The organism is Nostoc sp. DSM 114160, assembly GCF_053470305.1.
Genome location: NZ_JBPFGO010000003.1, coordinates 1,095,761 through 1,153,431, shown reverse-complemented (window position 1 = coordinate 1,153,431; position 57,671 = coordinate 1,095,761). Strand labels below are relative to the sequence as shown.

The following is a 57,671-nucleotide window of genomic DNA, read 5'->3' as shown; positions in this document are numbered from 1 at the left end:
AAATGGTGGTTCTCAACTGGAAGTTGTTCCAGAACGTGGTGGTATCATCACTCGCTGGCGTATACAGGGGCAAGAAATTTTCTATTTAGATACTGAACGCTTTGCTAATCCTGATTTGAGTGTCAGAGGTGGGAATCCTATTTTGTTCCCCATCTGCGGCAATATACCTGATAATACTTATACTCATAATGGTCAGCAATATACTTTGAAACAACACGGCTTTGCGCGTGACTTGCCGTGGGAAGTAACTGACCAAGTAACTGAAGATAAAGCTAGCCTCACCCTCGTCCTCAACAGCAACGAGAAAACACGGGCTGTTTATCCTTTTGACTTTCAAGTGCAGTTCACTTACGAACTCCAAGGTAATACCTTAGAAATTCGGCAACAGTATAAAAATCTTTCATCCACATCACTGCCCTTTTCTACAGGTTTCCATCCTTATTTTCTGACAAATGATAAAGCTGCCCTAAAGTTTGAAATTCCTTCCCAACAGTATCAAGACCAGATAAGCAAGGAAATTCACCCCTTTGATGGTAATTTTGACTTTAACCGCGATGAAATTGACGTTGCCTTTAAGCAGCTAACCAGTCAATCAGCCGCAGTCACAGACAACAACCGCAAGTTAAAACTAACTCTGGATTACGGGAATAAATATCCGATTTTGGTGTTTTGGACGCTCAAAGGCAAAGATTTCTACTGCCTTGAACCGTGGAGCGCTCCCCGTAACTCCCTGAACACTGGTGAAAACCTGACTGTATTAGAACCAGGAAGCAACTATACGGCATCTGTAAGGTTTACGGCAAATTTTTTCTAAACCTATTTACAAATCTATAGATGTCTATGCTATGATGGCAAAGTTGCGAAATCCAAAGAAAGGGTCGCTAACTCAACGGTAGAGTACTCGGCTTTTAACCGATTAGTTCCGGGTTCGAATCCCGGGCGACCCATATAAAAGTTTATTAAATGATGTAAAGAAGCCTTAGTAATTGGACAAAGAAGCATTTGGGATAATAAGCTACCAGAGCTACTAATTCTAGGGTAGCTAAATGTACAGCAATACAGAGCAACTATAGGACATAGTACAGCAGTAGAAAGCAAGTATAGAACATATTTATAATAACTATGGCGTAAACTTTTTCAACATAGATACACCACACTAGTTATAATTTCCTATAAGTAAGTTGAAAAAACTCTTAAGATTTAGCGTAATGATTACGCTTCTCTCAGACCGACTAGCTGACAACCACATTAGGAGGACTATCTATGGCGCTTGTACCACTGCGGCTGCTGTTGGATCACGCAGCTGAAAACGGTTACGGCATCCCAGCTTTCAACGTTAACAATTTGGAGCAGATTCAGGCGATCCTGAAAGCTGCTGTCGAGACAGATAGCCCCGTAATTTTACAAGCTTCACGCGGCGCTCGTAATTATGCAGGAGAAAACTTTCTCCGCCACCTGATTTTGGCAGCGGTAGAAACCTATCCTCACATTCCCATTGTCATGCACCAAGATCATGGTAATGCGCCTGCTACCTGCTACTCAGCAATTAAGAACAACTTCACCAGCGTGATGATGGATGGTTCTTTAGAAGCTGATGCGAAAACTCCCGCTAGCTTCGAGTACAACGTTAGTGTTACCCGCGAAGTTGTAAATGTAGCTCATGCTTTGGGTGTCAGCGTTGAAGGTGAACTCGGTTGTTTGGGTTCTCTAGAAACTGGTGCTGGTGAAGCTGAAGATGGTCACGGGTTTGAAGGTACACTCGACCACTCACAACTGCTAACCGACCCCGATGAAGCTGTTGACTTCGTAGAAGCAACCCAAGTAGATGCTTTGGCTGTTGCCATCGGCACAAGCCACGGTGCTTACAAGTTTACTCGCAAGCCGACTGGTGAAATTTTGGCTATCAGCCGCATTGAAGAAATTCACCGCCGTCTGCCTAACACCCACTTGGTAATGCACGGTTCTTCTTCTGTGCCTGAAGATTTGCTGGCACTGATTAACCAATATGGTGGTGCAATTCCTGAAACCTACGGTGTACCTGTAGAAGAAATCCAAAAAGGCATCAAGAGTGGTGTACGTAAAGTAAATATCGACACCGACAACCGTTTGGCTATTACTGCTGCTGTACGTGAAGCTTTGGCTAAAAAACCAGAGGAGTTTGACCCCCGTCACTTCCTCAAGCCTTCTATTACATACATGCAGAAGGTTTGTGCTGAACGCTATCAACAATTTGGCACAGCCGGCAATGCCAGCAAGATTAAGCAAATTTCTTTGGAAGATTTTGCTGCTAAGTATGCTAAAGGTGAACTTAACGTTGTTACCAAATCAGCTGCTAAAGTTTAATTTTGACAGCAAATAAATAGCAGCATAGGAAAACTATGCTGCTAAGAAACTGAGGATTTTAATGTTGTCAGAAACCGGGTGTTTACCCGGTTTTTTGTTTTATTTATCAGGGTTGGGAATGGGCGTTAGGAGTGCTGTTAGCGATAGCGGGGCGTTTAGCCCGTGCTGAGTTAGGAGTTAAGAGTTAAGAGTTAAGAGTTAAGAGTTAGGAGTTTTGTTTATCTCCTTGTCCCCTAACTCCCTCACTCCCTCACTCCCTGCTCCCAGCTAAGAGTTCCCTTGCTTCTTCCCCTGCTCCCCCTGCCCTTGAAAGGGCAGGCTTTTAGGCTTTCGATAAATAGTTGAGAATGTTCTCAATTATTGAACGTAGTTTTAAGTTCTCAGACAATGGTTTTGGTTTTAAAATCCCAAAAATTTGTCTAATCAAAAAAACCTGCCCCAGAAAGCTCCCCCTGCCTCCCCTGCTCTCTACTCCCTAGAACACGCGATGCTGTAAAGATGGCATTTGACGCCGGACTTGTTCTAGCCTTGTGGGCTTGATTTCTGCGATCGCAATTCCCGGTTTTTCTCCAGCATCGGCTAAAATGACACCCCAAGGGTCGATAATCACCGCGTGACCGTGGGTTAGACGACGGGCGTAGTTATTCCCCGTTTGGGCGGGAGCAATGACGTAGGCAGTATTTTCGATGGCTCTGGCTTGTAGTAGTACTTGCCAGTGGTCTTTACCTGTAAAGGCGGTAAAGGCGGCGGGAATAAAGATAATATCGGCTCCCTTATCTGCCAGATGACGATACAGTTCTGGAAATCGGACATCATAACAAATAGAAAGCCCTAAATTACCGAGCTTTTCTGAGAAATGGACGGGGGGTAATTGCGTACCAGCCACAACCGTGCTGGATTCGCGATAGGTGTTGCCGTCAGGAACATTAACATCAAATAGGTGGACTTTGTAGTAACGCGCAAGCTCTTGACCGCTGGGGTCGATGAGTAGAGTAGTGTTATAAACTTTGCCTGTATTATCTACAGGAAGTGGAAAGCTGCCGCCCAAGATGGTAATTTGAAAGCGTTGAGCCATTTTTTTGAGAAATTTTTCACTTTCAAGAGCGATCGCATCACCTTGTGCGAGTTTATCTTTTTCTTCTCCCATATAAGAAAAGTTTTCTGGCAAACCTACCAATTCAGCACCTTGACGCACGGCAAGCTCTATTAATTCTTCTGCCTGCGCCAAATTTTTGTGTAAATCGGACACACTGGTCAATTGAATAGCGGCGGCTAAATAAGACTTCATAGATTCAACAATGAATAGTTGATTTATGGAAGATAGATTATCAAAATATATCGCTACTTCCAAATCTGTGGAACTTAATTAGAAATCCATCAGCCAAGATTTTCTTTAACAGACTTGTTTTATTGTCGATCTTAATCTTCCTCTGGGTTCTAGCAAACTGAGCAAGATAAAGATTAGATTGCGATCAAACCTTGATAAAAACTGTCTACTGTGGATATTTCTATTCTCATTCAAACATTTATCGCTGTGTTTGTCTTGGCGGATGCTGTGGGCAATATACCGATTGTTTTAGTTTTGACTAAGGGCATGATGCCAGACCAAAGAAACAAAGTTATAGATAAAGCAATTATCATTGCGATCGCAGTTCTTTTGCTATTTGCCTTTGCAGGACAAATAATTTTAAATTACTTGGAAATCAGTATCGGCTCTTTGCAAATAGCAGGAGGAATATTGTTGCTGTTAATTGCTTTGCAAATGCTGCGGGGAGAATTAGATAGGCCAATTCTTGAAGAAGGACGCGATGTCGCAATTACCCCACTAGCTTTACCGCTGCTAGCAGGGCCGGGGACTTTGACGACGGTAATGTTGCTGATGTCGAAATCACAGAGTCCGCATATTGCTGTGGTGGTGGGTATCTTAGGGGCAATGTTTATCACTTGGTTGATTTTGCGTTTAGCAAATCTGATTGACCATTGGATTGGTGCAGAAGGTGGAGTAATTGTGACTCAACTTTTGGGTTTTCTGTTGGCGGCGTTAGCGGTGGAAATTGGTAGTACAGGAATTAGGGAGTTGTTTTTGAGGTAGAAAACTCCTAAAATAACGTGAGTTCGATGAACTTCTCCCGGACAACCTCCCTCTCCCACGGGTCAAGGGAGGAGCAACGATAAATTAGGGTTTTGGCTCTCCTCTCCGTGTTGGAGACGGGTTGGGGGAGAGGTGAAAAAAGGGCTTGTAGAACTCACACTAAAATATTCAGAAACTGTATACAAATGTAAACAAGTTTGAGAAACGAGAAATTCGCGGCTCTCAAACTTGTTTATGAAAATTAACTTAAAGTTAGAACAAAATGGATAACTCAAGAGGATTTTATTACCGATTGAGTTTCAAAGATGCTTTTCGAGAGTGGAAGCTAATGTAGTTTTAGGCACAGCGCCGACCACCATATCCACTTTTTGCCCACCCTTAAAAATCATTAATGTGGGAATGCTGCGGATGCCGTACTGACTAGCAACATTCGGATTTTCATCTGTGTTGACTTTTACGACCTTTATTTGACCTTTGTACTGTTCGGAGATTTCATCGACAACAGGAGCTACCATACGGCATGGTCCGCACCAGGGTGCCCAAAAGTCAACTAAAACTGGTACATCGCTGTCGAGTACTTCTTGCTTGAAACTAGAATCGGTAACTTGTGCGGCTGTTGACATGCCTAAAACCTTCGCCAATAATATCTGAGCTTGGTGAAAATTCTACCATAGCAAAAACCTCAGCTTGGGAGTGCGAGGATGTACATTTGCAAAGAAGCTCTCTTATTTTATTTACAAACATAAGGAACCGCCCGAACAGTAGTCCGGGCGGAGTGTGGTGTGAGGAGTGAACGGAAACATGCGTCTCCGCTATCTCTATTGTAAGCGACATATCGGATTTTTCCAGCAATTGTTTTAGGGGCCAGAAAAATTTATTGAAGGATTAGGGATTAGGGAAGAGGTGACAGGTGATAGGAAATAATCTGTAGCCTGTAACCTCTAACCTGTACCCTACTCCCTTCACTTACCCATACCTAATTGTTGAGCTTTTTGGTAAACTTTGCCTTCGGTTAATAAAGAAGGTGCAATCACAACTTCCACCTGCTGCATTTCTTTAATATTTTTCGCTCCCAAAGTGCCCATACTGGTCTTTAAGGCTCCTAAAAGATTGTGAGTACCATCATCTAATCCTGCTGGGCCAATCAGTATTTGCTCTAGGCTACCAGTGGTGGCAACGCGAATGCGGGTGCCACGGGGCAAAACTGGGCTAGGAGTCGCCATACCCCAATGATAACCTCGTCCTGGGGCTTCTGCGGCTCTGGCAAAGGGGGAGCCAATCATCACACCATCAGCGCCACAGGCGATACATTTGCAAATGTCGCCACCAGTAATTAAACCGCCATCAGCAATAATGGGGATATAGTTGCCAGTTTCGTTATAGTAATCATCTCGTGCTGCGGCACAATCTGCGATCGCAGTCGCCTGTGGCACACCCACACCCAACACTCCACGAGAAGTACAAGCAGCACCCGGCCCAATTCCCACCAGTACCCCAGCCGCCCCAGCTTTCAACAAATTCAACGTAACTTCGTAAGTCACGCAATTCCCCAACACCACAGGGATGGGCATGGAACGGCAAAATTCTGCTAAATCGAGTGGTACTAAAGACTCTGGTGACAGATGTGCAGTAGAAACTACCGTAGCCTGGACAAAAAATAAATCTGCCCCAGCTTTTGCCACTGCCTCACCGTATTTACTTGCACCGGCTGGAGTCGCACTCACCGCTGCAATGCCGCCTTGTTGTTTAATTTCCTGAATACGTTGTTCAATTAATTCAGGCTTTATTGGTTCGGCATAGAGTTCTTGCATGAGGGCAACAAATTCATCTTTTCCCACAGAGGTAATCCGATCTAATATTGGCTCTGGGTCGGCATAACGAGTTTGAATACCCTCTAAGTTGAGGACACCTAATGCTCCTAACTGTGACAAACGTACAGCCATACGAACATCTACTACGCCATCCATAGCACTAGCAATAATCGGGATTTCTCGCTCAATATTGCCAATACGCCACTTAGTATCTGCCAAACTGGGGTCTAGCGTTCTATTACCAGGGGCTAGAGCAATTTCATCTATTCCGTAAGCTCTGCGAGCTGTTTTTCCCCGCCCAAGTTGAATTTCCACGCTTTAACTTTACTCAAATCTGTTTAAGCTAGGGTATCAAATTGTGGGGAAATTTGGGGCGTTTTTTCCCTAACCATATAAGTGACTAGTGATGGTTGTCATTAGTCATTTGGATTTTGACCGATTAAAAATCCAAAATCAGTTTGATTTACCGTTTATTTTTAGCGGCATCCACACCAGTGTAACCAGTTGCTAACCAAATTATCGCTCTAGCTCCATCACGAATAGATTTTTCGATAGATTCAGGGGGTTTTTCGGAAGGAACTGGCACTGGTTTTAAATAAATACCCCGACTACCCAAAATAATTTCGCCAATGACACAAGCCCGACGCATGTGAAAATCTGAAGTAATCAAATAAACGCTCTTAATGCCGCGAGCTTGCAAATCATCTACCAAAGTAGTAAAATTAGTAACTGTATCTACTGCTTCATAATCCAAGTGTAAACGTTGAGGATCGACACCAGCTTTGGTAAACACTCTTTGGGTGAATGTACGTGGACTGCCGCCTGTAATCCAAATCGGTATATTTGGATGCTCGCGAACGAATTTGGCTGTAAACTTTTCTCGCTCTAAATGTCTCGTTGAACCACCTAAGACTAGGACTGCTTGCGGCTGCACAAATTGGTTTTGTACTTCTTTGTATCCTAACCACATAAATATTGGTAGGACAAAAGCCATAAAACGAAAAGATTTATTTGTAAAGAGTAGCTTATTCAAGGCTCAATAACTTAATTTACTTGGTACACAATTTTCTCTGGCTATAAGAAAAAACAATTGATAGTAGAGTAGCAAACTTCCCAAGAATCTGCCCAAATACTGCCCAAATATAAATTTGGTTAGTTTTTGTGTAACAGCGCGATTAAGCGTGCCTGGAGTTTTTCCTCTAATTGATGGATTATCCTAACCGATATCGGACGATTCATCAAAGGGTTTTAACCACTTTATATAGTTGTTCTCAATTGCACGGAATACTGGAGCCAATCGCATGGGCGGATATCCCGACTTGTGAGAACTGGCATACCACTTTTATAGGTACAGCAATGCTCTTACCATATTAATTGCTGTATATATGAATTGTCTAAAGATAACGGGACTGGTGCGACTTGAACGCACGACCTGACGCTTAGGAGGCGTCCGCTCTATCCAACTGAGCTACAACCCCAACTGCGAAGCATATATAATTATAGCAGTAGTTTTAGGTAGACTGCCAAAAATTATCCCAAGAGCCACCGCCTACTTCTAAACCACAAAGAAAACTTTTTGCTTTTAAAATTACTTTAGATTTTCTGCCATTTAGTTCTCGTAACTCTAAATTCACTTTTCCTTGCATAGTATCTCGGCAACAGTATCTTAAACCTTCTACTGTCGGCGCACGTAGAGGTGTACCAGATAAATCTGTGGTTCCTGTTAATTCAATTTCATAATTAGAGTTACTAGCTTTCATTTGCCATCTACCCCAAGGCTGAATTTCCCACTCAACTTGGGAATTCCAGGGAACAAATTCATAAAACTTACCTTGATAGTGCAGTCCAATCATCGCTACAGATTCCATCCACCACAGCACACCCCGCCGTCCCACCACCAGCAGTTAATGCTAAGTCGGGTTCGCCCTCGAAGCAATTACAGTTTATCCAAAACCATTTCTGAGGAAAAGCACCACCCCAATTTTTCTCGCCGTAGGCTGGGGCGTTAGTGAATTCGTAGATTTTGCCATTCCAGTCAATCTTTCCACTGGCTAAACCGTGAGCCATCAAAATTTGCCATCCAGGTTCAAAAATCTGCAAGAATGACAGCCAGCCTGCGGTTGATTGCTGAATGCCATTTTGATTGCCCCAACCGTATACTGGTTGAATTTCATACTGCCAACGGCAATAATTATTGGTGGCGCGATCGCGAATTATTCCCTGATTCAAGGTGGCTGTGGCTTGATATCCTTCTTGGACGTGATACTCAAACTCTGCTGGGAGTAAATATAGGGGAGAAACTTGCAAATTATTTTTACCCCAATGACCTAAACCCAAAACATCCCGACTACCCCAAAATTTATTGACATCAGGAAAAGTACGGCAGAGGTACTCATCATCTGGGCCGAGGATTTGAGCTGCACCGCCACTGTAAGGTTTACCGCCGATGGGATCTTCAATAGAGTACATAAAGGCAAATGTTTGCCTAATTTCCGGTAGTGTGACGCGATAATACCAACCTTCAAAGAAACGGCGACTACTACCATCCCAGTGATAGCCAGAATGGGGTGTTTGGAGAGAATTTAGGGGAATAGTTAACATAGATTTATCTAATTGCCGATTTTTTCAGTATGCGCGACGATCGCTTCGATATTAATGATGCTTATGAAATTCTTGGGCTAAAACCCGGTGCCTCTCAAGCACAGGTGAAGCGAACTTACCGTAAACTGGTGAAAATTTGGCATCCCGATCGCTTTGTCGAGCAAAGACAAAAACAGGAAGCTGAAGAAAAAATCAAATCAATCAACGCAGCTTACAACAGGCTCAAATCCGAAATTCCATCTGAGCCTCCTATTCCTAAAAATCCATCTTCATCTTCGCCTAAAAATCCCCCAAAAATATCTGTCAATCGTTGGGATGCAGAAACTTTTTACACTTTAGGAGTAGAAAATGCTACACAAGGAAGATATGAGGATGCGATCGCAGATTTTACCCACGCAATTCGTCTCAATCCTGATTATATTGACGCGTATAAATATCGTGGACTAGTTTGCTCACAACTGGGATACGAATATAGAGCCGCTTCAGATTTAAATAAAGCTGCACAAATAGAAGAAGAGTTAAGAAATCCGGGGAGTACGCAAAGATCGCGATCGCCCAGATATGATGCATCAAAACCTAGACCTCTAGTAGAAAGATTTTGTCAAAGGATAAAAAGTTTACTGCGGCTAAATCGGCGTTGGAGATAAGGAGTGAATCTAGTTGAAGACACTAGAGATGGAGTTAGATAATACTTATACTTGGGAATACTAAGTGTAGTAAGAATTGCTGCCGATTTCTTAGTATTCATCGTATGAGCGATCGCTTTGATATAAATCATGTTTACGATATTCTTGGGTTGAAACCAGGTGCATCTGCTGATGAGGTCAAGCAAGCTTACCGCCAGATGGCTAAGACTTGGCATCCAGATTGTTTTATTGAACCGCAGCAAAAGCTAGAAGCAGAAAAAAAAATCAAAGAAATCAATCAAGCTTATGCAAGATTAAAGTCTTATCAGCCAAATCAGACAAATCAATCTGCTTCCACTTTTACCAAAATTGATTTCACTGCATCTAATGCTGAAAGTTTCTACAAATTGGGCATGGAGAAAGCTCAAAAAGGAAAATATACTGAAGCAATTGAAAACTTTACCCAAGCGATTCGTCTCAACCCCAACTATTTTGAAGCCTACAAATACCGAGGGCTTGCTTGCTCGAAACTAGGATATGAAAATAGAGCCAAGTCAGATTTTAAAAATGCCAGAGAACTGGAACTGAAACAGAAAAAAGCATCGCCAAAGCCACCAACGCCGCCACCACCACCCCAACCGACATCGCAACCGCCAAAGCCACCAACGCCACCACCTGAATCACAGTCTCAACCTTCACCCTGGAAATGTGTACACACCCTAACTCATCTAAACTGGGTTTTTACAACTGCAATCAGTCCAGATGGACAAACTTTGGCTAGTGGAAGTAGTGATAATACTATCAAGATTTGGCATCTCGACACAGGGAAATTACTACATACTCTCACTAGTCATACCAAATGGGTAAGATGCCTAGCCTTTAGCCCAGATAGCCAAACTCTGGTTAGTGGCAGTGATGATAGCAGCATAGTCATTTGGCAAGTATCTACAGGTAAATTACTCAAGACCCTGAAAGTACATTCAACCCCAGTTTTTTCTGTAATCTTTAGTCCAGATGGTCAAACTATCTTGAGTGGCGGTACAGACACTACTATAAAGGTTTCCCATATAGAAATAGGACAATTACTGCAAGTCCTCAAAGGTCATTCTTCCTTCATTTATTCCCTTACCACTTGCCCAAAACAACAGATTTTTGTCAGTGGCGGTGCGGATAATACCATTAAGCTGTGGAATTTGAAGAGTAACAAACTGATGCAAACTCTCAACGGACATTCAGGTTGGGTAATGTGTGTTGCTATTAACCCTGATGGGCAAATTTTAGCTAGTGGCAGTTATGACCAAACTATCAAGCTATGGGACATTAGTACAGGTAAGCTAATTAACACTCTTGCCGGACATCGCAGCTATATTTGTGCGATCGCTTTTAGTCCCGATGGTCAGCATCTTGTTAGCGGTAGTGCAGATCGTACTGTGAAGATATGGGATGTTAACACGGGACAAGAACTTTACACTTTGGATAACCATTCAGATTGGGTTAACTCTGTTGCTTTCAGTCCTGATGGCAAAACTTTGGTTAGCGGTAGTCGAGATATGACTATCAAGCTTTGGCGATGCGATATCTAACAACAAATTAAAAATTTAAGTAGATAGACATAATTAAACATCAAGTAAAATCCTAGTTCGTAGTGAGCAATTCATCGCTCAAAGAAAGGATTATAGGACTAAAGTCCTTACTACAAACTTTAATTGATTTACGTCTAGCTACTTAGAGAATTGAAGCAAATTGCTGGATTTTTCGATCTAGCCATTAACTGACAGTTAAATAACATCCATCTTTGGGATACTCTTTCTGTTGATTAAGTATTAACTCTCTAAAGATTAAGTATTAACTCCCTGGAGATAGAGCCATTTGTTTGAGGGCAGAGGTTATTCTGAGATTACCAACAGTTGAGTAGCAAATAAAACTCAATATTTATCAGCAACATATATTTTTCAGTTCATTAAAACCTTTTGTTTTCACAAAGCTTTAGTTCGTCAATATCTTAATCTGAGGAGTTAAATCAACGGCTATGTCTATTCCCAATGAACGCGAAATCAAAAATAGTGAAGTTAGACAAGAATCTTACACTGATATTAATGGCAATACTCAAACCCATTTGACACAAACTAGTGAAACAGTCAAGAACAATACAACTAATCCCAGCTCTTACACTAGCGGTTACGTACATGGTCGAAATGTTGAGCGTAGCTACCAGCAAGCAGATTTAGCCCAACGTGATGAAAACAATGCTAGTGGTGGGTTGCTGTTGGGTATTATCATTACTTCCCTGCTTGGTTTGGTTATAGGTGGGGTTTGGTACTTCAACCAGCAGAATAACGCAGCAGTTAACAATGCTGTGCCGGTCGTGGTTCCTGTACCAAGTAAGAGCGAGCCAACTCCCAGTGCATCTCCTCAACCACAAAAGACGATAATCGAAGAAAGAACTAGGGAAGTACCTGTACCTGTTGCTGTTCCTGTTCCCCAACAGCAAGTTACACCTCCGTCTGCACCTCGCCAACCGGATATTAACATTACTATTCCACCCCAGCAGCCTGCGGCAGAAAAAGCACCTTCTGTAACCCAGTCAGCCCCTAAAGCGACACAAAGTCCGGCGACGAGTTCAACTACTAATACTCCGGCTTCGCAGAACGATAGTTCTACTAATAGTGTTGCTCCTGGTACAAAAAGTGACACCTCTAAAAGTACTACACCTCAAGGATTAGACCAGTCAAACAGTACATCTAATAGCGATTCTTCTACCGCAGGCGGTTCTGGTCAATAACACCTTCTGAACTTTCAGCCCACTTGGTAATGTTGGCGTGAATGCCAATATTACCAAGTGGAACAAATTTTAAGCAATATTTCTGAATTGTTGCGATAAATTAATGGGATTCAAGTTTAGTAAAGGTGTCTTGTAGCTAAACAAACACAATGCTAGATTAAGACCAAGGTACAAACAGGTTAAAAGTTAAACAAAAAGTTTCAAGTTAGAGCCTGTGCCTCCTGCTCTAATCTTATTGCGATCGCTATCCTTGGTTGTGACATCCGTTGAATGTGTTTTTGCCTTAAGTTCAATGAGTTGTTTTGGAGGTTTTAGAACGCACAGCCAGAAAATGCCTGCCTAGTTGGAATATAAGGATGTGCAATTTTGAATAAAGCGATCGCGAATACTGTCCACCTTATTTTGAGTTAGTCATTTCTGAATTCTTCAATCTTCAAGAAACCGCCGCAAGCTATTGAGATTTATCCATCGTAGCTTCAGGCGGTTTCTGTCATTTGTCATTTGTCCTTTATTTAGACCAATGCCCAATGACTAATGACTAATTAAAGTAATTACAGTCACTTCAGGCGGACAAAATAAACGTCCTGGTTTATAAGTTCCTAAACCACGATTGACATATAGTTGATTTTCTTCCACCTTGTGAAACCCTTGCGCCCACTCCCAATATCGAACTACTTTCGAGCAGTCTCCTAATAAAAATGTCACCCAACGCCGCAATTTTTTGGGAATTTGTTTAAGTAGCTTTTTGTAATAGAGTACTAGAGGGCCAATGCCCGGAATGACGATGTGACCACCGTGGGTATGACCAGATAGTTGCAAATCTACGCGCCATTGTTGCAATATCTTGGCTGTATCTGGGTTATGAGATAAAACGATGCGCGGTGTAAGCGAATCTAGTTGATTCATTACTGGTGCAGGGTAAAATTCCTGCGACCAATAATCAGCTAGTCCTATCAATGGTAATTCTTTTCCTAGTGGATAAGCGATTTCATTCCAAAGCACATGTACCCCAATGCTGGTTAACGCTTGTGTAACTTCTGCTTTGGAGTGGCTGTAATAGATATCGTGGTTCCCAAGTACGGCGTAGATACCACAGCGACTTTGCAGATGTTTGAGTCGAAGCACCAATTGATGGATTGGTGTGGGATTGTCAGTTACGTAGTCACCAGTTAATAGAATTAAATCTGGTTCAGCTTCATTAGTAAGTGCGATCGCTTTTTCTAACATCTCTTCCGACAGTCGCAAACCATCGTAATGAAAATCTGACAACTGTACTAATGTTGTACCTTGTAAAGATGCAGGAAGTTCTGCAATCTTAACCGTTATTTTATCTACTCTTAAATGTCCCGTAAACAACCAATGCATAAGTTAACCGATACTCCTCATACCAGCGCTTACAGCTTACCAAAAATCAAAATGTAACTTGATAAAATGCAATAATTTATGTCATCTACTTCAGATACAATTAATTCATTGATTTAATTTTGCTGATTTAATTTTGGCGATGAGAGTAGCAGGTTATGTCTAAGTTTGCAGGCACTCATTAGCCAGAATACCTGCTGAAATTGCGTTCTTTTTTGTTAAATTTGGTAATTACCTACTCACCTTGTAGCGTGATTATAGTAACTTCTGGGCGGCAAAATAAGCGTCCTGGGAGGTAAGTTCCCAAACCACGATTGACATATAGTTGATTTTTTCCTAGCCGATGCAAACCCTGTGCCCATTCCCAATGTCTGACTACAGAAACATTTTCTTCCAAAAATGGGACTCGACGCCGCACTTTTCTAGGTATTTTTTCTACAAGCTTTTCGTAAAACAACGCCGCAGGGCCAATTCCGGGAATCAAGATTTGACCACCGTGAGTATGACCAGATAATTGTAAATCGACTCGCCATGCTTGTAATATCTCCGCAGTATCTGGGTTATGGGATAAAACGATGCAGGGTGTGTCGGGATTTAGCTGGTTCATAACTGGTGCGGGGTGAAACTCCCGTGACCCAATAATCAGCCAGTCCAACGAGTGGTAATTCTTTTCCTAGTGGATAGGCAATTTCGTTCCAAAGGACGTGAATTCCAATGCTAGTAAGGGTTTCTGTAACTTCTGCTTTTGCGTGTTTATATATATCGTGATTGCCAAGGATAGCATAGATACCACTGCGACTTTGCAAATGTTTGAGTCGAAGTACCAGTTGGTGAATTGGTGTGGGATCGTCAGTTACGTAGTCACCAGTTAATAAAATTAAATCTGGTTCAGCTTTGTTAGTAAGTGCGATCGCTTTTTCTAACATCTCTTCCGACAGCCGCAAACCATCGTAGTGAAAATCTGACAATTGCACCAGCTTTTTACCTTGTAACGATGCAGGCAACCCTGCAATGTTAACCGTCAATGCTTCTGTACTTAACGGCCCAGATAATAACCAATGCATAAGACGTTCAATAAAGCTCAATCATAGCGCTTACAGCTTAACTGAACATTGTTGATTTGTGTGTAGCGACCAGAGCAACTTATTGGAAATTTTATGAAAGCTGTATATTTTAGTGTATTTATACTTAGTTAAAATCAGACGTAACTTTGCTGTTAATTATGTCAGTTTATTTGGGTAAAGTATATTGTATTACATACTACCACATTGAACCAAAACACCTAAGGCTGTTTATGTCGTCATTATTAGAGCCACAATTTAGCCAGAATTTTCCCCGCTTTAAGCAGCACGTAGAAACACTGATTTGTAAAGCAGGTTGGACAGTTGAAACTGCAAAGATCAATCAACCTGACTATGATCTAGTGGTCAAAAAAGAAAACCTAGTTGTTGTTGTTCAGGTTAAATGGCTAAAAAGTAATGTCACAGCGCCACAGCTTTTAAAGTTTGCTGACTTTTTAGATTCTGACGAAGGCAAAAAATTTAATTTTGGTTGGTTCATAACTACAAAAGGATTTGGCGGTCCAGCATTGGCATTAATGAGAACCTGGAGTAAAGATACTAAAATTCGCTGTGGGATTGCCCATGAAAATAAGCTGGTTGCGATTCCTGGCGGCGAAAACCCTCCCCCACCTCCGCCAAAAAAAGTTTACTTTGGAGTTTTTACCTGTAAAGGCGGAGTAGGAAAAACAACTGTGGCAGGTCATTTAGCAGGAGCATTAGCGCTGCAAGGATTTAATGTAGCACTTGTGGATTTAGACCCAGAACAAAATCTGCAAAAATTAGTAGGTGATGGGGTTTTTGTTCCCAATCCTAAAGGGGTAGGTACAACGATTCAAGTTTTTGATGGAAATGATTGGAATGAAGATGCTGCCCGTGACTGTCAAATAGTAATTTGCGATTGCTCACCAGCATTAGAGCGTAATCCCTCAGAGCTAGTTAAGCGATTAGATTATTGTATTATCCCAACAACCTTCAATCCATTGGGAATAAGTAAGCACGGTAAAGTTATTCAAGATACTGTTAAAGAAATACGTGAAATCAATAATTTAGCTCATTTATTTGTATTAGTTAACAACTTTAAAGACCCTGGTATTAAGCGCTTAAAGCTTCTAAAACAAGTTTATTCTAATGCTTATAAAGAAATTAGTAAAGTAGATAAAAAATTTCATTGTATAGATCCAGAAGAAGTTTGTATTCGGACTAGCGATCTACTTTACTACTGGGGTATACATATACTCGAAAATCCAGAAAATCCTGCCAGTAGATTAGCCTTTGATCTAGTTGGCGGAAGATGCTACCCGCGTGAAGATTTTATCAACTTAGCAGATTATATTGAAAGAGAAGCTGGTATAGGAATTCTTAGAGCTAATTAAGACTGCTTAAGATCAGTTTGCACTTAGCGATCGCTAGTCTTCCTATATAATTTTTAGCAAAACCTGTGTTGAAACTGAGGGCTTTTCTTACATACCTAATGGATTTTTCAAACCCCTTCTAAGCCATAATACCCATTACTAAGGCTAATTTTGACTATTTTATTGCAAAATAATCAAAAAAATAACGCCTACCTGTAATTTTTTGGTGACGTTATTTTTTGAATTTAATTCACAGTTAAAAATAGTTAAATGAATTTGTTAAATCTTTGTCATTGATTGACCGCAATTTTTTATACAGCACTGCGGTTAGTTAATAAATTCCACAAGAAGACTGCAACAATTGCACCAAGAACTGCTACTGCAATACCTGGAATGCTCAGACTAGGAGCTGCTAGGGTTAAAGTTCCCGTACTGAAAAATACACCTAAACTACCGCCAACAAAAGCACCGATGATTCCTAACAATATAGTTCCTAGAATTCCGCCACCTTGATGACCGGGGTAGATAGCTTTTGCGATCGCACCAGCAATTAGACCTAAAACAATCCAAGCAAGAATATTCATTGTTGTTAAGTTGGTAAACGTTTTTGACTTACAAGTACATATTAACGATCTTCATTTTTGACTTAATCTACCATCAGAATTAATTATGAATATCCATTAGGAATAGTTTAATTGCTACTAGATTTTTATATTGCGCCTACCATCCTGCTTAGGACAAGTCGGCTATGAATAGGTGTGACATGCCAATGTCCTAAGTTGTCCGATCGCTGCTATGTGACCCATTTGAGGTAGATAGTCAATTAAAAAAAAGCTCCTAGTAGGTCTTTAACTAGGGGCTTACATAAACTATTGCTTGGTAATTGCAGTATATGCATTTTTAATTAGCTCTCTCCTCTACTAGAAGAATTAAGCTGAGTTTTTAGAGACTGTCTCTAAAGTAATGTAAAGGAAGCGAAATCAGGTGATTGAGACGATCGCCTATCCCTTTGCAAGTTCATGTCTAGTTTTTAACTTTTAATTGCTTATCCCGCGCTCGCTACCAATAACTTGATGGTTGATAAAAGGCAACAATCTGCGGTAAGACCAATGCATACTTAGAAAAATCAGACTTACTAAGATTAGCAGCATAACGCCCAGAATCGTTGTATATGCCTTAGTGCGCCACCAAAAGCCATTCGCACCTAGTCGCACAACCTTCCATAAGTTAGCTGCTATATCAGCACTTTCAGAATCGTGAATGATGATTGGTAAGGATGCTGCTGTGTTTTGTCGTGCAATTGTCATTTTAATTACTCCTTTAAACCTAAATGCTGAAGTATTAATTTTAAACTACGGTAACACTATAGGTTTTATGTTATTTGTATTTAATATCTCATAGCTTGATGCAATAAGCAAGTTTTCAGGGCATTGGGAATAGGGCAAAACAGTTGTGCTAATATTACTCAGCACTCTTGAGGGGCATTGGGCATTAGTATTAAAAATTAGTATTTACTAGATTGAAAACTATTCTCTAGTCTCAATCCCTACTCCTAGTCTCCAATCTCTAGTCAAAATGCCTAATCAAATTTGGTTATCACAGTTGGAAAAACACCGAGCGATCGCAGTTATCCGCGCCCCTCAAATGGAACTGGGACAACAAATGGCAATGGCTGTAGCATCTGGGGGAGTGCAGCTAATTGAAATTACCTGGAATAGCGATCGCGCTGGAGAATTAATCAGTCAACTACGTTCGGAATTACCAGCCTGTATTATTGGCACTGGTACGCTATTTAACGTGCAGCAGTTACAAGATGCGATCGCATCTGGGGCGCAATTCCTCTTTACACCCCACGTTGATTCGGCAATGATTCAAGCAGCACAAGAAAAAAATGTCCCTATCATACCAGGAGCGCTGACTCCTACAGAAATTGTTACCGCTTGGAGCCAGGGCGCTAGTTGTGTAAAAGTGTTTCCCGTGCAAGCAGTGGGAGGGGCTGATTATATCAAAAGTTTGCAAGGGCCGCTGGGTGAGATTCCCTTAATTCCTACTGGCGGCGTGACTCTAGAAAATGCCAAAGAATTTTTGCAAGCTGGAGCGATCGCTGTCGGTTTGAGCGGAGAATTATTTCCCCAAAAGCTTGTCATAGAGAGAAATTGGTCAGCGATCGCAACTCAGGCAAAAAACCTGATGCAACAGTTAGGTTAACTTAGAATCAAATCATCAAAATTCACGTCTATTAAAGTAATAGATAGGGAAATAAAGGTGAAACCCGATCGGTTTCTCAAGACCCCCATGATTTGAGTGTGAGTGTATCTAAAATGAAAAGACAAATTTCTCCTGACTGGGTGCGTCGCTTACAAATAATTCTCACTGGTACAGTACTGTCCCTAAGTGTTTTTACTACTACTGGAACCAGTGAAGTTTGGGCGAATTCCAAAAATCAAGTGATTGCACAAAAAATTCAGACATTACAACAATCAAATCAGCGCTGGATTCAAATTGATCTTTCCAAGCAAAGATTAATAGCTTGGCAAGGTGACAAAGTGGTTTATGGAAGTGCTATTTCCTCTGGCAAAAAAGCTACTCCTACTCTTGTCGGTACTTTTAAAGTTCAATCTAAGTTTAAAACTACCCGGATGCAGGGAGAAGACTACAATGTTCCCAACGTTCCTTATGCAATGTTTTACCAAGGTAATTACGCTATTCACGGAGCTTATTGGCATAAAAAATTTGGCACTCCAGTGAGCCACGGCTGTGTGAATGTTGCACCTAAACATGCTAAATGGCTATTCGAGTGGGCATCCGTAGGGACACCAATAGTCATTCATAAATAATATGTGAAGCAGCCAAAAGGCAATTTAGGTAAAATCATAAATAACAACAAATCAAAACAATTAAGTGATTCCCAGCATAAAATCATGCTGGGAATATTCGGAGTCGTAATTACGGAAATTGAAATAAAATATAGAAAAGGGCATTAAATATTTGCCTAAAAAATAAGCGGAAATCCTGACAATTACTGTGTGAAATTACAAATGCAAATATGAATTCGGGGAAAGTTTGCATTTAGACATTTAAATGACAGATTCTTTGTAAAGGTTGTCCTTTGTAATTGGTCATCGGTCATCATTTAACAAATGACAAATGACAAATAAAAGATGAACTGCGTAAATCCTCGACAGGAAGTTAGAAGTCACTTTGGAAATTTGTAGTTTTCCAGAAAATTACTTCACTTGATGATTTTTGCGTAGTTTAGAAGATAAGGCATAATGCAAACTTGGATTCGCCGCAGTGGGATTCGTTCTTCAGCAACTTTTTGTACTGGCGTGGCATTGATGGTAATGACTTTATTCTCTTGGTCATCGCCGTTAACAGGTACACCAAACTCGACTACAGCAACAGCCACCTCAGTAGATCAAAACAGCACTAATAATATTAGCCAACCTCGCTGGATTGAAATTGACTTGTCAGAACAACGTTTACGTGCATGGGAAGGTAATAAACTTGTTCATTCATACCGCATTTCGGGAGGTAAGCGATCGACTCCTACACCCATAGGTAGATTTCGGATTAATTCTAAGTATCGTACTCATCGGATGCGAGGCAGAGGCTACAACATTCCTGACGTTCCTTACACAATGTATTTCTACAGAGGCTATGCCATCCACGGAGCTTATTGGCATAACCGTTTTGGCACTCCAGTCAGCCACGGTTGCGTAAATTTACCTGTTAAGCAAGCTGGCAATCTTTACAGATGGGCTTCAACGGGAACTTTAGTAGTAGTGCATAAATGATCGTGAATCGATCGTTGCTGCAATCATTACCTTGATGTATGGACAGGTGGGTTATGCGTCAGCGCACCTGTTCATATATACTAGACCTCTTGGCATTTGTGCCTTTTGCAAGAGGTCGGGAAATGGGGAAAGGTTAAAGGGGAATGTTAATTCTATCCCTTTTCCCTTTAACCCTTACCCTTTACCCGACAAATGTCAAGAAGTCTACTGCCCTGATGACCTTAGTATTTTGGTATTTCTACCAAAGCAGCAGCCAGTGCTACTCCAGGGAGAAGATTTTTTACCTGTATTACCAGAAATTGAACTTGCATTAACTGTCAATCAAGTTTTTGGATGATTAAAAATGGGCAATTAAAAATATACATTTGTCGTTAAGTGTATGCTTTTTGATGAGAATATAGACATTAGTTATGTCTATAATAGACATGATTATGAATAAAAGAGGTTTTAGATGAACTGGAGAATTGCAGAAGCGAAACAGAGGTTCTCCGAACTAATTCATGCTGTCACCAAAGAACCGCAACTCATCTACAACCGAAATCAACTGGTGGCTGTAGTTGTTGAAGCTGAGATGTTTGAAGAATTTTTGACGTGGCGCAAGCAGCGCGAAAAGATTTCTTTAGCTGAGGTTTTCAAAGAACTACGTCAGATAGCTGCTGAGGAAGATTATATTCTCGAAGTACCCTCCCGCCAAGACCGTCCTAACCCTTTCGCTGATGCCATCGATGACTTTTCTTTGTGACACCAATATTATCAGCGAATTAGTAAAACTTCAACCTAACTCTGGTGTACTGAAATGGGCAGAAAGAGATTTTTCAATAGTTCTGAGTGCCATCACCGTTGAAGAAATATTTTACGGACTGACATCCAAGCCCAACCCTAGAATTCAAATATGGTTTGAGAACTTTTTGGGAAATAATTGTCAAGTATTGCCTATCACCATTGAAATTGCCAAGCGCTCCGGTGAATTGCGAGGTCAACTAAGATTAAGTGGGAAAACACACACCCAAGCAGATATGATGATTGCTGCTACTGCTCAAATTCATCAATTGACTTTAGTAACGCGCAACATCCGGGATTTCGATGGCTGCGGTATCCCACTTTTAAATCCTTTTAGTTAATTAACTCAACTGTGCCACAAGTTGATTTTCCAACAGCGTGTCATTAGTTAACAAGTCTTCAACAGTGATTCGCAAAAAGCGTTGCTCATCAACTTGAAAGAGGATTTTGATGCGATCGCTTCCAGGATATCCGGTTGGTGTCAGTTGGGCAATTGTCTTCGCACCTTCTCGATCGTTGAGGGGTTTGACGCTGGTTTCACTATTGTCCAGACGGCGAGTAATCAAGCGATCGCCATCAAAATAAACTTCAGTACTACCCGTATCTGCTCCCAATTCTCCCATAATTAGTTCAATGCTGGGCTGATTTTCTACAGAAGCGCCTAAGACTAATTCCACTGGCTGAGTCATTGGGTATGCTTGTCCGGCTTTAATTAAAGAATGCCATTTGTGACGCTGGTTGCGGCGATCCCAGTAACGGATACCATAACTATGGTAGAGAAAGTCTTTGATTTGCACACCTTGAGCTAATTGTAATGCACCTTGAGCGATCGCTTCAAAAGGACGTTCGCAACGGATTTTTTCTGGCTCAAAATACTGTTTAATCCATGTCTGCACTGCGGGTAATTGCACTGTGCCACCAACTAACAAAACTGCACTAATATCTGGAAGTTCTATCCCTTGCCGTCTTGCTTGCTGCAACAGTGTGGTCATCGACTCATCAAGTAACTCAAAAAAGGCGTGTTCTTTGAGGATATCGTCAAAAGTATCGCGGTTTAGTTCCAGTTCATAACTTTCAAATGTCTCATCGTCAAAATAAACTTCACTAGCTTGGTTTTGAGTTGATAGCTGAATTTTTACCCGTTCTGCCAATCGTGTTGTCAAGGGACTTACAGCCAACTCTTGAGTTTTAGCAAAGTAATCTACCAACCAATTATCAATATCAGTACCGCCTAGATTTTGCCCTGCTTTCGCCAGTACACGGGCAGTTTTGACTTTTTGTTTTGAATCTTCAGCCAAGGACTTATTACCCCATTTGAGGAGAAATCCCAAGGGCTTTGTGCTTGCCTGCACGCTTTGATCCAACCGAACAAGAGACAAATCCAAAGTACCACCGCCGAAGTCAATCACCAAGAGAATTTCTCGATCTGCCAAACCATAACCTAAAGCGGCGGCTGTGGGTTCATCCAGCATTCGTACTTGTTCAACAGGGAGGCTTTGACATACTGTCCCCAACCAATGACGATAGGCTTCAAAACTGTCTACAGGTACGGTTAACACCAGAGAATCTAACCCACCTTCCAGGGGTGCTAGTTCTTCAATTACTTGAGTAAGGAACCATTGCCCTACTTGTTCAAAGGTGACAATTTGCCCATCTAGTTCGGGTAAGAAACCTTGAATCTCTGCACCAATACCGCGTTTGAAGCTGCGGAAAAATCGCGTTTCGCCTTTGAGGTCAAAACCGCGATCGCGTACTTGTTGCCCGACTAAGACTTTATTTTGGGCTGCGTCTTCAACATAAACCAAGCTGGGAATCAGTGGCGGATTGAGACTTTGTTTAATTGATAAGCCCGGTAGAGTCAGGGTTTCTGGCTGTTGGGTTACAGGGTTCCAACGAGCAATGACTGTGTTGCTAGTACCAAAATCGATTGCGATCGCCATATTTTATATTTATTCTCTCGCACGAAGATGCCAAAGCTGCTTTATTTGTGATTATTCTCTATAAGTTACCAAGAAAGCAAATGCGCCCATAGGCATAGTTCTTTGCATCCCAATCCAGATATCGATTCAGTCTGTTGCAGCGAAGTGTTAGCTGCAACGCATAGCATAGTTAGACAACGATCCTGGGTTTTGACGCAATACTGTTCGGTTAAGGCAAGAGACACGATGAATCGCCGTCTCTACAATAATCAGTCTTTTGTAGAGACGGCGATTTATCGCATCTTTGGCGATCGATATTAAAGCAGTAGATATCAGATGGCTATTGGGGAGAGTTTCAGCCGTTTCTGGTGTAAAAAGGGTAGTTAAGACCTTATGCTGGGCGAAAGTAAAATTGGAGGCACTGGCTAATTAGTACAAAAACCTAATCTAACCCGGAGTTCCGGGTTAGTCGTAGTTCATGCTCAATCTTCATTGCGTAACTGCCAGACTGCACCAAAAGCAGCCCCAGCCCCAGCTAACAATCCAGTACTCATTCCTTGGATAGTTTTTTGGAATGGATCTTGAGTTAGGCACTCACTTGTAACCTTACTGTCTTCCAAGCAGAGACTACTTTCTGCCCAACCAGCAGTACCTCCTAAAATTACACCAGTGATACTACAAGAAACAATTAGCAGTAAAAGACGTTGTGTTTTTCTAGCCATAGATGGATGTTTTACTCAATTTTGTATTTTAGACTTTAAATTGGATTCCTATGTAAATACACTTGGGTCTAGATAAAAAATTTTAGATTTTTCCATACTTGAGCCACTGTTTAACCAGGCTGCTTCAGCAAAATTCCAAATCTAAAATTCTGTCAAAGGTTAGAAATTGTAGTTGACTTTAAACTACTTTACACATCCGAGCAGCAAATGTCAGCTGGTTTATGGCTGGCGAGGTAAACTCATGTGCTTCGTCCTAGTAATCTATCTTTAAATTGATTGGTACACAATTTCGTAGCAAAGACTTTAGCTCTGAGAAAACAAGGACTAAAATCCTTACTACAAATCCTCAAAACTAGTTTGACGTAGTATTCGGTCAGTTGTTGCCCACTGATACTCAAAAAATATCTACTCAATCTTCAAGTTGAAAGGCAAGCGGGCATAAACCCCTTGTGGATCGTTCATCTTTTGTAAAATCTCTACTTCCTGTTGCAATTTTTGGAATTCGGTGGTGAGGGGATTGGATTGTTTGAGTTGCGTCCCTTCAATCCCTAAAGCAGTCCGCACCTCTTCTGTTGCACGCCCAAAAAAGCGTTCTCCAAAGCTGCTAGTGCGAGGATATTCTTGTACTTCCCAATCGTCTCCTAATTTCGCCTGCTTGGCAGTGTATGCGATCGCAGTATTCAAACCACCAATTTCATCCACCAAACCAATTTCTTTAGCCGCTTCACCCGACCAAACCCTTCCTTGGGCAATTTCTGCTACTTTTTGTTCTGGGAGTTTCCGACCTTGAGAAACTTTATTCAGAAACATATTATAAATCCGGTTAACACTGCGCTGATAAATTTCTAACTCTTGAGGCGATTTCGGACGCGAAACTGTTTGACTATCAGCATAGCGTGCGGTTTTCACTGAATCCCAAGTAATACCATTATTACTGGCCAGCTTTTCCCCATTGAATAAGATCCCAAACACTCCTATAGAACCTGTAATAGTATTTGGTTCTGCAAAAATGCGATTAGAGTCGCTAGCAATCCAATAACCTCCAGAGGCGGCGACATCACCCATTGACACCACAACTGGTTTTACTTCACGAGTTAATTTCACTTCTCGCTGCATGACTTCGGCTGCGGTAGCGCTACCACCGGGACTATTAATTCGTAAGACAACAGCCTTCACATCTTTATCTTGTCGCAGCTTGTTGAAGATTTTCGCAAAGCGATCGCCTCCTACTTGCCCATCTTCTCCTTTACCATCGACAATCTCACCCTCAGCATAAACAACAGCAATTTGATTTTTGGAGTTACGTTCTACACCCAAAGATTTACCAGAAACTTGTGCGTAGCTATTCAAGCTAATTTGGCGGAATGTTTTGTCTTCTTTATCGCTATTTGTTAATTTTTTCAGGTCAGCGACAACTTCATCGGGGTATTGTACTAGATCGACTAAACCGTTAGTTTTAGCTTGTGTGGCTTCTAGTAAAGACTGATTATCTGCGATCGCTTGCAACTTATTGGGTTCAATTTTCCGACTTGCGCCTATAGCAGTGCGCCACTCTCCCCAAACGTCATCTAACAATTTCTGAGTTTGTTCGCGGTTTTCTGGACTCAACTTGTTGAGAATAAATGGTTCAACGGCTCCTTTAAATTTCCCTACCCGCACGACTTGAACGCCAATGCCATACTTTTGCAATGCTCCCGCTAAAAACATTGGTTGTGAACTCAAACCGTTGACTTCCATCATTCCTAGAGGGTTAAGGACAATGGAATCTGCCACTGAACTAACGTAATATTCCTTTTCACTCCAATCACTGCCATAGGCAACAATCTTTTTCCCCGCAGCGCGAAACTCCTCCAGCGCTTTCCGAATTTCTTTCAGGGAGGCATAGCCGACATTACCAGTTTGGCTTGTGTTGGTTGCATCCAGATAGATTCCGACAATGCGCGGATCTCGCCGCGCCTTTTCCAAAGTTTCCACAACTTTGCGGAGTGCCATTCTATCTTCATCGACACCTGAGATTGTGTTCTGAAACAGTTGGTCTGAACTAGGCTCGCCATCAGTAATTTTCATTGACAAGTCAAAAACCAACACTGACTTATTTTTCACATAAGGCCCAGTATCTTTAGACGAGCTAGCAGCAAAAATCAGCAAGAATAGTCCAGTAGTTCCTAGACCAGCGAAAATAATTAGTCCTAGTAAAGTGCCAACTAAACTAGCAAAAGTTTGTTTGATAAAATTACGCATTAGTTATTAGTCATTGGGCATGGGGCATGGGGCATGGGGCATTGGGCATTGGGCATTGGGCATTTATAAATGACAAATACTTCGGCTTCGCTCAGTACAAGTGACAAATGACAAATGACTAATGACCTATTTACTTATTCTATGCGCTGTAAACAGCCAGAGTGCTTTAACTGATACAAGGTGGCATTGCCAGTGCAGAATAAGACTGTGGTGATTTCAGCGATTAATACCTCAGCAAGTTCGGCTACTGCTGTCTCTGATATTGCTGCTGCTTGCAAGAAAGGCATTGCTAAACCAGCTATATCTGCTCCCAAAGCGATCGCAGCTGCAATATCCAATCCATCACGCAAACCTCCCGAAGCAATTAAAGGCACATCTTTGGCGTTGGCGTAGCCCGTCGTAGACATCGCTCTAATAGTTGTAATGCACTCTGCCGTCGGTAAACCCCAATCGGCAAACGTCCTGCCTAAACGACGTTGTAAGGGATTTTCTGCCCGTTCGCTTTCTACTTTTGCCCAAGAAGTACCTCCCGCACCCGCGACATCAATTGCTGCTACCCCAGCGGCAAGAAGTTTTTGGGCGATCGCGGCTGAAATGCCGTTACCAACTTCCTTCGCAATCACTGGTACTGGCAATTCTGAGCACAATATAGAAATTTTGTCAAGTAAACCTCGAAAATTAGTATCACCTTTGGGTTGAATGCACTCTTGTAAAGGGTTAATGTGTAAAATCAAGGCATCAGCTTCTAAAATATCAACTACGCGCAAACATTCATCTAAGCCGTACTTGTAATTAAGTTGCACAGCCCCCAAGTTTGCAAGTAGCAGAACATCAGGGGCATACTTGCGGACAGCAAAAGTATCAGCCACTTGGGGTTTTTCTACTGCTACACGTTGAGAACCAACACCCATTGCAATTTTGTAGTGTTGTGCGACTTGGGCCAAACGTTGGTTAATCATTGCGGCTTGTTCTGTTCCGCCAGTCATGGAAGAAATTAACAAAGGTGCGCCAAGGTGTTTCCCCAGGAAAGTTGTACTGATATCAATATCGTTGTAATTGAGTTCGGGTAAGCAAGAATGAGTGAAACGATAACGTTCTAATCCATTGGTGATGCGATCGCACTGAACATCTTCTTCTAAGCAGATGCGAATGTGATCGGCTTTGCGATTCTGAGTTTGTGCAGAGATATTGGTAGGGGCGTTCACTGGTGGGTATGGCTAAAAGTATTGGCTTGCGATCGCTATTGTTACATTGTCTGCAACCGTATTTGTATAACAAAAATATTTATTTTACCTATCAATAGGGTACGTTACGCTATTGATAACAGAACCATTCCCCCATTTGGTGAGTTGATTAATATGGTTTTACAAACACAAAAGCGCTACACCCCAGAAGAATATTTGGAATTAGAAGAGAAGGCTGAATATAAAAATGAATACAGAGATGGAAAGATTATACCTATGACAGGGGGGACAACCAACCACAATAAGATTGATAATTTTACCTAAATTTTACCAAACACATCTGAAAAGTTAACTGAGTCTTGCCGAATATCTCTTAACTGCAAATTTTGATTAATGTGCTGCAATCGATTAAATTGGGACTTCCAGAAAATAAACTATGCCACTAACAATTCAATTAGTGACTCAAACCAATGAAACTGGGGTCAAGCTGACAAAAAAAATTTATTCTTTGGAAGTCCCTGACATGAAACACCAAAAACATAACCCCTCTCCGACACCGGAAAGGGGTTAATTACTGCTAAAACTCAGCAATCTCTAATAAGCGTCCTGTAACTCGTAGAAATCGGGTGAGACGTAATCCTTCCGCAAAGGCCAACCCACCCAATCTTCCGGCATCAAAAGCCGCTTGAGATTTGGATGCCCTTCGTAGATAATGCCGAACATATCGTAAGACTCGCGCTCTTGCCAATCTGCGGTCTTCCAAATCCAGTATACAGAAGGCACTACAGGGTTTTCCCGTGGTAAGAACACCTTAACTCGAACTTCTTCGGGGCGATCGCTATTATCACCGACTTTAATCAAGTGATAAACACTCACCAATTCCTGTCCTGGGCCAAGGTCAACACCGCCTTGAAACTGGAGATAATTAAACCCATAAGCATAAAGGGCTGTAGCGGTAGGAAGCAAAAAATCTGCCGCTACCTTAATTATCTCTACACCATTTTTGTCTGGTGCTAAAAACTCATGGTCAAAACCATTTTCCGTCAACCATTGGGAAACTTTACCCGCTTGTACCAATGCTTCTTCTTTCGCTGCTGGTACTGGTTTAGATTCTTCTTCAGCCACGGGGTTGTTCCTCCTTTTGCGCCTTTTCTGTCAGCAGTGCAGGTGGTATTGGCATACCTATTGCTTCCGCCAATTCCTTCGGTGGTGCAGAGCGAGTTGCTGACTGCAAATACTTACCAGTTAAGATTTCCTCTACTGGCTTCAGGTTATGAGTCGTGCTGTAATAGCGGTGAGTTTGCTTAATTTTACCCCGCTCTTGCATCGACTCGTTGGAGATTTTCTTCCGCAACTTAATGATTGCGTCGATAATTGCTTCGGGACGGGGAGGACAACCAGGCAAATACACATCCACAGGAATCAGTTTATCGACTCCGCGCACTGCCGTGGTAGAGTCAACGCTAAACATCCCGCCAGTAATTGTGCAAGCACCCATCGCAATTACATACTTCGGCTCTGGCATTTGTTCGTAAAGACGCACCAGTTGCGGAGCCATCTTCATCGTGATAGTCCCTGCCGTAATAATTAAATCAGCTTGGCGGGGGCTAGAACGGGGAATTAGCCCAAAACGGTCAAAGTCAAACCGGGAACCAATTAAAGCTGCAAACTCAATAAAACAGCAAGCAGTACCAAATAACAACGGCCACAAACTAGAAAGCCGCGCCCAGTCGTAGAGGTCATCAACCGTCGTCAGAATGACATTTTCTGAAAGGTCTTGAGTGACATTGGTACGCTCAATGGGGTTGATGATTCGTTCTTTACCCTGGGTTGTTAAGTTAGAATTCAAGACCATTCCAAAGCTCCTTTACGCCATGCGTAAACTAAAGCGACTACAAGAATTGCAATAAAGACTAACGCTTCAATAAAAGCCAATAGCCCTAAACGGTGAAAAGCTACCGCCCAAGGATACAAGAAAACAGTCTCCACATCAAAGACGACGAAGACCAGAGCAAACATGTAGTAGCGGATGTTGAACTGAATCCAGGCTCCCCCGATGGGTTCCATGCCAGATTCATAAGTGGTGCGACGTTCTGGGGCGTAACCACTGGGTCGTAGGAGCTTGGAAGCTGAGAGCGCTAAGGCAGGTACTAGGCTACAGATGATGAAGAAACCTAGAAGGTACTCGTAACCGCTGAGGACAAACACAATGAGTATCTACCGCTTATGGAGTATTTTAAGTAGTGAGTTTTGAGTGCTGAGTGCTGAGTGCTGAGTGCTGAGTGCTGAGTGCTGAGTAGGGAATCTCACTTCTTTACTCAGAACTTTCGGAACTCGGAACTGTTTTACCCAACGCCCAATCCCTTAACTGCGTAATCGGGTAGGGCGGGGACATTTCTGCCCCTTTCCCCCCTAAGAACCGTGCGTACAAGTTTTCCAAGTACACGGCTCAAGCAAGCCATAATAGCTGCTAGGCTAATACTTCCTCCGCTTGGGAGGAGTATTTTGCCTTGCCGGAATGGATTTGTTGATGACAGTAGTAATGCACCATTTCTATGTTGGCTAGATTATTCTTGCCATTTTTATGTCGTGGTGTGATATGGTGGCGATGAATTGTTTCCCCGTTAAATAGGGAATCTTGACATACTGGGCAGAGGTAGTTTTGTTTTTTTGCTATCTTTTGGCTACTGGGTTCCAGGGTCTTGGACTTGTCCTTTTCTCTGTCTACCCAGTATTGTCTTAGTTCCGGGTCATCAGGTGAAGATGACCCTTTCACTAGGACCTGTCTCTGTATGTTGAACCAGCTAAATTTTAGCAGGGGTTTATTGGACTCTTTGTTACCAAAGACCCAATTATCCTCCCTGTCTAGGTTCAACTTTCCCCAGTATTTCGCCTTACGCCACTTATCGGATTTGTTCGGGTGCATCCTTTTGGCATATCTTTTCTCCCTGGTGTACATCCAGCTATCGAGACTGCTGAATGTTTCCGAAGAGACCCCTACGCGAAGATAGTTGGCTATTCCCCTGACAATGGGGTTTAGTTTTTCTATCAAATAATCAATATTCTGGCTCTTATTGTCTAGCCATACTTGTTTGATTTTGTTCCGCGCATTATGCATGGTTTGTTTACTGGGTTTTATCAGTAGCTTATATCCTGTTTTTGTGTTGGATACAGGGTATTGTCTGACGTTAAATCCAAGAAAATCGAAACCTTGTGTAAGGTGAACGATTTTTGTTTTCTCGTCAGAGAGGGAAAGTCCTCTATCTTTCATCCAGTTATTCAGGATTGTTACTGTTTTTTCTGCGTCTTCTTTGGTTTCGCAAAAAATTACAAAGTCGTCGGCATATCGAACAATAGCGCGTTTGCCAATTAGCTGTCCTCTATTATCGTGTTTTATGCCTATCGCTTTTTCCAGTCCATGCAAGGCTATATTGGCTAGAAGTGGACTTACTATTCCACCTTGGGGAGTTCCTGTTTCGGTGTCATAAAAGGCTTCCTTGTCCACGTATCCTGCTTTTAACCATAGGTTTATTAATTTCCTTGCTGGGAAATTTCCTATGGCTTCCATTAAGGATTCATGGGCAATATTATCGAAGCAACCCTTTATATCAGCATCGACTACCCACTTTTTCGTTTTGTTAGGACGTGCAATCAGGTATATTTTTCCAATTGCATCGTGGGCGCTTCTGCCTGGTCGGAATCCATAGCTGCTACCTTCAAATTTGGATTCCCAGTAGGGTTCCAATGCGTTTTTTACAATCGCCTGTAGGCAACGGGTCTATTATGCTTGGTATTCCCAAAGGTCGTTTCTTGCCATTAGCTTTGGGAATATACACCCTCCGGGTGGGGTAAGGTTTCCAGGGGATGAATTTTTTTAGTATGTCTACTAGTAATCCTCTGGCTGAAGGTGTTTTCACCACAAGTTTATCTACACCCGGAGTATTTTTGCCCTGGTTTATTTGCGTCACTTTCCTTACTGATATAAGGATATTAGAGTAGCAACGCAATAGCAGCCTTTGCAGATTGCGAACCAGTTTCAACTTCCCAGACCTTGTAGCCTTGAATATTCTTTGTCTTAATCGCCTGACTACTTTGTTGGCTTTACGCCAGTTGACGCAATTCCATTGAGTAGTTCTCTCAGTTACGTTCGCATTCCTCGCGGTTTGCATCTAACTTTTCCTTTTGAGTTCGGTAATCTTACATTGAAATTCAAGAGACTTACCTGCCATACGTCAGCACCCTTTCGGGTCGGGTATTACCCTATCTGTCCGGTTATTTATTCCCGTTGCCTTTCGGCTGACAGCATTCGCTTTTTATGGTATCTCTTCCCCACTGGGGAGTTCGGGTTGGATTACTCCTTCCTTACTAGTGACGTAGGTCTAGCCTCTAGACTCCATTGGGGTTACTTCGTTTCACACGTATGAGATGCGATTGGTTTAGGTACTCTCTTTATTCCGGGGAATTGGTGTCCTAATATTGACAGAAGCAGGTCAATATCTACTGGATAAGGTTGAAAGTGTACCTTATCCCTTTTTCCCGACACTGCCGTATGTAACCACTTTCCAACAGCCTAATAATAACGAAACCTCGATGAGAGTTCATTTTCATTTACCATGCCAATCTTCCTCTTGCCTCCCCCCGATTTGTGGTTATCAGGATTGGTTGGGCTTTTCTCTCTAGCTTTGAGACACAGCAATTACTCGCTTTGCCCCTTTGAGATGAGGACAAGCGTTGGACACTAGCTTGCGAATATCCCTCGGTATCGGTGCATAAAATTGCTTGAAAACCTTATCCAGTTGGCATATTCGACTCATTACGTGCGACATCGAATCGCACACTTTCTTTTACATTATATCTGTTTGGTTTTTCTGAAATCTGCGAAACAGACACACTTTAGGTATTTGATTCACTTTTGCTAGTGATAGAAAAGTCTAACAACTATGTCATAATTTTTAACGTATATTTAAGATTTCTTCTCTGCGAGGCCTTAGCCATGAGCGAACCAGCTGTTGAGACTCCGGTGTTAGACCGCTACGAGTGTCGCGCCTGCGGTTATGTTTACGAACCTGAGAAGGGAGATGACAAGCATGATATTCCTTCAGGGACACTCTTTGCAGAACTGCCCATAAATTGGCGCTGTCCAGTTTGTTCTGCTAAAAAGACTGCTTTTGCCAACATCGGCCCTGCCGGTACTGCATCCGGCTTTAAAGAAAATCTCGGTTATGGTTTGGGTGTTAACAACCTAACGCCAACCCAAAAGAATATCCTAATTTTTGGTGCTTTGGCTCTTGGCTTCTTGTTTTTTATCAGTCTTTACGGCTTACAATGACAGCCTTTAAGCAATTCCAAATAACGCTCTCTACCAGAGGCCTTACACTGCGCTAACGAAATTCAAAATGAAAAAGCCAGGATTTTCCACCAGCATCCTGGCTGCCAACTGCTACCAAAATTTAGAAATAACTAAGAAATACTGATGCATTCAATTGTGAAAGGTTGGCAACGAATATTTGCCTTGTTAATAGTAGTCGTGATGTGCATAGGTTGTAGCCAAGTTCCCTCTGTTAGCTACAACCCTTGGAAAGTCATTTCTGTGCCAACAAACTCAAATTTATTGGATATTGCTTTTACTGATAACCTTGAGCATGGCTACTTAGTCGGTAGCAATGCCACACTATTGGAAACCAATGACGGTGGTAATACCTGGAAACCAATAACACTGCAACTGGATGAGCAAAAGTATCGTTTTGACTCAGTAAGTTTTGTCGGTAAAGAAGGCTGGATTGCCGGAGAGCCTGGACTTTTACTACACACTACCGATGAAGGTGCTTCTTGGTCGCGTATACCTTTGAGCGAAAAGCTACCAGGTAGTCCGATCGCAGTTAAGGCGCTAGCAGACAATACAGCGGAAATGGCTACTAATGTTGGAGCCATATATAAGACCACAGACGGTGGCAAAAACTGGAAAGCCCAGGTGGAATCAGCAGTGGGTGTGGTGCGTAACTTAGAGCGTTCTGCTGATGGTAAGTATGTTGCTGTTTCCGCTAAAGGTAGTTTTTACTCGACTTGGGAACCAGGCCAAGATGCTTGGGTTCCCCATAACCGCAATAGTTCTCGGCGAGTAGAAAACATGGGCTTTGGTGATAATGGGCAATTGTGGTTGCTAGCTAGAGGAGGTCAAGTTCAGTTTAGTGACCCAACTAAACCTGAAGAATGGCAAGAGGCACAATATCCAGAGTTGTCTACCAGTTGGGGTTTACTGGATTTGGCATATCGCACACCCAATGAAATTTGGGTAGGTGGCGGTAGCGGTAATTTGCTACGCAGTGCCGATGGTGGCAAAACCTGGGAAAAAGACCGTGAAGTGGAAGAAGTTGCGGCTAATTTGTACAAGATTGTGTTTTTGGAGCCAGAGCGGGGATTTATAATTGGCGATCGCGGCGTTTTGCTCAAATATCTACCAAACCCTGAAGCAACTTCCCCAGCAGAGGCGGCTTAGTGAGTGGAGAGTGAAGAAGGGAATAGGGAATAGGGTACAGGTTACAGATTATTCCCTCTCCCCTGTCACCTATAACCTCTCTCCTAATCCCAATACCTAATTTCTGAGAAGAACGTTGCAACTTGTAACTCTTTCTTAACTTTGTAGGATAATAAACTCAATAACACTCTATGTATAAGGTAGGGATCTAAATGTCAGGTACCACTGGAGAACGTCCATTTTCGGACATCATTACCAGCGTTCGTTACTGGGTAATTCACAGCATCACCATCCCGGCATTATTTATTGCCGGTTGGCTATTTGTCAGCACCGGATTGGCTTATGATGCTTTTGGTACACCCCGTCCCAACGAGTATTTCACACCAGCGCGGCAAGAAGTGCCCATTGTGAAGAACCGTTTTGAAGCTAAAAAACAAGTTGAAGAATTTATTGGAAAGTAGTTTGAGATCATGACTAGCGGAAACAACATCAATCAACCAGTTACCTATCCAATTTTTACCGTTAGATGGCTGGCAGTACACACTTTAGGTGTACCAACTGTATTCTTTTTGGGCGCGATCGCCGCAATGCAATTTATTCAACGTTAGGAGCAATTATGGTAGAAAGATCGCCCAATCCCAATAATCAACCGGTTGAACTAAACCGGACTTCGTTATACCTGGGATTACTACTAATTTTCGTTCTGGGTATTCTGTTTTCCAGTTACTTCTTTAACTAATTAGAAGTACTGTTGTTAATCTTGGTCTATGAACATGTGTTGATTTGTTGTTAAGGGAGGAGAGAAGCTGTGTCTGGAAGTGGGAGAATTCCCCTGTGGGTCGTCGCTACGATCGCAGGTTTAGGTATAATTACAGTCCTGGGCATTTTCTTTTATGGTGCCTACGCCGGACTCGGTTCTTCGATTTAACATTAGTTAGTTTGAACCGAATACTATAAGTTAGAACTTTCTAGCATTTGTTGAGAAATCAACGTTAAAAAAACCGCCTGTCTCTATGAGATGGGCGGTATTAATTTTGGTCATTTGTCCTTTGTCCTTTGTCATTTGTAAAAAACAAATGACTAATGATCAATGACTAATGACTAATGACTACATCAGTATCAGCCGATATCGCTGATATCGTCGTTTTCAATGTATAAAAACAGAAATGCGAAGACCACACCTGGCAAAATCCAACCAATTATGGGCACGAAGATCGCAGACAAGTACGATGTACTAGCCAAGACAGTAGGCAAAAAAGATGCTGCCATAGTTAAAGGTTCCTATGAAATCACACTACAATTCAAGATGAGCTTACTGCAAATTCTGCCAAATTTTTGAAATTCTTTCATATTTTTAACACAGAGAGATGGGGGACAAAGGGACAAGGAGACAAGGGGGAATTATTGAACAAGTTTCTCCCAAGTCTCCCCCCTCTTCCTTGTCTACCTTGTCTCTTCTCCATGCCCCTCATACCTGAGTTACATACCCAGAAGTTCATCTAGCTGCAAGCTTGGCAAGTCTGGAGGAATGACGGTTCTTACTATTGTGACTTTGTGACTCTCCTGTTGGGTTGTTAGATCGAGTGCGATCGCTCCTAAGCGAATTTCTAAACAGCCAAAGGGAATGTTTAATTGTGTCATCACTTCCAACTCTCCTGATGCATTAGGAAGTAAATTTGTCAATAAATGAGGCCCATCTAATAAGCAGCGAGTTTGATAATCTTCAAGCCATAACTTGACAACAACTTGCAGAGGTACTTCTGGCAGTATTACGCGCACTATGATAGATTTGCCAGCAATTAATTCGCCTTCTGGCACATACAAATGTGGAGTTGGCAAAGGCTCACTGGCTGCCGCAATTAGAGGTAAGGAAGAAGATGAATATAACAGTGATTGCTCCTTTTCTTCAAAAGTGTCACTCTCCTTTGCATCGCCTTCTAGTTCGGTATCTGTATCATCTACAACGATTTCTTGCGCCAACCAAGCTGACGCTATATTTATTTTTATTGGAGGAGGAGGGGGCGGTACTTGTGTTAACAGAGCCGATGAGATTGTTGATTCTTCTAGTACTTTTTCTATTTCCGTATTTTCTCTAATCCCCAGTTTTATTTCCTGCGCTGTGTCTATATCTTCCCCAAAGTTCTCCTGTTCAGGAGCCAATCCTTCGACTTCTTCCCATGTTTCTTGTCCCTTGGGCGTTTCAGCCAAGAGAAGTTGTGAACTGCTCCAATCTTCGTTCAGATTATTTTCCGTGTTGGCATCTAGGGTCTAATGGCAAGTTAACATCAACATTCGCATTTTCTCCACTAGGAGGAAGGGGTATTTGCTGTGGTGGAATATAGTTATTGTAATCTTGAGGTTGCAGATCGTTGATAGATTCAGGCAAGGAGTATCCTTGGCTCTGCATCCACTTCCTGAGCAGGGGAGATGAATAAAGGTTGCCTGTTGTAATTAATTGTTCATTTTGCGGGGCTTCAACCTCAGCAACAGATTCTTCCTGGAATTGTTCATTTTGGGGGGCTTCGATTTCAGCAACAGATTCTTCCTGAAATTGTGAATTTTGCGGGGCTTCAACCTCAGCAACAGATTCTTCCTGAAATTGTGTGTCACCTACTCCTAATTCAGGTATCTTTTCATCTTCAGCCACAGTTGCGTCCAACTTTGGTAAGTCTTCAGCCGCTTTAACTTCCAATGTATCTGGAAGAACATTATTTTCTACTTTTTCTTCGGCATCATCTGGTAAAGCTTGTAGCCGTTTCAAGTATGGCAAAGTAGTCTCGATTATTGGCATTCGACGTTGCTTGATGACCAACTGCTCCAAATTGATGGTGGCTATAGTAGCATCCTTTTCTACAAGCTCCTTCGGTGTCTGTGGTTCTGCAACAACATCTGAGGGAATATTGGCATCACTTTGAATAGGGGGCAGTTTCGGTAATTGAGGCAACGAAATACTTGAATTCTTGAGCTTAGATGTCCGCAAGTTAGCTTCTCGCAGAACTTGCAGGTTAATTTGCGGTGGTAAAGGCGTGTTTGGGGATGGATTAACTATCTGAGACTGATCTGTTTTTGGAGTTTTGACCAGATTTAATAGTTTTAAATCGAGTTTAACAGGTGTCTCTGTCTCTGTTTCTGTGAAAGCAGCAGATGAGTCCGATGGTGTTATGAGGTCATTTAAAAATATGTTGGATTTTGCTGTGGCTGTGATTGCCAGTAATTCTGTTACATCTGCTGTAATGGTGAAGGACTGGGTAGCTAACGGCATGACTTCACCAGCATCGGCGAATTTCCCATACAAACTTATATCTGCCAAAATTAGCTTAGATTCACAATCAGCAGGAATATCAATTGAGGTATTGATGGTAAAGGGCAACTCCTTATCTGATAAGGGTTGCCGTACTTTGGTCAATATTTTCGAGTTCTTGGGCGATCGCAGTTCAATTTCTACTGCAAGCGCCCGCAAGCTTTTTGAAGATGATGTTTCATCCCAATCTAGATTTGTCTTTTCTTGGAATTCTATGTACCCGTTGATTATAAGAGCTTGTCCCCAACGAGCAATATAATTATCCTGACTTAAAATTAGCAGTAATGGTGGCGGTAGTTGTGTTGCCGAAGAATCTGTAACTTTTTCATCTGGCGGCAGCAGTTCAGAGGTGGGTAAAGCTAAATCTATTAAATTTTGTAAAATCTGCTCTGCCGTCTCTCCTTTGAGCCATACAGGACTTACAGGCCGATCGATAACTATATCTTCATCTTTTTCCGTTTCATCTGACGCAACAGTGGTAACAAGGTTGCCATCTGTAGTAATTGCCAATCCTTCAGAAACTGCGATCGCATTATCTAGCTCAATTGCAGTTTCTGCTGGGGCATTAGATTCCAAGTTCTCTTCATCTGAGGCAACAGTGAGGTTGCCATCTGTAGTAATTGCCAATCCTTCAGAAACTGCGATCGCATTATCTAGCTCAATTGCAGTTTCTGCTGGGGCATTAGATTCCAAGTTCCCTTCATCTGAGGCAACAGTGAGGTTGCCATCTGTAGTAATTGCCAGTCCTTCAGAAACTGCGATCGCATTATCTAGCTCAATTGCAGTTTCTGCTGGGGCATTAGATTCTAAGTTCTCTTCATCTGCTGCAACAGTGAGGTTGCTATCTTTAGTAATTGCCAGTTCTTCAGAAACTGCGATCGCATTATCTAGCTCAATTGCAGTTTCTGCTGGGGCATTAGATTTCAAGTTCTCTTCATCTGAGGCAACAGTGAGGTTGTTATCTGTAGTAATTGCCAGTCCTTCAGAAACTGCGATCGCATTATCATCTAGCGCAATTGCAGTTTCTGCTGGGGCATTAGATTCCAAGTTCTCTTCATCTGGTGCAACAGTGAGGTTGTTATCTGTAGTAATTGCCAGTCCTTCAGAAACTGCGATCGCATTATCTAGCGCAATTGCAGTTTCTGCTGAGGCATTAGATTCCAAGTTCTCTTCATCTGGTGCAACAGTGAGGTTGCTATCTGTAGTAATTGCCAGTCCTTCAGAAACTGCGATCGCATTATCATCTAGCGCAATTGCAGTTTCTGCTGGGGCATTAGATTCCAAGTTCTCTTCATCTGGTGCAACAGTGAGGTTGCTATCTGTAGTAATTGCCAGTCCTTCAGAAACTGCGATCGCATTATCTAGCGCAATTGCAGTTTCTGCTGGGGCATTAGATTCCAAGTTCTCTTCATCTGGTGCAACAGTGAGGTTGCTATCTGTAGTAATTGCCAGTCCTTCAGAAACTGCGATCGCTTTCTCAAACGTAAATAACGTGATTGCAGTTTCTGCTGAAGCACTATATTCCAAGTTTCCAGAAACAGGATCTGGGCGATCGTTGGATGAACTTGAGTCTAAATTTTTCCTCGGTTCTCTCTCTGCTAACAGCGAGAAGACTTGTACTTGCACGCTGTATTGCCAAGATTTACCGAGCAGATCCGACATCAAATCGCCGGAACACCGCAACTCCCAAACTCCCGGTTGGAAGTAGGTAAAAGGAATTACCGCCATTATGCCTTCTGAATTAGTGCGACGCGATCGCTTGAAAATTCGCCGCGTTGGTTGAACTTCCTCAGTTGAAGAGTGAGTTACTCGCACTTCCACGTCTGTATTAAGAAGGTTAGAACGAGCCAAAACTCTATACTGCCCTTCCAAGATTTCCAAATTTGGCGATTCTAGGATATGCCACGAGCGAGCGCCTTGTTTCTGTATCAGAAATTGCCAGTGTTCCATTGTAAGTGATGCCCAGACCGACGAGCCGCTGAGTAATATTGTGTATTAACTTGCTTGCAAGTTTACCTCAGTATTTTAGAAATGCCTCACTTAAATAACTATCAAGTTAACTCAGTTTTACTGACTTGACTTCACACACTTTAACTACTCACCTCAAGGGAATTTCAATAAGTCGCCGTGTTGCTTGTGCGTAAAGCTTTTGTTGTTTTCTGAATATTAAGTTTGACACATCCTAGTGCTAAATTAACAGAGATACAATGGATACCGTTAGTTGTCTTTGCTCAACTTAGTGCAAAAATTTTTGTATTATTTTTTACTAGAATTTCCACTTTGCAATAGACACAACGTACAATAAATTTAAATTCACTTGAGAATTGTTATTGAATCATAATTACCCACATTTTTGCTGCAAAGAGGTAGGATGTGGTTCTTAAGTGTCCTCTGCGATCGCCCAAGTTAGGCGCAAAGCGAGATTGCAAATCACAACACTTAACCACGCAAAACGCATCCAATCTATCTGAAGTGGCTATTTGAACCGTTACAAAACACGTCTTCCCTTGAGTGAAATGTGGGTTGACAATGAGGATTTACAGGAGGGATTCGATGCTAGTCATTTTAATGGACGAGCAAATCCTTGCCCCTGAGCAAGTTTGCCAGTCTTGTTTACTTGCTGACGGGAGCGGTCAACCCCGTTGGCGTAAAGGTCAACTGCGCTGTGGTCAAGCCATTCGCAAACTTACTCAACAGCAGCCAGACCAATATGAATGTATGATGGGCTTTCGCATCGCCCATATAGAATAGTTGAATTTCTCAGCAAGACCAGTAACTGCGTTATCCTAAGCTCAAGTAACTATTAAAATTTAACCACAGGAGAACGCATAATGTCTTGGCGCGGGTCTACAACAGTTTCAGATCGGATTTTTGCTTCCTTGCCTTATTTGCTTCCTCTAATTGAAGTTTTTGTATTTGGTAGATATTTACTCTCAGAGTTTCCACCGTTACAACTACTGTTTTTACCGCTTCTGCCATTATTGAGAATTTACTACGGCGTGCGTTATGCAGGAATGATTATTTTCTTTGCTTTATTTTTGCTGGTAGTAAGAAACGAAAAAATTAGTCACTTTATTCGTTTCAACACCATGCAAGCAATCCTTTTGGATATCATTATCTTTTTGTTTAGCATCCTAACTGATGTTGTGGGACTAGTTCCTTCCGGTGGTTTTGCAATCCAAACTTTATCCACAACCATTTTTATCGGCATAGTGGGAGCAGTCGCATATTCAGTCATCCAGTCTGTGAGCGGACGTTATGCAGAAATTCCAGCCATTTCCGATGCAGTGTATATGCAAGTGCGTTAGAAGTTAACGGGTCGCTACGGTGTTTTCCAGGCGACCGATACCTTCAATTTCGACGCGGACGCGATCGCCTGGATGCAAAGCACTTACACCCTCAGGCGTACCTGTAAGCACCAAATCACCAGGGAGTAGCGTCATCACCTGACTGATATAGGAAACTAAAACATCGGGGGAAAACACCATCCGATCGATACAGGCAGATTGGACTGGATTAGCATCGTCATTCACAAAAGTCTGCAATCTCGCTCCTGGATTTAATTCCCGCACAATCCAAGGTCCCAAAGGACAGAAAGTATCAAAACCTTTGGCTCGCGTCCACTGACCCATCCTGTTTTTGTAAATCCCGCGCTGTTACGTCATTGGCGATGGTGTAGCCCCAAATTTTGGTTTGGGCTACCTCTGGCGTGCATTCAAAAGCGTAATCGCCAATCACTAGAGCTAACTCTCCTTCATAGTCAACTCTCTGTGACTGGGGAGGATACTTAATTTCTCTTTCAGATGGAATGATCGACGTAGGTGGCTTCAGAAAGATTAATGGCTCAGAAGGTACTGGGGTTCCCATTTCAGCTGCATGATCCGCATAATTCTTACCCACGGCCACAATTTTTGAGGGGGCGCAGGGAGCCAGAATTTGGTAATTTTCTGGTGTCAAAGTTAAATCAGTGGGTTGTCCTTGTAACCAGGGTGGAGCATCTAGCACCTGTACATTCAGGGATAGCTGTAGTAACCCATAGTAAATCTGTCCTTCTGGATTTTGAATTCGCACGTAGCGCTGCGCCATAACCTTGATAAATACCTTTTTTCTGCTTTTTAGTTGCTGTGAGTACCTAGCAATCGTCAGTTAGCTGTTTAGCCAACCGATTGAGCCTTGAGCAAAAAAGCGATCGCTATTAAGATGCCCTTTAAAGAAAGATACCCCTTAGCGAAGCTGATAGCTCGATCTATCTTGTGAAAGAAATATCAGGATTGCCTCTCAACCTAGTTTTCATTAGGGACATCCAAAAAATCCAAACTTTCTTTGGCAATTTGGCTAATGAAACAAAATTGAAAACTGGTAAGATTATAGTTCCTTGTTGCTTCAGATGTTGATTAATACTGGCATTTTAAATAAAATTTAGGTATAAATTGATATCAGCAGCCACTTTTGTCCATGAGGAAACTGAAAAATATGACTACAAATTACGAAACAATGTACATCCTCCGTCCTGACTTGGGAGAGGAACAGGTAGAGCAAGCAGTTACTAAATATCAGAATTTGCTTCGCGAACAAGGCGCCCAGGACATCCAAATTCAAAATCGTGGTAAGCGCCGTCTGGCTTATGAAATCAAAAAACATCGGGATGGCATCTACATCCAGTTAAACTACAGCGCGCCTGCAACTGCGATCGCTCCTTTTGAACGCGCTATGCGTTTGAGTGAAGAAGTGATTCGCTACTTGACAATCAAGCAGGACATTGAAGAAGAAAAACCCCCTAAAGAGGAAAAAGAAAAACCTACTAAAGTAGCTGCACCTGCAACAGTGTAGGGAGATGAGGGAGATGAGAAAGTAGGGGAAGCAGGAGAAGAATTCCTAACTCCTAACTCCTAACTCTCCAATCCCCACTCCCATTCAATAAAATTTTGTCTTTTTCTTTTTTCGTCATTTGTTTGGGAATGCTAAATTAACAAATACTTGCCAAAGGTAGTACTCCCGCAGTTATACCTAAAAGTGGACAAGATTCTGAATGGGAGCTTTAAGCTACTGTGAGCCAATCTGAGACACCTAATATTCAAGTTCTCTCGACGGAAGTATCGCAGCTACGCCAGGAGTTGCAACTTCGCGATCAATTAGTGCAACAACTATCTCAAGAACTTTTCCGGCTGGTAAAGGGTAACACTAGTTTTATGCCACAGCAGCCGGAATTTGAGCGCGATCTGACCCAGTTACACGCTTTACAAGAACAACTCCAAGCTGTGGAACAGCAGGTGGCGTTCTACCAAGAGCAAATTACAACTCGTGACTCCGAAATTTATCAATTGCGACAGTCAGTTCAAGAACTTACCGATCGCACTCGGATGTTGGAGCAAGTAGTACAAGAGTTGCCTCAAATTTACCGTCGGAAGTTTGAGGAGCGGATGACGCCAGTGAGAGAAAAGGTAGCAACGCTACAACGGGAAAACCGCCAACTGCAAGCAGAACTGCAAAGTGTGAGTTACCGTTTAGCACTCAAAACTCGCAATGCTAGTCACAGCGGTATTGATTTACCAAATTTTCCCCGCCCAGCATCGGAACAAACTAATATTTCGACTCCCCAGAATGCCTAAAATTATCATTATGGTGGAATTTAAGAGGTAAGAAATTGGTGCATCAAAACATCTTGGAGGCATCCAAGTAGTAGATCGAGGCAAAAATAACTATAAAGTTAGAAATAACCGAAAAGCCGAGATTCTAACCTTTCTTACCTCCTGCTTCCTTTCACTAGTTACGTCCCAGATAAAACAATTAGCTTAGAGTAATTTGCACAACCCTGGATTTAAAAGGCTGGGGAGTGTCACAAACAGTTGCATTTGCTTTGATCCATTTTGGCAATTTCTGACTTTACTGCTTTAGGTAGATGACTTCCAATAATGCGATTTATACTACCTAGCTCAAAGATATGAGTTTCCCTCAACATTTAACTCTTGCCAATAAAGAAAATCAGCCTGCTAGCACCAGACTGTTATTTTAAAGAGAATGTGAAAAAATGCAAATATTGCTTGACTCCGCCATCCTCCCGTAGGTAGATTTATTAGTTAGTCTGCTAGCATCAGACTGTTATCTTTAACGTTGGTAAAAATATCTTGGTAAGTGTGAAAAATTTCAAACACTGTATCGAGTTGGGTAAGTTCCAAAATCAACCGTACAGGAGCTTGTACGTTGCATAGAACTAAACGGCAACCACTCTGACGTGCAGCTTTTAAGCCTTTTACTAAAGGAACTAACCCAGAGCTGTCCATGAAGTTAACTTCTGCTAGATCGATAACCCAGAGTTGATAAGCTTGAGGGACTACTCCAGCCATCTGTTCGCTCAAAGCCTTACCGCCTTGCAAATCTATGCTTCCTTGGGGTTTAAACAAAATCACTTGAAGTTCTTGTGTGAAAGCCATGAATTTAACAGGGTAATTGGAACACTTGACAAAAAATTGAAAAAGACATCAATACTTCTTCTTTTTCAACGGTAAAATGACCTTTTACCCAAATATTTGGGCAATTTTAGTCCTACAGTTGAGAGAGATTATTTCAGTATTCATGTCGTATAATTTGTGATAACTTTCATCAATATAGGCATAAGCGCCTAACAATTTCGGTATCAACCGTATCTTTTACAAGATTTTCACAATTTAAACGGATATTTATAAATTTTCTATAAAATTTTTAATCTTTTTTTAATAGATTATGAACATGTGGTACTAATCCCAAAAATTGGATAGTTAATAGTCATAAGTTAATAGTTACCATAGAGTAGAAGTTATGTATTAGTTTGATTGACACCCCACCCAAAAACAAGCAAAAATGTAAAAATATAGTAAAAGTAAAAATTTGTAAAGACGGCGGTGTGGAATGTCTTTAGAGCTGATTTCACTAGAAAATATCCAGGAAGTTGCTCATAATTACGGGTATTGGGCAATTTTTTTCGGAATTTTGCTAGAAAATTTAGGCATTCCCCTTCCTGGTGAAACCGTGACCTTAGTAGGCGGGTTTTTAGCTGGCAGCGATGAACTAAATTTCTGGCTGGTTCTCGGTGACGCAATTATGGGTGCTGTCATTGGTGGTACTTGTGGCTATTGGATTGGTAGAGTTAGCGGTTGGGCTTTTCTAGTAAAAGTTGGCAGCATATTTCGGATTTCTGAAGTGCGGCTGCTGAGTATTAAAGATCAATTTAGTCAAAACGCTGCTAAAGGAGTGTTTTTTGGGCGTTTTTTGGCATTGTTACGAGTTTTTGCTGCACCACTAGCTGGTATAGCTGAAATGCCCTTTAGAAAATTCTTTTTATACAACTTTTTAGGAGCAGTTGCTTGGGCTAGTTTGATGGTAACCTTAGCTTTTTTTGCTGGCAAAATAGTCTCTTTAGAACAATTGGTTGCTTGGGTGGGTCAATTTGCGATCGCAGCGTTACTAATCCTCGCTGCCTTAATTATTGTGCCCCTGTGGCTGGAATCTCGCCAGGTTAAAGGTGCAGCAGAAGAGTAAGTCAAGCATAAACTAAGTCAGGAGTCAGGAGTGAAAAGTAAAGTAAAAAGTGAATTTTTTTGACTTTTACTTTTGTATTTTGCTTTTTTAACTCCTAACTCCTGTAGAGACGCGATTAATCGCGTCTCTACTTCTAACTCCTAATCTGCTTTGACCAAATGCGAGTCGGTAGTCCCCAAACATAGATAAAGCCTTCAGCGGCTTTGTGGTCAAATTTGTCTTCGGCTCCGTAGGTTGCCAAATCAGGAGTATAGAGAGAATTATCGCTCGAACGCCCAACTATCGTAGAGTTGCCCTTGAACAACTTCACTCGTACAGTTCCAGAGACTTGCTCTTGTGTCCTTTGAATAAAGGCATCGAGTGCAACTTTGAGTGGACTGTACCACAAACCGTTGTAAACTATTTGGCTGTAAGTTTCTTCAATCCCACGCTTGTAATGGGTGACATCTGCCGTTAAAGTCAAGCTTTCTAAATCTTTATGTGCTTGAATTAGCACCAACATTGCGGGTGATTCGTAGATTTCCCGCGATTTGATCCCCACCAGACGGTTTTCAATCATATCGATCCGGCCGATGCCGTGATTTCCTACCATCTGATTGAGTTCTTCAATTAGCTCAACTGGCTTTTTGGCTATACCGTTGAGGGTTATAGGAATACCACCCTGGAAACCAATTTCGATGTACTGTGGCTCGTTGGGAGTCTGAGCGATCGCTTTGGTCATCTCATAAATTTCTTCTGGTGGCTCAAATGACGGATCTTCGAGTAAACCAGCTTCAATACTCCGACCAAGCAAATTCTTGTCAATACTATAGGGAGAAGATTTTTTAACTGGTGAGGGAATACCAAACTTTTCCCCATAAGCGATCGTTTCCTCACGACTCATCCCCCATTCTCTGGCTGGTGCGAGGATCTTCAGGTTGGGGTTTAAGGCGGTGACAGAGACATCAAAGCGAACCTGATCGTTGCCTTTACCGGTGCAACCGTGAGCGATCGCATCAGCACCATATTTTTCGGCTGTTTCTACTAATATTTTGGCAATCAGTGGACGAGCTAGGGCGGTTCCTAGAGGATAACGATTTTCATAAAGGGCGTTGGCTTGAATCGCTCCAAAGGCGTAATCTTTAACGAAGCTGTCTTTGACATCTGCCACTAGGGATTCACTTGCACCCGATTTCAGAGCTTTTTCTCTGATTGGCTCTAATTCATCTCCCTGACCTAAATCTGCTGCTAGGGTAATCACCTCTTCCACACCCCACTCCTGCTTGAGGTAGGGGATGCAAACTGAGGTATCCACTCCGCCAGAATATGCCAGGACAACCTTTTTGGCGCGACCCATTAATTTCTCCAGTTAGGACAACAAAGAATGAGTCATTATTATATCTAAACTAATCCACGTATATTTTATTCATGCAATAACCTATAGGAGTCAAAATTACGGTTCACTCTCAATACAGTTTGGTTAAGCTCTAAGCAGTATTGAGTAGACCTCTTGCACAAATGAAATGTAAAATTTGCCCACCCTACCGGATCTTGCTACATCCCTCAACCCCTTCTCCCAATTTTGCATGAATAAAAAGTCTAGTTAAAGAAAATTTTCTCAGCTTGCTGCGCGTAGCATTGACCGTAGAAGAAGCCCTGATTATAAATGGCAAATGTATTAGGGCGAGTTTACCTAAGTAAACTCGCCCTGATTTGTATTTAATATTAACTAAGTTTTGAAATCCTTCTACAGGCTAAGGTTAGACTATAGAGAAAATCTTACTGAGCTCAGATTGATATATTTAATGAGATTGTCTTACAGTTTGTAACTTTTCGTTCTTGCGCTTGCGTAGAAACATACCACCTACAGCCAGCATACCTAATGTAATACTAGGCTCAGGAACAGACTTAGGATCAAAACCTGTAAATTTGTCAGTTCCTAGATGGAAAGAATGGTTGTCGCTTTCAAATCCACCACCACCTGTTTGGGTAATGACAATCTTGTTGAAAATGTCGTTGCTACTATCTGAGTAGAAGTGAAGGTAGCCATTTCCTTCACCGCCATGCTGTGATGCACGAATTGGAGCAACTGGGTTCACATCCTCTGTTGTAAATGATTTGATTAGATTATCGCCATTGTAGAAGGAAAAAACGTTACCAGAACTAATAGCTCCCCAGTCAATACCGAAATAATTGAGGGAACTTGCAAGGTTAATTGTGACTTTATCGCCGTTGAAAACTGCCAAATAATTCCCATTATTGACTTCACCATTTGCCCCAGCAGGTGCCCATACATCTGACCTCACACTGCTGGTTCCACTGTTATTCTCAAATGAGTATTTAGCAAAACCAGTGGTTGGTGCTTGACCATTATTGAAGTTAACAGTTGTCGTACCGGGAAGTTGAGTAAACTCAGAAAAAGCACCTTGGTCAGTTTCTCCATTAGGGCCTGCAATGCCAGTGGTTATTTGGAAGGAAATAGCCTGAGCAGAACCTGCATAGATAAATGAGGAGATTGCAGATAAGGATAGAGCAGCGATACAAGCAATTTTTGTAAGAGACATAATCTTGAAATTCTGTATTTTTAATTGTTGAAAAGTTCGTTTGCGACTTGGATTCATTATGTAGTGTCTTATAGAAGAAACAATAGGATGAAACTACTGGATTTGGATTTATTGAAAAATCCCTAGATTTAGCCAAGAATTTGCCCTATTTTTGAACAGAAATCAGTAGTTTCACTTGCAGGAAAAGTGGATAGGATATCTGTTATTTATCTGAAGGTAAAAAAGTTGTAAAGTTAGCCTGCATATATTAAGAATTTGTATATTCGGATGTTGTCCTGATTAAGGATCGATCAAGATAACAAACAAAATTGTTTTAAATTATTTGTTTGCTGGTCAATATAAATAGATTCGGGGTCATTGCTATTGATTTTGAGATTCTTCCGTCGCTCTATTTACTTTTTCTTCTGTAATCAACTATGCAACCTGAGTGTTTTGACATAGCTATTAACATGAATTAAACTAAACTCTTGCAATCAACAAAAGAATATCGAGCGATGCATCCAACTGAAAAAGCTGTTGTCCCTACTCGCGTTATTGGTTTAATTAGTGGCACATCCGTAGATGGCATAGACGCTGCGTTGGTAGAGGTTTCCGGTACAGAATTGGATCTCAAAGTTGAGTTGCTAGCCGGGGCAACATATCCTTATCCAGCCCAACTCAGAGAAAAAATATTAGCAGTTGGTGCAGGCGCTGCCATCTCAATGGCAGAATTAGCGGAAATAGATGATGCGATCGCCCAAGTCTTTGCCCAAGCCGCTCAAAATATTCAAATTGGTCATCAGCGCGCCACTCTCATTGGTTCCCACGGTCAAACGGTTTATCATCGACCACCCAAAGAGGGAGCAGGGGGAGCAGCACTTCTCTACGAGACGCGGCGCGAACGGCTACGCTCAGTGACCGAGGAGCAGGGGAGCAGGGGGAGAGAAACGATCGCTACCCACGGGCTAAACTCTAGCTATCCGTTAACAGCACTGGGCAGTCCCTTGGGTTACAGTCTTCAACTAGGGCGAGGTGCATTAATTGCCTATCTTACGAACATTGCGACTGTGAGCAACTTCCGCGTTGCTGATATTGCTATTGGTGGTCATGGTGCGCCTCTCGTGCCCAGAGTCGATGCTTATTTACTCAGTCATTCCCAGGAGGGGCGTTGTATTCAAAACATTGGTGGTATTGGCAATGTTGCTTATATTCCGCCTCGGTATGGAGACTGGCTCTCAAAAATTCGTGGTTGGGATACTGGCCCAGGAAATAGTCTGTTGGATCTAGCGGTGGAGCATTTAAGCGGTGGTGCTAAAACTTATGATGAAGATGGCAATTGGGCAGCAAGTGGTACTCCTTGCCATCAATTAGTAGAACAATGGCTCAACCAAGACTACTTTCATCTACCGCCACCCAAATCCACTGGACGCGAATTATTTGGTGTGACTTACTTGCATCAGTGTTTAAAAGATGCTCAAGCATACCAACTCAATCCGGCTGACGTACTGGCAACTCTCACAGAACTTACAGTTGCTTCAATTTTTCATAGTTACCGCACTTTTTTGCCAGAAATGCCACAACGAGTACTATTATGTGGTGGTGGTAGTCGCAATCTTTATTTGAAACAAAGGTTACAGTTGTTGTTAGGATCGATACCAGTCTCGACAACAGATGAAGTCGGCTTGAGTGCAGATTTTAAAGAAGCGATCGCTTTCGCAGTTTTAGCCTACTGGCGACATTTAGGTATTCCTGGCAACTTACCTACAGCCACAGGTGCACCTCAAGAAGTACTTTTGGGAGAAATTCACCAAGGTCAGTCTTGAGTCAAGAACAATAAACAAGATAAAAAATTTCTTCATTCTTTTCTCGAACTCATCACTGGTAACTTAGCACTGCTATAACTGTAGTTTTGGCGGCACTCAAGCAAGACAGGGAATAAAAGGTGGCTCATACTTTTTTATTGGAACCAGGACGCTGGGCAATGGAAGGAAATTGGCTAGAACGTAACGGTATGCCAATCAGCGTCAAGGGTATGACGTTGGTCGCTTGGAATCGAGATAACTGGTTTACTATGGCCACAAAACTGATATTCCCAGGCAGCGATCGCTCTGAAATCTCTCTGCAATATAAGGGGCGGTTGCATGATGGAGAGCGTCAGTATACTTTTTTACTACAACATAATATTTTGGGGCAGGTTGAAGGTGAAGGCTGGATTGGTCTGGATACGATCGTACAGCGTTACTGGGTACTAGGCGATCGTCAGCGTCGTAGTGGCTTTGAAACCCTACACCGGATTTCGCAAGATACATATTATCTCAGTAGTGGTATCTTAGCTGGTCATTTTTTAACTAACACAATGGAAGCTAGCCTAGAGCGTCAGTCAGCTTAAAAGCAGCCCTACCTCACCCTTTGCTGTTCTTCTAAGCCAAAAACCGCCGTTCAAAGAACTCTGACAACGCACTGGTTTACCAACGCCTAATATCTCCTGCCCAACTTTAACCACTCATTGTTTATTCTTACCGACCTACTGAGTTGTATAGTAAAAAAGAAACGATTAAATTATGGTCAGGATTTTAGTTTTTTACCTAACCATGTAGTCAGGAGTTCAGTTTCGTGAATCCTAAAGTCTCCGTTATTATCCCTGCTTACAATACTGAAACTTATATTGGGAAGGCAATAGAGTCAGCCTTAAAGCAAACACTCACTGACATTGAAGTTATCATAGTCGATGATGGCTCAAGTGATAAAACTGTAGAAGTCGCTAAAAGTTTCACCGATCGACGTCTCAAAGTGATAGTTAATCAGCAAAATCTTGGAGCTGCGGCGGCACGTAATCGCGCTTTCAGAGCAGCCCAAGGAGAATGGATTGCTGTACTTGATTCAGATGATTGGTATGCTCCCAAAAGATTAGAAAATCTTGTGTCTCTGGCAAATCAAACAAATGCAGATATGATTGCTGATGATGTTTATTTGATCAAAGACGGTACAACATCTCCTTGGAGTACATTGATTCAAGAAAGTGGAGAACGTATAGATAAAATCTTCCAAATTGATATCGTTTATTTTGTGGAAACTGATGTCTATGGGCAACCAGGGTTGCATCTTGGCTTAAGCAAGCCTCTATTCAAACGAGAATTCTTGATTAAGAACGGCATCGAGTACGATGAAGAAATTAGAATGGGTCAAGATTTTTGGATTGACATGAAATGCTTAATCAAAGGAGCTAGGTTTTTTATTGAGCCAAAACCCTATTATTTCTACCGTTCACGCCCTGGTTCTCTGGTATATCAAAGCCAATTACCACGTCTAATTCAATACTGCAAAACTACTACTTCTTTCATGCAACAAGACATTGTGAAAAAGAATCCTACTCTAATGCGTGCTCTATCTTATAATCTGTCAGTCTATAAGAAAAATCTAGCTTATCTTCAAGTTGTAGAACCTATAAAACAAAGAAAATGGTTAACAGCATTCACAGAAATCAGGAAATATCCGGGTTTCTTTTATGATTTTATGTCACGATTTAATGGTATTGTCGAACGTCGAATTCAATACTATTTGATGAATAATAAATCAAGTTTTGATATATATCCTAATCAGCACAAAAAACGAAAATATCACACTTAAAGTATTACAGATTACCTATAAATAATGCATCATTACATAGTAATAATTAGCTGGAAGGTTAAAAAGATTGTTAGGTAATCAGAAAATGTTTTAAAAGTATTGGATGAATATAATTCGTTATTACATAAACTAAGTCTACTTCGTAAAGTAATGCGAATTTCAGGGTTTGTTAACCTGTGAAAAATTTGCAGCAAGGGCTTGTATATCAAGTTATCAAATTAAACATGGTTTGTTGTCAAATTATTTAATTGGGCAGTTAAAACGTCCAGATATTGCTATGTCAATTGCTTAGTTTTTAGGCAGTCGGCGCGCTCCGCACGCTATTGCTTATGCCAGTTGCGTAAGTCTTGGTGTAGCCAAACTAATGCCGTCTTCTCTCAACACAAAGCAACGTCTCGTAGAGAAGAGGAGATGCCAAGAGTGATAGCGCATTAGTCAAAATTGGGCAAACTAAAACTACACTACAATTTTTGAATGCACTTGTCCTCCCAAACATTTACAACCTGCTTTTGGAGTCGAATTTTCTATGTCAGACCCCAACATTGGTCGCTTACTCAGCAAACGCTACCAACTCCAAGAGTTAATCGGTACTGGAGCAATGGGTCGGGTTTATCGTGCTAAAGATACATTGTTGGGAGGTGTACCTGTTGCAGTTAAGTTTCTGGCTCTATCAATCCAAAATGAAAAGATGCGATTGCAAGACCGTTTTGAGCGAGAAGCAAAAACCTGTGCTTTACTAGGGCAAAAAAGTATCCATATTGTCCGAGTTATGGACTACGGCGTAGATGACAATAACACCCCATTCTACGTTATGGAATACTTACAAGGACAAAGCCTGAACAATATTATTCGCAAGCAACGATTACCTTTAACAAGATTCCTCAGTATGGCGCGTCAACTCAGCCTGGGGTTACAGTGCGCCCATGATGGCATCCCAGTTGATGGCGCTATTTGCCCAATTATCCATCGCGATGTCAAGCCAAGCAATATGCTGGTGATTCAAGATCCCAGTTTTGGAGAATTGGTCAAGGTTCTAGATTTTGGTATTGCTAAGTTATTACAGTCAGATGGCGACCATACAAAATTTTATTTGGGGACATTGGCTTATTCTTCTCCCGAACAGATGGAGGGTAAAGAATTAGACAATCGTGCTGATATTTATAGTTTGGGTGTCATGATGTTTGAGATGCTCACAGGCAAAATGCCACTGGTGGCACCAACTCACTCTTTTGGTGCGTGGTATAAAACACATCATTATCAAAAACCACGTTCTTTTGCTGAGGCTGTGCCTGGATTAGAACTACCAAAAGAAATTGAAAATTTGGTGATGAGTTGTCTAGCTAAAGTAGCACGCGATCGCCCTCAAAGTATTACTGAAATCCTCAGAGTTTTAGCATCTTTAGAAAAGCCTGAGCATACACGCAAAATTCAGCAAGCCAGCCATTCCCTAGTTCCTACTACTACAGCTAGCAGCGAGCTTGAACAAAAGACCAAAGCCGATTTGCGGGCATCCTGGTCAAACGATGAAATTGCTCGTGCCATTTCCTGGCCCAAAAATAAACCAATTGCCGATATTGTGTTTCCCCAGCCCATTCATACCAATGGGGAGGTTTTACCAGCTTTGTGGGTGATGCTACCGCAAGAGGAAATTCAAAAACGCTTACTCTGTACCCGCTATAACCAATTTCTGTTCATCTCTATCCCCCATCCCATGCTGCTATGGATTACTGTCATCTACAATCGCAAGCATGGCGCTAAATGGTTGCCTTATTATATCGATTTCAAAACCAGCCTTGGTCAAGAAATTGCCCGGTTACTACAGCACACAGGTTACTACCGCCTCCTATTCTTTGCACGAGAAGCACCAAATCCCTGTACCCACATCTTACTTTCCAGCGTCGCTTCTGCCCAACGGCAACGACTGCAAGAGTGGGTCGCAATGAGCAATACGTTGATGTCCTCTGCCGACCCGCAAATTAGTAAAAGTTTACTCAAAAACGAGTACGAAAAGATTAAGCCTCAGATTATAACAAAACTGGAAAGTATAGATACAGATTCTCCATACGATCTTTCCAGCTAGGCATAATTTCTTAATGTTACGTGTTTCATAGGTGGTCGCTCTCAGAATGTAACGTTTTATAAACAAAATATATATAAATATCTAACTTCTAGTTATATGTATAAAGAGTGAAATCACTAGCTGCTAAAGCAGTGGTATACAAATTATCTCTGAATCTTCCTCTGCAAATATTCCAGTGGATTGTCAATTTGTGCAGGTTTGATTTCCTTACTAGACGAAACAACAAGAAGTTTGGCTAAAGCAAACAACAGTTTTAGCCTGCAATGCTAAAGTTAGTCTAGACTCCAATCAGATATGCCGTAGACAATGTTTATTCATTCTTAATTAATTTCGGGAATTGAACTTTTGCGCCATCTTGTAGAATTACTTATCGAAGTTGACGCCCCGGCATCCCCAGCTCTTTTCCTCCTTGGAACCAAGCAAGAGAAGGAGGTCGCCCACTGCGACATTAGAACGACTCTATGCCATAGTGGAACCTGAATCTAAGCCCCACTGATGCTTAAGAAGCTCTTGATAAGTTGCCTCGCGCACGACCATTTGCTCATAGAGCTTGACTAAAAAATCTTTAGCTTGATCGTGGCTCATATTTTGCACCTGAGTAGCAAATGAGCAGATGCTGAATTGCTGTTCCAAGGATAGTTTCATTGGTTGATTCATAATTACTCCGAAAAAACAACGCGTAAAGGTGATATCGCTTACAGAAGTCCAAATGGGATAATATTTGGACTTATATCTGTCCAACATTTGTTCCTCCGTATTACGAAAGATAACAATTGTTTGACAGATTGCCCACATCCAAAGTGTGGACTTTTTTCTGCTTTGATATCTTGCATCTAATCCTACTGATATACCACCCAAGTCAGCTGAACCATATTCCGGAAAATAAGCTCTATTTGGTCTTAGATAGGTATAACTACCTCCCTCATTCATTCCTGCTTTGCACAAATATCCTTTAAAGAGAATATTTGGTGCTATGCAAAACCCGTCTTAGTCTTTGTGTTTAAAAAGCCTAAGATGCTGTCTCCGCAAGCGTGGAAGAAGCTTCGGGCAGGGAAATTGTAAGGAGGTTGGGGAATTAATGGTAATAAGCGTGAATTATAGTCGCTTTACCTTATTACGTGCAAGATGTCAATTTCCCAATTTATACAAATTTAGCCTCTTTGGGTGATTTTAGAGGCTAAAAATATTTGTATCAAATTGTAAAAAGGAAAAATGCTCACGCTGAACAAATTACTGAGTATATTTACCAGATTAGTTATTTGTCCTACCCTGCGGGTTCGCCCTTGGCGTTCTCGAAGAGTAGCCGCTGGCGCGCCTATGTCCTTTGTCATTTGTCCGTTACCAATGACCAATGACCAATGACTAATGACTATTTTCTTCAAGCGAGACGATGACAACTGTGATGTTATCGTGCCCTCCATGCTCTTTGGCAGCCTCAACAAGAGAGATGGCGGCTTTATTAAGCCAAGGACTATCTTGGAGGCAGTTAGCAATCTTTTGCTCGACAAGTTCTTCTGTAAGACCATCACTACATAAGAGCAAGCGATCGCCAACTTTTACATCTAGTGGTTGCACATCAATTTGATGCAAGTCTTCACGCCCCAAACAGCGCGATAATACATGGCGAAAAGGATGTAATCGTGCTTCATCTAAGGTGATGTCACCGATTTTGATTGCTCGTGCTACCCAAGTGTGGTCTTCCGTCACCTGTTCTAAGTGCGACTCGCGGAAGCGATACAGCCGTGAATCGCCAACATGAGCGCACCAAGGCGACTCTGGGGAGCGAAAAATTACTGCTACAACAGTTGTCCCCATATCGGCGCGTTCGGGATGATTTTGCTGGTCTTGCAAAATCGCTTCATTGGCAACCCACAAAGCTTGCTCTAGTAATTCTTGAGAAGATTTAGAAGTTTCCCAATTTGCTACCAAATACGCCTGAATTTCTCCTGTAGCAATCCGGCTTGCCTCTTCACCTCCGGCATGACCACCCATACCATCGGCGACAACGAAAAATCGTCCTTCTGGGTCGATATAGTAAGCATCCTGATTATTAGAACGAATAAGTCCCGGATCGCTAAAACCCGTGAAATTAAGTTTCATAAATTTTTTGCAACAATTAATACATACGATCGTAACGGTCGAGGCGTAAAAGTAATCGGATCAGAATCGCTGAAAGCGCCGCTGCAATTAAACCAGGCAGCAGTGCCAACCAGAGATAATCCTTAACCACTAAAATAGTAGCTGAAAGCGTGAAACCGCTGATTAACAGAGCATAACTTATTGAGAGCTGAATACTGCTCTGCCGCCGCAGCAGGCGTTCGGTTTCTATAGACCCGAACGCGCAAGCGCATATCTCCCCGTTCTAGCTTTTCTAGCGTATCCTCTAACCTACGTGGTAAACCCAACGCAGTACTACTTACCTGAGCTGCTTGGCGACTTAATTCGTTAAGAAAGCTATTCCCCTCAGAACCATTCATATCGGTTATAAGCTGCATTGCATATGGTTGGGCAACTTCCATAAAGTTAAACTCTGGATCTAAGCCTTTACCTACTCCTTCTAAAGTAGAAAAGGCTCGCATCACGAAAGTGAAAGTTGCTGGAAATCTAAATGGCTGATTATAAGCTATTTCGTAAAGGTCGTCACTGATTGCTGCGACTGATTGATTTTCAAAGGGCTTATCCATGAAATGATCCAGCATATACTGCACGGAACGCCGTACTGGGCCCATATCATCAGTTGGGGCGATCGCACCTAAATCGATCAGAGATTGCACAACGCGATCGCCATCTTTTTGAGCAATGCCAAAAAGTGTTTCCATCAATCCTTCGCGGATGTTGGACTGAATCCGCCCCATCATGCCGAAATCATAAAATATCAGAGCGCCATTTGCACTGACGGCAATATTACCTGGGTGAGGATCGGCGTGGAAAAAGCCACTATTGAGTAATTGTAGTAAGTAGGCTTGAGCGCCTTGACGAGCGATCGCTTTTCGATCCAAACCCGCTGCTTCTAAAGCTTCGTATTGGCTAATTTTAATTCCAGGGAGATATTCCAAAGTCAGAACTCTGGAAGTAGCGTAACGCCAGTATATTCTGGGGACGCTCACCCAATCATAGCCGCGAAAGTTCCGGCGAAAAGTATCGGCGTTACGACCTTCGTTAAGATAATCAATTTCTTCCCAAAGAATCCGACAACATTCTTCGTAAATACCCAACCAATCTCGTCCACGTCCCCATTTAGGATGGTTTTGAAAGTAGCGGGTAATTCCTTTGAGAATCTGTAAATCTATTTCAAATAACTTCTTTAGCCCAGGACGTTGCACCTTAACAACAACTGATTCTCCAGTATGTAGTACAGCTTTGTGTACTTGCCCCAAGCTAGCAGCAGCTAAGGGAATAGGTTCAAAATTATGGAAAAGTTCAGGAATTTTCTTGCCTAGTTCTTTCTCAACGATCGCTTCTACTTGCTCATAACTAAATGCGGGTACTTTGTCTTGTAATTTGGCTAGTTCTTCTACATATTCACCAGGGAATATATCAGCACGGGTAGAAAACAGTTGCCCAACTTTGATGAAGGTTGGTCCTAAATCCAATAGAGTATTGCGAATCCAGACTGCTTGGGTTTTGCGTCTTGCAGCTTGCTTTACATCAGTTACACCACCTGCATAACTCCAAGATTTGTTGTATAGCCAAAGTTTGAACAATAAGGTCAAGACAAAAGACCAAATGTCCACAAAACGCCGTTTGCTAGAGTATTTTTCCCGATTCCAACGGTATGCCTTCTCTGAATAACCTTGTTCCATATACTTTGTTTACCGTTGGTTTGCGATCGAATCACTTGGAAGAAAAGACACTCTGATTTCTAAACTATTCTTTTTTTAAGTGTCATTTGTCCAAAGTCCAATTGTCATTTGTGCATAATTCTTAGCCTAATGACTAATGACCAATGACCAATGACTAAAATTTATGCAGAAGTTCTACGATAATGTTGCAATTCTGTTCGTAACAGGGCAATTTCAGCTCGTAATTCATCAATCTCTGCTTGCAAATCACCTGAATCAGAACTGGCTTGCCCAGTACCTGGGGTAGGTTGACCTGCATTAGCTGCTTCTGCTGACCGATTTGCTCGCTCTAAAACTTCTTCTGTAAATTGGCGCAGTTGCTCTCTAGCTTCTGCATCAAATTTGCCCAGATCGCTCAAAGCATCGGTCAAGGCGACCTCTAAACGCTCATTAACTACTTCTGCTACCGCTCTGCCTACGAAAAAGGCTTGTACAAGGGGGTTACTCATAAATTTTTGTTACGTTGCACCGCAAGAGAATTATAACTTGCCTGTATGCTTTACGGCTTCTGTTGTTGAGGTAGAAATTTACTAGAAATTTACATCAGGCGATCGCTTTATTGAGCGTATTCCAGCAACTCTTGATAATATTGCTCTGGTGTACTTGGTAAATAAGTTGTCATTTGCAAAGTTTGTTCCCTCAACTTGAAACCTTGGGTAATGTTAATCTGGCTGAGGAAATCTATATCGTGGGAAATTACCCAGAGCGCTCCTTGGTAATCATTGATACCTAATACTATTTGTTCAACAGTTTCAATATCTAGGTTATTAGTTGGCTCATCAAGAATCAGTAGATCGATTTCTGAGATACTGATTATAGCGATGCCTGCGGCGGGCTACGCCTACGCTAATCTTGCTAATTCACCTCCACTCAGTACAGAGGCGCTTTTATGAACATTATCGTATTTAAACAAAAAGTGTCCTAGCTGTTGGCGTAAAAGCTGATAGCTGAGATTGGGATTAGCTACTTGCATATTTTCCAGAATTGTGTATTTACGATTTACTAATTTGTAGGTTTGATCGAGATATACAGCTTTCATCGCTGGTGCAAGCAAAACCTCACCAGATTCTAAAACCGCCGTTTGGTTTTCCATCCCCAAAATTGCTTTGACCAAACTCGATTTACCAGAACCGTTTGCGCCGATAATGGCTATGCGATCGCCAGAAGAAACATGCAACTGAATATTGTGTAAAAGTACCCTTTCTGATATCTTAAGATTTGCACCTTGAATATCAATTAAGTTTTTGCGCTTTTGGCTTTTTTCTTCTAGTTGGATACTTGTTACTTTTGTGGTTTTTACCTTGGTATCTACAACTTTTTGATTAGCTTTAGCCACTGCGGCTTCATGTTTCTTTTTCGCAGTTCCGGCTGATATTTCAGCTTTTCTTTTCATCGCTCCGGCTGCTGTTGTGTCGATACTACCATCGAGAAACTTAGGACGACCATTGCGCTGAGATTGGGCTGCACGCTGTTGTTCTTGCATAGCAGCACTTTGAGCGCGTTTGAGTTCCTTTCTGGCGACTTCGTGCGATCGCAATGCTGCTTCTAACTCTATTGCTTTCTGTTCTCGATAGTACGAGAAATTACCGCCATATATTTTCAAGCCAACAGGTGTAAGTTCCCAGGTAACTTCTGT

At 41.9% G+C, this 57,671-nt stretch carries 54 protein-coding genes, 2 tRNA genes and 5 pseudogenes (2 of these 61 running past the window's edge); 30 read left to right on the top strand and 31 right to left on the bottom strand.

What is annotated here, in order from left to right:
- From NSTCB13_RS30360 to fba, 3 genes are all read left to right on the top strand, one after another.
- A protein-coding gene (locus NSTCB13_RS30360) for an aldose epimerase family protein (RefSeq protein ID WP_448275038.1) crosses the window boundary here: on the top strand, positions 1-814 show its 3' portion. 56 nt of this gene lie to the left of the window's left edge; only the last 814 of its 870 coding nucleotides appear in the window; its start codon lies off the left edge, out of view; it ends in the stop codon at positions 812-814.
- Between the two features lie 61 nt (positions 815-875).
- Positions 876-947 (top strand) — tRNA-Lys (locus NSTCB13_RS30355).
- A 316-nt stretch (positions 948-1,263) separates the two neighbouring features.
- The gene (fba, locus tag NSTCB13_RS30350) at positions 1,264-2,343 is read left to right on the top strand and encodes a class II fructose-bisphosphate aldolase (RefSeq protein WP_229485451.1); all 1,080 of its coding nucleotides are present in this window, start codon (positions 1,264-1,266) and stop codon (positions 2,341-2,343) included.
- Between the two features lie 475 nt (positions 2,344-2,818).
- On the opposite strand, the gene NSTCB13_RS30345 is transcribed toward fba, so the two are convergent.
- Positions 2,819-3,631, bottom strand: a complete 813-nt coding sequence (locus NSTCB13_RS30345) for a carbon-nitrogen hydrolase family protein (RefSeq protein WP_445626757.1) — start codon at positions 3,629-3,631, stop codon at positions 2,819-2,821.
- 210 nt (positions 3,632-3,841) lie between these two features.
- Between NSTCB13_RS30345 and NSTCB13_RS30340 the strand changes: the two genes are divergently transcribed.
- The gene (locus NSTCB13_RS30340; RefSeq protein WP_448266337.1) at positions 3,842-4,435 is read left to right on the top strand and encodes a MarC family protein; all 594 of its coding nucleotides are present in this window, start codon (positions 3,842-3,844) and stop codon (positions 4,433-4,435) included.
- 299 nt (positions 4,436-4,734) lie between these two features.
- Here the strand turns inward: NSTCB13_RS30340 and trxA are convergent, their stop codons facing one another.
- From trxA to NSTCB13_RS30315, 5 genes and pseudogenes are all read right to left on the bottom strand, one after another.
- Positions 4,735-5,058: a thioredoxin gene (trxA, locus tag NSTCB13_RS30335; RefSeq protein ID WP_104909616.1), complete on the bottom strand. Its 324-nt coding sequence runs from the start codon at positions 5,056-5,058 to the stop codon at positions 4,735-4,737.
- Positions 5,059-5,397: 339 nt separating this feature from the next.
- Entirely contained in the window at positions 5,398-6,561 is a 1,164-nt protein-coding gene (locus NSTCB13_RS30330) for a GuaB3 family IMP dehydrogenase-related protein (RefSeq protein ID WP_322670253.1), read from the bottom strand.
- A gap of 148 nt (positions 6,562-6,709) precedes the next feature.
- Positions 6,710-7,240, bottom strand: a complete 531-nt coding sequence (locus tag NSTCB13_RS30325; protein WP_445626759.1) for a YdcF family protein — start codon at positions 7,238-7,240, stop codon at positions 6,710-6,712.
- Between the two features lie 410 nt (positions 7,241-7,650).
- Positions 7,651-7,724, bottom strand: a tRNA-Arg gene (locus NSTCB13_RS30320).
- 33 nt (positions 7,725-7,757) lie between these two features.
- Positions 7,758-8,847 (bottom strand): annotated as a pseudogene (locus tag NSTCB13_RS30315) (tocopherol cyclase family protein).
- 29 nt (positions 8,848-8,876) lie between these two features.
- On the opposite strand from NSTCB13_RS30315, the gene NSTCB13_RS30310 reads away from it, so the two are divergent.
- The 3 genes from NSTCB13_RS30310 to NSTCB13_RS30300 all read left to right on the top strand — a co-directional run bounded on the left by NSTCB13_RS30310 (position 8,877) and on the right by NSTCB13_RS30300 (position 12,255).
- A complete protein-coding gene (locus NSTCB13_RS30310) occupies positions 8,877-9,494 on the top strand; it encodes a DnaJ domain-containing protein (protein ID WP_448274778.1) in 618 nt (205 codons plus the stop codon).
- 104 nt (positions 9,495-9,598) lie between these two features.
- Positions 9,599-11,056, top strand: a complete 1,458-nt coding sequence (locus tag NSTCB13_RS30305; protein WP_448274777.1) for a WD40 domain-containing protein — start codon at positions 9,599-9,601, stop codon at positions 11,054-11,056.
- A gap of 446 nt (positions 11,057-11,502) precedes the next feature.
- Positions 11,503-12,255, top strand: a complete 753-nt coding sequence (locus NSTCB13_RS30300; RefSeq protein WP_448274776.1) for a hypothetical protein — start codon at positions 11,503-11,505, stop codon at positions 12,253-12,255.
- A gap of 531 nt (positions 12,256-12,786) precedes the next feature.
- Here the strand turns inward: NSTCB13_RS30300 and NSTCB13_RS30295 are convergent.
- Together NSTCB13_RS30295 and NSTCB13_RS30290 are read right to left on the bottom strand one after the other, a co-directional pair.
- Positions 12,787-13,620, bottom strand: coding sequence for a metallophosphoesterase (locus NSTCB13_RS30295; RefSeq protein ID WP_445626764.1), 834 nt, complete (start codon positions 13,618-13,620; stop codon positions 12,787-12,789).
- Positions 13,621-13,852: 232 nt separating this feature from the next.
- A pseudogene (locus NSTCB13_RS30290) lies at positions 13,853-14,681 on the bottom strand (metallophosphoesterase).
- A gap of 230 nt (positions 14,682-14,911) precedes the next feature.
- On the opposite strand from NSTCB13_RS30290, the gene NSTCB13_RS30285 reads away from it, so the two are divergent.
- Positions 14,912-16,051, top strand: coding sequence for a nucleotide-binding protein (locus NSTCB13_RS30285; protein ID WP_448274775.1), 1,140 nt, complete (start codon positions 14,912-14,914; stop codon positions 16,049-16,051).
- A gap of 290 nt (positions 16,052-16,341) precedes the next feature.
- Here NSTCB13_RS30285 and NSTCB13_RS30280 read toward each other — a convergent pair whose 3' ends face one another.
- Positions 16,342-16,614: a GlsB/YeaQ/YmgE family stress response membrane protein gene (locus NSTCB13_RS30280; protein ID WP_445626767.1), complete on the bottom strand. Its 273-nt coding sequence runs from the start codon at positions 16,612-16,614 to the stop codon at positions 16,342-16,344.
- A gap of 453 nt (positions 16,615-17,067) precedes the next feature.
- Complete coding sequence (locus NSTCB13_RS30275) at positions 17,068-17,337, bottom strand: hypothetical protein (RefSeq protein ID WP_448274774.1); 270 nt, start codon at positions 17,335-17,337, stop codon at positions 17,068-17,070.
- A gap of 268 nt (positions 17,338-17,605) precedes the next feature.
- Between NSTCB13_RS30275 and NSTCB13_RS30270 the strand changes: the two genes are divergently transcribed.
- The 5 genes from NSTCB13_RS30270 (at position 17,606) to NSTCB13_RS30250 (ending at position 20,948) form a co-directional block, all read left to right on the top strand.
- Positions 17,606-18,238, top strand: coding sequence for a bifunctional 4-hydroxy-2-oxoglutarate aldolase/2-dehydro-3-deoxy-phosphogluconate aldolase (locus tag NSTCB13_RS30270; protein ID WP_448274773.1), 633 nt, complete (start codon positions 17,606-17,608; stop codon positions 18,236-18,238).
- Positions 18,239-18,351: 113 nt separating this feature from the next.
- Positions 18,352-18,867 carry a L,D-transpeptidase gene (locus NSTCB13_RS30265; protein ID WP_448266324.1) on the top strand — a complete coding sequence of 172 codons (516 nt, stop codon included), beginning with the start codon at positions 18,352-18,354 and terminating at the stop codon, positions 18,865-18,867.
- A 435-nt stretch (positions 18,868-19,302) separates the two neighbouring features.
- A complete protein-coding gene (locus NSTCB13_RS30260) occupies positions 19,303-19,827 on the top strand; it encodes a L,D-transpeptidase (protein ID WP_445626771.1) in 525 nt (174 codons plus the stop codon).
- 451 nt (positions 19,828-20,278) lie between these two features.
- Complete coding sequence (locus NSTCB13_RS30255) at positions 20,279-20,569, top strand: type II toxin-antitoxin system prevent-host-death family antitoxin (protein WP_445626772.1); 291 nt, start codon at positions 20,279-20,281, stop codon at positions 20,567-20,569.
- Entirely contained in the window at positions 20,544-20,948 is a 405-nt protein-coding gene (locus tag NSTCB13_RS30250; RefSeq protein WP_448266322.1) for a PIN domain-containing protein, read from the top strand. The genes NSTCB13_RS30255 and NSTCB13_RS30250 overlap by 26 nt, the downstream gene beginning before the upstream one ends.
- On the opposite strand, the gene NSTCB13_RS30245 is transcribed toward NSTCB13_RS30250, so the two are convergent.
- Positions 20,949-22,547, bottom strand: a complete 1,599-nt coding sequence (locus NSTCB13_RS30245) for an Hsp70 family protein (RefSeq protein ID WP_448274772.1) — start codon at positions 22,545-22,547, stop codon at positions 20,949-20,951.
- Between the two features lie 102 nt (positions 22,548-22,649).
- Here NSTCB13_RS30245 and NSTCB13_RS30240 point away from each other — a divergent pair, with 102 nt between their 5' ends.
- Entirely contained in the window at positions 22,650-22,847 is a 198-nt protein-coding gene (locus NSTCB13_RS30240) for a hypothetical protein (RefSeq protein WP_448266320.1), read from the top strand.
- A gap of 161 nt (positions 22,848-23,008) precedes the next feature.
- Here NSTCB13_RS30240 and NSTCB13_RS30235 read toward each other — a convergent pair whose 3' ends face one another.
- The 3 genes from NSTCB13_RS30235 to fni all read right to left on the bottom strand — a co-directional run bounded on the left by NSTCB13_RS30235 (position 23,009) and on the right by fni (position 26,694).
- Positions 23,009-23,248, bottom strand: coding sequence for a hypothetical protein (locus tag NSTCB13_RS30235; protein WP_104909601.1), 240 nt, complete (start codon positions 23,246-23,248; stop codon positions 23,009-23,011).
- Positions 23,249-23,653: 405 nt separating this feature from the next.
- Positions 23,654-25,489: a signal peptide peptidase SppA gene (gene sppA, locus NSTCB13_RS30230; protein WP_448274771.1), complete on the bottom strand. Its 1,836-nt coding sequence runs from the start codon at positions 25,487-25,489 to the stop codon at positions 23,654-23,656.
- Between the two features lie 134 nt (positions 25,490-25,623).
- Positions 25,624-26,694, bottom strand: a complete 1,071-nt coding sequence (gene fni / locus NSTCB13_RS30225) for a type 2 isopentenyl-diphosphate Delta-isomerase (protein ID WP_448274770.1) — start codon at positions 26,692-26,694, stop codon at positions 25,624-25,626.
- Between the two features lie 153 nt (positions 26,695-26,847).
- Here fni and NSTCB13_RS30220 point away from each other — a divergent pair.
- A pseudogene (locus NSTCB13_RS30220) lies at positions 26,848-26,982 on the top strand (Uma2 family endonuclease); the annotation flags it as partial.
- A 285-nt stretch (positions 26,983-27,267) separates the two neighbouring features.
- Here NSTCB13_RS30220 and NSTCB13_RS30215 read toward each other — a convergent pair.
- The 5 genes from NSTCB13_RS30215 to NSTCB13_RS30195 all read right to left on the bottom strand — a co-directional run bounded on the left by NSTCB13_RS30215 (position 27,268) and on the right by NSTCB13_RS30195 (position 30,842).
- Positions 27,268-27,798: an NAD(P)H-quinone oxidoreductase subunit J gene (locus tag NSTCB13_RS30215; RefSeq protein ID WP_448274769.1), complete on the bottom strand. Its 531-nt coding sequence runs from the start codon at positions 27,796-27,798 to the stop codon at positions 27,268-27,270.
- Positions 27,791-28,528 carry a photosynthetic/respiratory NAD(P)H-quinone oxidoreductase subunit K gene (gene ndhK, locus NSTCB13_RS30210; protein WP_445626780.1) on the bottom strand — a complete coding sequence of 246 codons (738 nt, stop codon included), beginning with the start codon at positions 28,526-28,528 and terminating at the stop codon, positions 27,791-27,793. Before ndhK ends, NSTCB13_RS30215 begins: the two co-directional genes overlap by 8 nt.
- Positions 28,519-28,881, bottom strand: a complete 363-nt coding sequence (gene ndhC, locus NSTCB13_RS30205) for a photosynthetic/respiratory NAD(P)H-quinone oxidoreductase subunit C (protein WP_012411797.1) — start codon at positions 28,879-28,881, stop codon at positions 28,519-28,521. The genes ndhK and ndhC overlap by 10 nt, the downstream gene beginning before the upstream one ends.
- 262 nt (positions 28,882-29,143) lie before the next feature.
- Entirely contained in the window at positions 29,144-30,418 is a 1,275-nt protein-coding gene (locus NSTCB13_RS30200) for a reverse transcriptase domain-containing protein (protein ID WP_448274768.1), read from the bottom strand.
- Positions 30,390-30,842, bottom strand: a complete 453-nt coding sequence (locus NSTCB13_RS30195; RefSeq protein ID WP_448274767.1) for a reverse transcriptase N-terminal domain-containing protein — start codon at positions 30,840-30,842, stop codon at positions 30,390-30,392. Before NSTCB13_RS30195 ends, NSTCB13_RS30200 begins: the two co-directional genes overlap by 29 nt.
- 824 nt (positions 30,843-31,666) lie before the next feature.
- Here NSTCB13_RS30195 and NSTCB13_RS30190 point away from each other — a divergent pair.
- The 6 genes from NSTCB13_RS30190 (at position 31,667) to NSTCB13_RS30165 (ending at position 34,076) form a co-directional block, all read left to right on the top strand.
- A complete protein-coding gene (locus NSTCB13_RS30190) occupies positions 31,667-32,002 on the top strand; it encodes a rubredoxin (RefSeq protein ID WP_069071324.1) in 336 nt (111 codons plus the stop codon).
- 144 nt (positions 32,003-32,146) lie between these two features.
- Positions 32,147-33,169, top strand: a complete 1,023-nt coding sequence (locus NSTCB13_RS30185; RefSeq protein WP_448274766.1) for a photosynthesis system II assembly factor Ycf48 — start codon at positions 32,147-32,149, stop codon at positions 33,167-33,169.
- Positions 33,170-33,360: 191 nt separating this feature from the next.
- Positions 33,361-33,609 carry a cytochrome b559 subunit alpha gene (gene psbE / locus NSTCB13_RS30180; RefSeq protein WP_094348030.1) on the top strand — a complete coding sequence of 83 codons (249 nt, stop codon included), beginning with the start codon at positions 33,361-33,363 and terminating at the stop codon, positions 33,607-33,609.
- Between the two features lie 9 nt (positions 33,610-33,618).
- A complete protein-coding gene (psbF, locus tag NSTCB13_RS30175) occupies positions 33,619-33,756 on the top strand; it encodes a cytochrome b559 subunit beta (RefSeq protein WP_015115279.1) in 138 nt (45 codons plus the stop codon).
- An 8-nt stretch (positions 33,757-33,764) separates the two neighbouring features.
- Positions 33,765-33,887 (top strand): photosystem II reaction center protein L, encoded by a 123-nt coding sequence (locus tag NSTCB13_RS30170; protein ID WP_015127970.1) that lies wholly within the window; start codon positions 33,765-33,767, stop codon positions 33,885-33,887.
- Between the two features lie 69 nt (positions 33,888-33,956).
- Positions 33,957-34,076 (top strand): photosystem II reaction center protein J, encoded by a 120-nt coding sequence (locus NSTCB13_RS30165; protein ID WP_012411803.1) that lies wholly within the window; start codon positions 33,957-33,959, stop codon positions 34,074-34,076.
- A gap of 191 nt (positions 34,077-34,267) precedes the next feature.
- Here the strand turns inward: NSTCB13_RS30165 and psaI are convergent, their stop codons facing one another.
- The 3 genes from psaI to NSTCB13_RS30150 all read right to left on the bottom strand — a co-directional run bounded on the left by psaI (position 34,268) and on the right by NSTCB13_RS30150 (position 38,399).
- On the bottom strand, positions 34,268-34,417 hold the full coding sequence (gene psaI / locus NSTCB13_RS30160; protein WP_448274765.1) for a photosystem I reaction center subunit VIII: 150 nt from the start codon (positions 34,415-34,417) through the stop codon (positions 34,268-34,270).
- Between the two features lie 210 nt (positions 34,418-34,627).
- Positions 34,628-35,356, bottom strand: a complete 729-nt coding sequence (locus NSTCB13_RS30155) for a hypothetical protein (RefSeq protein WP_448274764.1) — start codon at positions 35,354-35,356, stop codon at positions 34,628-34,630.
- Between the two features lie 34 nt (positions 35,357-35,390).
- A complete protein-coding gene (locus tag NSTCB13_RS30150) occupies positions 35,391-38,399 on the bottom strand; it encodes a hypothetical protein (protein ID WP_448274763.1) in 3,009 nt (1,002 codons plus the stop codon).
- A 603-nt stretch (positions 38,400-39,002) separates the two neighbouring features.
- On the opposite strand from NSTCB13_RS30150, the gene NSTCB13_RS30145 reads away from it, so the two are divergent.
- Both NSTCB13_RS30145 and NSTCB13_RS30140 read left to right on the top strand, forming a co-directional pair.
- Complete coding sequence (locus NSTCB13_RS30145; RefSeq protein WP_445626783.1) at positions 39,003-39,200, top strand: hypothetical protein; 198 nt, start codon at positions 39,003-39,005, stop codon at positions 39,198-39,200.
- An 80-nt stretch (positions 39,201-39,280) separates the two neighbouring features.
- Positions 39,281-39,757 (top strand): Tic20 family protein, encoded by a 477-nt coding sequence (locus NSTCB13_RS30140; protein ID WP_094348027.1) that lies wholly within the window; start codon positions 39,281-39,283, stop codon positions 39,755-39,757.
- Positions 39,758-39,760: 3 nt separating this feature from the next.
- Here the strand turns inward: NSTCB13_RS30140 and NSTCB13_RS30135 are convergent.
- Positions 39,761-40,535, bottom strand: a pseudogene (locus NSTCB13_RS30135) (fumarylacetoacetate hydrolase family protein).
- A 387-nt stretch (positions 40,536-40,922) separates the two neighbouring features.
- On the opposite strand from NSTCB13_RS30135, the gene rpsF reads away from it, so the two are divergent.
- Complete coding sequence (gene rpsF / locus NSTCB13_RS30130; protein WP_445626785.1) at positions 40,923-41,279, top strand: 30S ribosomal protein S6; 357 nt, start codon at positions 40,923-40,925, stop codon at positions 41,277-41,279.
- Between the two features lie 218 nt (positions 41,280-41,497).
- A complete protein-coding gene (locus tag NSTCB13_RS30125) occupies positions 41,498-42,058 on the top strand; it encodes an Npun_F5560 family protein (protein WP_445626786.1) in 561 nt (186 codons plus the stop codon).
- Between the two features lie 468 nt (positions 42,059-42,526).
- Here NSTCB13_RS30125 and NSTCB13_RS30120 read toward each other — a convergent pair whose 3' ends face one another.
- Positions 42,527-42,880 (bottom strand): STAS domain-containing protein, encoded by a 354-nt coding sequence (locus NSTCB13_RS30120; protein WP_322700624.1) that lies wholly within the window; start codon positions 42,878-42,880, stop codon positions 42,527-42,529.
- A gap of 454 nt (positions 42,881-43,334) precedes the next feature.
- Between NSTCB13_RS30120 and NSTCB13_RS30115 the strand changes: the two genes are divergently transcribed.
- A complete protein-coding gene (locus NSTCB13_RS30115; protein WP_322670292.1) occupies positions 43,335-43,964 on the top strand; it encodes a DedA family protein in 630 nt (209 codons plus the stop codon).
- A 133-nt stretch (positions 43,965-44,097) separates the two neighbouring features.
- On the opposite strand, the gene NSTCB13_RS30110 is transcribed toward NSTCB13_RS30115, so the two are convergent.
- Together NSTCB13_RS30110 and NSTCB13_RS30105 are read right to left on the bottom strand one after the other, a co-directional pair.
- Complete coding sequence (locus tag NSTCB13_RS30110; protein WP_448274762.1) at positions 44,098-45,300, bottom strand: argininosuccinate synthase; 1,203 nt, start codon at positions 45,298-45,300, stop codon at positions 44,098-44,100.
- 445 nt (positions 45,301-45,745) lie between these two features.
- A complete protein-coding gene (locus NSTCB13_RS30105; protein ID WP_445626790.1) occupies positions 45,746-46,507 on the bottom strand; it encodes an Npun_F0296 family exosortase-dependent surface protein in 762 nt (253 codons plus the stop codon).
- A 494-nt stretch (positions 46,508-47,001) separates the two neighbouring features.
- Here NSTCB13_RS30105 and NSTCB13_RS30100 point away from each other — a divergent pair, with 494 nt between their 5' ends.
- The 4 genes from NSTCB13_RS30100 to NSTCB13_RS30085 all read left to right on the top strand — a co-directional run bounded on the left by NSTCB13_RS30100 (position 47,002) and on the right by NSTCB13_RS30085 (position 52,193).
- Positions 47,002-48,309 (top strand): anhydro-N-acetylmuramic acid kinase, encoded by a 1,308-nt coding sequence (locus NSTCB13_RS30100; protein WP_448270144.1) that lies wholly within the window; start codon positions 47,002-47,004, stop codon positions 48,307-48,309.
- A 119-nt stretch (positions 48,310-48,428) separates the two neighbouring features.
- On the top strand, positions 48,429-48,875 hold the full coding sequence (locus NSTCB13_RS30095) for a hypothetical protein (protein WP_094348018.1): 447 nt from the start codon (positions 48,429-48,431) through the stop codon (positions 48,873-48,875).
- Positions 48,876-49,099: 224 nt separating this feature from the next.
- Positions 49,100-50,113, top strand: a complete 1,014-nt coding sequence (locus tag NSTCB13_RS30090; RefSeq protein WP_448266311.1) for a glycosyltransferase family 2 protein — start codon at positions 49,100-49,102, stop codon at positions 50,111-50,113.
- 526 nt (positions 50,114-50,639) lie between these two features.
- Positions 50,640-52,193, top strand: a complete 1,554-nt coding sequence (locus NSTCB13_RS30085; protein ID WP_448266310.1) for a serine/threonine-protein kinase — start codon at positions 50,640-50,642, stop codon at positions 52,191-52,193.
- Between the two features lie 459 nt (positions 52,194-52,652).
- On the opposite strand, the gene NSTCB13_RS30080 is transcribed toward NSTCB13_RS30085, so the two are convergent.
- The 5 genes and pseudogenes from NSTCB13_RS30080 to NSTCB13_RS30060 form a co-directional block, all read right to left on the bottom strand.
- Positions 52,653-52,850, bottom strand: coding sequence for an NblA/ycf18 family protein (locus NSTCB13_RS30080; protein ID WP_041565841.1), 198 nt, complete (start codon positions 52,848-52,850; stop codon positions 52,653-52,655).
- 705 nt (positions 52,851-53,555) lie between these two features.
- On the bottom strand, positions 53,556-54,293 hold the full coding sequence (locus tag NSTCB13_RS30075; protein ID WP_448274761.1) for a Stp1/IreP family PP2C-type Ser/Thr phosphatase: 738 nt from the start codon (positions 54,291-54,293) through the stop codon (positions 53,556-53,558).
- Positions 54,294-54,309: 16 nt separating this feature from the next.
- Positions 54,310-55,996 (bottom strand): annotated as a pseudogene (locus NSTCB13_RS30070) (ABC1 kinase family protein).
- 161 nt (positions 55,997-56,157) lie between these two features.
- Positions 56,158-56,484, bottom strand: a complete 327-nt coding sequence (locus tag NSTCB13_RS30065; RefSeq protein WP_448274760.1) for a DUF6825 family protein — start codon at positions 56,482-56,484, stop codon at positions 56,158-56,160.
- A gap of 392 nt (positions 56,485-56,876) precedes the next feature.
- Positions 56,877-57,671, bottom strand: partial view of an ATP-binding cassette domain-containing protein gene (locus NSTCB13_RS30060; RefSeq protein WP_448274759.1) — the 3' portion only. The gene runs 555 nt beyond the window's last position; the window shows 795 of its 1,350 coding nt (coding positions 556-1,350); the start codon falls outside the window, past its right edge; the stop codon is at positions 56,877-56,879.

Coding starts and splice junctions, on each gene's coding strand:
- fba (WP_229485451.1), top strand. CDS start 1,264: ATGGCGCTTGTACCACTGCGGCTGCTGTTGGATCACGCAGCTGAAAAC.
- NSTCB13_RS30345 (WP_445626757.1), bottom strand. CDS start 3,631: ATGAAGTCTTATTTAGCCGCCGCTATTCAATTGACCAGTGTGTCCGAT.
- trxA (WP_104909616.1), bottom strand. CDS start 5,058: ATGTCAACAGCCGCACAAGTTACCGATTCTAGTTTCAAGCAAGAAGTA.
- NSTCB13_RS30325 (WP_445626759.1), bottom strand. CDS start 7,240: ATGGCTTTTGTCCTACCAATATTTATGTGGTTAGGATACAAAGAAGTA.
- NSTCB13_RS30310 (WP_448274778.1), top strand. CDS start 8,877: ATGCGCGACGATCGCTTCGATATTAATGATGCTTATGAAATTCTTGGG.
- NSTCB13_RS30305 (WP_448274777.1), top strand. CDS start 9,599: ATGAGCGATCGCTTTGATATAAATCATGTTTACGATATTCTTGGGTTG.
- NSTCB13_RS30300 (WP_448274776.1), top strand. CDS start 11,503: ATGTCTATTCCCAATGAACGCGAAATCAAAAATAGTGAAGTTAGACAA.
- NSTCB13_RS30295 (WP_445626764.1), bottom strand. CDS start 13,620: ATGCATTGGTTGTTTACGGGACATTTAAGAGTAGATAAAATAACGGTT.
- NSTCB13_RS30285 (WP_448274775.1), top strand. CDS start 14,912: ATGTCGTCATTATTAGAGCCACAATTTAGCCAGAATTTTCCCCGCTTT.
- NSTCB13_RS30280 (WP_445626767.1), bottom strand. CDS start 16,614: ATGAATATTCTTGCTTGGATTGTTTTAGGTCTAATTGCTGGTGCGATC.
- NSTCB13_RS30275 (WP_448274774.1), bottom strand. CDS start 17,337: ATGACAATTGCACGACAAAACACAGCAGCATCCTTACCAATCATCATT.
- NSTCB13_RS30270 (WP_448274773.1), top strand. CDS start 17,606: ATGCCTAATCAAATTTGGTTATCACAGTTGGAAAAACACCGAGCGATC.
- NSTCB13_RS30265 (WP_448266324.1), top strand. CDS start 18,352: ATGAAAAGACAAATTTCTCCTGACTGGGTGCGTCGCTTACAAATAATT.
- NSTCB13_RS30260 (WP_445626771.1), top strand. CDS start 19,303: ATGCAAACTTGGATTCGCCGCAGTGGGATTCGTTCTTCAGCAACTTTT.
- NSTCB13_RS30255 (WP_445626772.1), top strand. CDS start 20,279: ATGAACTGGAGAATTGCAGAAGCGAAACAGAGGTTCTCCGAACTAATT.
- NSTCB13_RS30250 (WP_448266322.1), top strand. CDS start 20,544: ATGCCATCGATGACTTTTCTTTGTGACACCAATATTATCAGCGAATTA.
- NSTCB13_RS30245 (WP_448274772.1), bottom strand. CDS start 22,547: ATGGCGATCGCAATCGATTTTGGTACTAGCAACACAGTCATTGCTCGT.
- NSTCB13_RS30235 (WP_104909601.1), bottom strand. CDS start 23,248: ATGGCTAGAAAAACACAACGTCTTTTACTGCTAATTGTTTCTTGTAGT.
- sppA (WP_448274771.1), bottom strand. CDS start 25,489: ATGCGTAATTTTATCAAACAAACTTTTGCTAGTTTAGTTGGCACTTTA.
- ndhK (WP_445626780.1), bottom strand. CDS start 28,528: ATGGTCTTGAATTCTAACTTAACAACCCAGGGTAAAGAACGAATCATC.
- NSTCB13_RS30195 (WP_448274767.1), bottom strand. CDS start 30,842: ATGCAAACCGCGAGGAATGCGAACGTAACTGAGAGAACTACTCAATGG.
- NSTCB13_RS30190 (WP_069071324.1), top strand. CDS start 31,667: ATGAGCGAACCAGCTGTTGAGACTCCGGTGTTAGACCGCTACGAGTGT.
- NSTCB13_RS30185 (WP_448274766.1), top strand. CDS start 32,147: ATGCATTCAATTGTGAAAGGTTGGCAACGAATATTTGCCTTGTTAATA.
- psbE (WP_094348030.1), top strand. CDS start 33,361: ATGTCAGGTACCACTGGAGAACGTCCATTTTCGGACATCATTACCAGC.
- psbF (WP_015115279.1), top strand. CDS start 33,619: ATGACTAGCGGAAACAACATCAATCAACCAGTTACCTATCCAATTTTT.
- NSTCB13_RS30170 (WP_015127970.1), top strand. CDS start 33,765: ATGGTAGAAAGATCGCCCAATCCCAATAATCAACCGGTTGAACTAAAC.
- psaI (WP_448274765.1), bottom strand. CDS start 34,417: ATGGCAGCATCTTTTTTGCCTACTGTCTTGGCTAGTACATCGTACTTG.
- NSTCB13_RS30150 (WP_448274763.1), bottom strand. CDS start 38,399: ATGGAACACTGGCAATTTCTGATACAGAAACAAGGCGCTCGCTCGTGG.
- NSTCB13_RS30145 (WP_445626783.1), top strand. CDS start 39,003: ATGCTAGTCATTTTAATGGACGAGCAAATCCTTGCCCCTGAGCAAGTT.
- NSTCB13_RS30140 (WP_094348027.1), top strand. CDS start 39,281: ATGTCTTGGCGCGGGTCTACAACAGTTTCAGATCGGATTTTTGCTTCC.
- rpsF (WP_445626785.1), top strand. CDS start 40,923: ATGACTACAAATTACGAAACAATGTACATCCTCCGTCCTGACTTGGGA.
- NSTCB13_RS30120 (WP_322700624.1), bottom strand. CDS start 42,880: ATGGCTTTCACACAAGAACTTCAAGTGATTTTGTTTAAACCCCAAGGA.
- NSTCB13_RS30115 (WP_322670292.1), top strand. CDS start 43,335: ATGTCTTTAGAGCTGATTTCACTAGAAAATATCCAGGAAGTTGCTCAT.
- NSTCB13_RS30110 (WP_448274762.1), bottom strand. CDS start 45,300: ATGGGTCGCGCCAAAAAGGTTGTCCTGGCATATTCTGGCGGAGTGGAT.
- NSTCB13_RS30105 (WP_445626790.1), bottom strand. CDS start 46,507: ATGTCTCTTACAAAAATTGCTTGTATCGCTGCTCTATCCTTATCTGCA.
- NSTCB13_RS30100 (WP_448270144.1), top strand. CDS start 47,002: ATGCATCCAACTGAAAAAGCTGTTGTCCCTACTCGCGTTATTGGTTTA.
- NSTCB13_RS30085 (WP_448266310.1), top strand. CDS start 50,640: ATGTCAGACCCCAACATTGGTCGCTTACTCAGCAAACGCTACCAACTC.
- NSTCB13_RS30080 (WP_041565841.1), bottom strand. CDS start 52,850: ATGAATCAACCAATGAAACTATCCTTGGAACAGCAATTCAGCATCTGC.
- NSTCB13_RS30075 (WP_448274761.1), bottom strand. CDS start 54,293: ATGAAACTTAATTTCACGGGTTTTAGCGATCCGGGACTTATTCGTTCT.
- NSTCB13_RS30065 (WP_448274760.1), bottom strand. CDS start 56,484: ATGAGTAACCCCCTTGTACAAGCCTTTTTCGTAGGCAGAGCGGTAGCA.